Consider the following 56,356-nt stretch of genomic DNA (forward strand, 5'->3'; position numbering starts at 1 on the left):
CGGCTGGCGCCAATTTCAGGAGCCGGGGACCATGATATTCAAATCGCTTAAAGCACTGGCGGTAGCCGCAATCGCGCTGATGCCGGCGACGCAGGCGATGTCGGCCGACTACGATCCGCCGATATATGCCGACCAGGCGCCGGACTATCAGCCGGTCGAGGTGGGTTCCGGCTGGTATCTGCGCGGCGATGTCGGTTATGCGTTTAGCCATCCGTTCGAGCATCAGATATCGTCGAGTGGGGCCACCAGTTTCACCAACGATGCCAGCCTGTTCACGGGCAGCATCGGCATGGGTTACCACCTCAACGACTTCCTCAGGGTCGAACTTAATGGCGGCATCCTGCCGACCAACAAGTTCGGCGACCATGCGCTGGTGCCGAACGGGTGCGCGGGGCACACAGGCACTGTAACCATAGGGCCCGGCGGTACGGTCATTATCGGGAGTGCCCCGGCTACCGAAGACTGCGAGGCGACAAACCGTGCCACCAACAAGGGCTACAGCTTGATGGCCAATGGCTATGTGGACCTCGGCACCTACGTTGGATTGACTCCTTACATCGGTGGCGGCGTGGGTATCGCATACAACAAATATTTCAAGACTATGGGAGAGCGCAATTGCGTCGAGGTTGCTCCCGATTCGACCGGCGCCGGAGGCTTCACCTGCGACGACCCAGCTGGTTACAAGGGTTCGGAGGACTCGGAAGCTAAATTTAATCTTGCCTATTCGATCGGTGCGGGCCTTTCCTATCAGGTCAGCAAAAATGTCTCGGTCGATCTTGGCTACGAATATTTCTCGGTGCCGAGTGCCAAATTCGTGGCGTATGACAGCGGTGCTTTTAACATCCACAAGGGCATCGACTACCAGACAGTCAAGCTCGGCCTGCGCTACGACCTCTGGTAGGCGGAACAAGCCAGCCGATTCCGACGGCGGGTCTCGCGATCCGCCGTTTTCGTTTCAGCGGCGCTCGTCAATGGGTCACGGGGCAAGTATCCCGTCAGCGACAAAAACTTTGCTCTTGACGCCGAAAGCCTGAAAGCATATCGCCGTCCGTGGGCCACCCCTCCCCAACGAGGGGCCACTATCTGGAAGGATAGACCACGATGACGACGCTTACGAAGCCCGGACTCCGTCCGGCAAACCCCAATTTCTCCTCAGGTCCCTGCGCAAAACGCCCCGGCTGGTCGGTCGAGGCGCTGAAGGCTGCCGCGCTCGGACGCTCCCATCGCGCCAAGATCGGCAAGGCAAAGCTCGAGCAGGCGATCGAGCTGACGCGCGAGGTTCTGCAAGTACCGGCGGATTACCGCATCGGCATCGTGCCGGCCTCCGACACCGGCGCGGTCGAGATGGCGCTGTGGTCGCTGCTCGGCGAGCGCGGCGTCGACATGGTCGCCTGGGAAAGCTTCGGCGCCGGCTGGGTCACCGACGTCGTCAAGCAGCTGAAGCTCGCCGACGTGCGCAAGTTCGAAGCCGGCTACGGCGCCTTGCCCGATCTTGCCAAGATCGATTTCGACCGCGATGTCGTCTTCACTTGGAACGGCACCACATCGGGCGTGCGCGTGCCGAACGGCGATTTCATTCCGGCCGGCCGCAAGGGCCTCACCATCTGCGACGCCACCTCGGCCGCTTTCGCGCAAAAGCTCGATTTCGAAAAACTCGATGTCGTCACCTTCTCCTGGCAGAAGGCGCTGGGCGGCGAGGGCGCGCATGGCATGCTGATCCTGTCGCCCCGCGCCGTCGAGCGGCTGGAGACCTACAAGCCTTCATGGCCGCTGCCGAAGATCTTCCGCCTGACCTCGGGCGGCAAGCTGATCGAGGGCATCTTCAAGGGCGAGACCATCAACACGCCGTCGATGCTTTGCGTCGAGGACTATCTCGACGCGCTTCACTGGGCGAAGTCGATCGGCGGTCTCGAGGCTCTGATCGCCCGCGCCGATGCCAACGCCGCGGTGCTCGACCGCTTCGTCGAGACGTCGCCCTGGCTCGGCCACCTCGCCGTGCAAGCCGCGACGCGCTCGAACACTTCGGTTTGTCTCTCCTTCGCCGACAGCCAGGTTACCGCGCTTGATGCCGATGGCCAGGCGGCCTTCGCCAAGGGCCTCGTCTCGGCGCTCGACAAGGAAGGCGTCGCCTACGACATCGGTTCCTATCGCGACGCGCCGCCCGGACTGCGCATCTGGTGCGGCGCCACCGTCGAGACATCCGATCTCGAGGCGCTGCTGCCCTGGCTGGACTGGGCTTTTGCCACCCAGAAGGCATCGCTCAAGGCGGCTGCCTGAAATCTTCAGCGGCGGCCTGTGGGCCGCCGATCCCCACAACGGATCAATCTCATTTCAAGGAGGCCGCCATGGCGCCCCGCGTTCTCGTTTCAGACAAACTTTCCACCACCGCCGTGCAGATCTTCAAGGATCGCGGCGTCGAGGTCGACTATCTGCCCGACCTCGGCAAGGACAAGGAAAAGCTCGCCGAACTGATCGGCCAGTATGACGGGCTGGCCATCCGCTCGGCGACGAAGGTCACCGAAAAGCTGATCAATGCCGCGCCGCGGCTCAAAGTGGTCGGCCGCGCCGGCATCGGCGTCGACAATGTCGACATCCCTGCCGCCAGCCGCAGGGGCATCATCGTGATGAACACGCCCTTCGGCAATTCGATCACCACGGCCGAGCACGCGGTGGCGATGATCTTCGCGCTGGCGCGCCAGATTCCCGAGGCCAACACCTCCACCCATGCCGGCAAGTGGGAAAAGAACCGTTTCATGGGCGTCGAGATCACCAGCAAGACGCTCGGCGTCATCGGCTGCGGCAATATCGGGTCGATCGTCGCCACGCGCGGCGTCGGCCTGAAGATGCATGTCGTCGCCTTCGACCCGTTCCTGTCCGACAGCCGCGCCGAGGAGCTCGGCGTTCAGAAGGTCGAGCTGGATGAGCTTTTCGCCCGTGCCGACTTCATCACCCTCCACACGCCGCTGACCGACAAGACGCGCAACATCATCGATGCTGCGGCGATCGCCAAGATGAAGGACGGCGTGCGCATCATCAATTGCGCCCGCGGCGGCCTGGTCGTGGAGGCCGATCTGGTGGCGGCGCTGAAGAGCGGCAAGGTGGCCGGCGCCGGCGTCGACGTGTTCGAGGTCGAGCCGGCGGAGGCGAACCCGCTGTTCGGCATGGAGAATGTCGTGGCCACCCCGCATCTCGGCGCCTCGACGGCGGAAGCGCAGGAGAATGTCGCCCTGCAGGTCGCCGAGCAGATGAGCGACTACCTGATCAAGGGCGCGGTCTCCAACGCCATCAACATGCCCTCAATCACGGCCGAAGAGGCGCCGCGGCTGAAACCCTTCGTCAAGCTCGCGGAGGTGCTCGGCGCCTTTGTCGGCCAGGTCACCGAAGATCCGATCAAGGAGGTCGAGATCCTGTTCGACGGCTCGACCGCGACGATGAACACGCGCGCGCTGATCAGTGCAGCGCTTGCCGGGCTGATCCGGCCGCAGGTCGCCGACGTCAACATGGTGTCGGCGCCGATCATGGTGAAGGAACGCGGCATCATCGTCGCCGAGGTCAAGCGAGACAAGTCGGGCGTGTTCGACGGCTATATCAAGCTCACCGTCAAGACCGAGCACATGACGCGCTCGATCGCCGGCACTTGCTTCTCGGACGGCAAGCCGCGTTTCATCCAGATCAAGGGCATCAATCTCGACGCCGAGGTCGGCCAGCACATGCTCTACACGACCAATGCCGATGCGCCCGGCATCATCGGCCTGCTCGGCACCGTGTGCGGCGAGAACGGCGTCAACATCGCCAACTTCCAGCTCGGTCGCAACCGGCCGGGCGGCGACGCGATCGCGCTGCTTTATCTCGACGCGCCGTTTCCGGAAAAGGTGCTGGAGCAGGTGCGGGCCCACAAGTCGATCGATTCGGCCAAGCGGCTGCGCTTCGACGTCGGCGGCGAATAGCGGGTTCCTGCCGGCAGGTTCCATCGAAGGCGCGGACCTCGTCCGCGCCTTTCGCGTTTTGCGGCGGCCGCACCAGCGGCGATACGCCAAAATTGTTGTGCCCCGGCGCCGATTTCGCCGCAAAGAAAGGGTCGCGCCCGCCAGCGCTTGACGCTATAGAGGCCTGTCGTTTCAGGCCGCCCGGGCGGCGTTTCAAGGGAAAAGAACATGGCCAATGTGGTGGTCGTCGGCTCGCAATGGGGCGACGAAGGCAAGGGCAAGATCGTCGACTGGCTGTCGGAACGGGCCGACGTGGTCGTGCGCTTCCAGGGCGGCCACAATGCCGGTCACACGCTGGTCGTCGACGGCAAGGTCTACAAGCTCTCGCTGTTGCCCTCCGGCGTGGTGCGGGAAGGCAAGCTGTCGATCATCGGCAACGGCGTGGTGTTCGACCCGCATGCCTTCGTTTCCGAAGTGAAGAAACTCAAGGACCAGGGCATCGGGGTGACGCCCGAGCGCCTGAAAATCGCCGAAAACACCGCGCTTATCCTGTCCTTGCACCGGGAGCTGGACGGATTTCGCGAAGACGCGGCCTCGAATTCCGGAACCAAGATTGGCACGACCCGCCGCGGCATCGGCCCCGCCTATGAGGACAAGGTGGGCCGGCGCGCGGTGCGGGTGATGGATTTGGCGGATTTGGAAACGCTGCCCCTGAAGGTCGACAGGCTGCTGACGCACCACAATGCGCTGCGCCGCGGGCTCGGCCATCCGGAAGCGACGCATGAGGCGATCATGCAGGAACTGACCTCGGTCGCCGGCGATATCCTGCCCTATATGGACCGTGTCTGGAAAGTGCTCGACGACAAGCGGCGCGCCGGCGAGCGCATCCTGTTCGAGGGCGCACAGGGCACGCTGCTCGACATCGACCACGGAACCTATCCGTTCGTCACCTCGTCCAACACGGTCGCCGGCCAGGCGGCCGCCGGCTCGGGCACTGGTCCGAACGCGATCGGCTATGTGCTGGGCATCACCAAGGCCTACACGACGCGTGTCGGCGAAGGCCCGTTCCCGACCGAACAGAAGAACGAGGTCGGCGAATTCCTCGGCACGCGCGGCCACGAGTTCGGCGTCGTCACCGGTCGCAAGCGCCGCTGCGGCTGGTTCGATGCGGTGCTGGTGCGCCAGGCGGTCGCCGTCAACGGCATCAAGGGCATCGCGCTGACCAAGCTCGACGTGCTCGACGGGCTGGACGAAATCAAGGTCTGCACCGGCTACAGGCTCGATGGCGAAGTCATCGACTACCTGCCGGCGAGCCAGGGCGCGCAGGCCCGCGTCGAGCCGATCTACGAGACGCTCGAAGGTTGGAAGGGGACGACGGCCGGCGCCCGCAGCTGGAACGACCTGCCGGCGCAGGCGGTTAAATATGTCCGCTATATCGAGGAACTGATCGGCGCCCCGGTGGCGCTGCTTTCCACCAGCCCGGAGCGGGACGACACAATACTTGTGACCGATCCGTTTCAAGACTAGTTTCTCAAGCCTTCCCGGTGCTGATTTGCGGCCGAGCCGGGAAGCGAATGCAGGTCACCTGACGCATGGCAGATTTCGTTACCGTTCTGAAAAAGCAGCTCGAGAAGAAGGGCGATCCTTCCTTCGAGGTGCGCAAGCAGATTTACGACGGCGCCCGTTCGGTGCTGGCGAAGAAGCTCGCCGACTACGCGCCGCCGCTCGCCCCCGATATCGTCAGCAAGCAGAAGCGGTCGCTGGAAGACGCCATTTCGAGCGTCGAGCGCGAATATGTCAGGCGCGCGCCGGCCGAGGACCCACTTGCCGAGCTGGAGCACATCTTCTCCTCGATCGACCGCAACAAGAACCAGCCAAGCCATGTCAGGCACCCCGCGGCTCCCGAGCCTGCCAAGCCGGACCCGTTCAAGGCCGAGACGTTCAAATCGGGGCCTGCCCCCGCAAGGACCGAGCCGAGCTGGCAGGGCAGCGCGAGGGCTGAACCCGCGCGACCTGCCCCGGCAAGGACGGAGCCCGGCTGGCAGAGCGCCGCAAAGACCGAGCCAAGCTGGCAAAATACGGCAAAGGCGGAGCCCGCCTGGCAAAAGGCGCCTTCGGCGCCGCCACCCATGCCGTCGCCGCGCGACGACGATGTCAACTTTCCGGGCATGCAGGATGCCGACGCCGATGACGGCAGCGATGTCTTTGCCAATGACGAGCAGCCGGCGGCCGACACTTTTCAGCGGCTCAGGCCGCAGCCGCGCAAGCGCAGCTATGGCGGCCTGATCGCCGCGGTCGTCGCGCTTCTGGTGCTGGCCGGCGGCGGCTACGGCATCTGGCTGAACAAGAATGCCTTCGCCTCGCTGCTCGGCCTCAACGGCGGCGCCAGCAAGACGGTGTCGACTGAGCCGCTGGTCAAGCCGGCGCCTGCAAAGCCGACCGAGACGGCGGCAACGCCGGCAACGCCCGCGCCTGCCGCCGGCGAACCTGCCGAGGCGACCAAGTTCACGCAGCGTCTGACGCCGGAAGGCAAGGAGACCGATCCCGGTCCAGCCGGCGGCCAGGCGACGATCGGCGAGGGCGAATCCGTCGCGGCGCTGACGACGCGGCCGCCGACCGCGCCAGCAGCAACGCCGCCAGCGGCGACGCCGGCCCCGGATGCGGCGCAGCCGGCCGCAACGCCTCCAGCGGATGCCGCGGCCAATCCGGCCGCTCCTGCAGCCGGCACCCCGGACGCTGCAACGACACCACCGGCAGCGGCCACCACGCCGCCAGCGGCAACAACCCCGCCCGCGGCAGCGCCTGCGGCGGGAACCGCGCCTGCAACGCCTGCGCCCGCCACAGCCGAGGCGACCGTGCCGGTCGGCCAGAAGGCGATCTTCTATGAGGAAAAGACCAGCACCCAGCCGGGCACGGCAGAGCCCGGCAGCATCGTCTGGTCGCTGGTGCAGGAATCGCCCGGCGGCGACCTGCCGCCGGAGCCGGCGATCCGCGCCGAAGCGACGATCCCCGGCAAGAATGTCCAGTTGCGCATGACCATCCGGCGCAACACCGACCAGACCCTGCCGGCCAGCCACATCATCGAGATGATCTTCCTGACGCCGCAGGGCTTTGACGGCGGCGGCGTCGACAACATCCTGCGCATCGCCATGAAGAGCTCGGAACAGGATGCCGGCAGCCCGCTGATCGGCATTCCGGCCAAGATCGCCGACGGCTTCTTCCTGGTGGCGCTCAACGACACCAAGGCCGATCAGGACGCCAATCTGACGTTGCTCAGGGGCCAGGACTGGATCGATGTGCCGGTCGTCTACAAGACCGGCCGCCGCGCGCTGCTCACCATGGAAAAGGGCATCCCCGGCGAGAAGGTGTTCGATGAGGCGCTGAAGGCCTGGGCGGCCAAGACGTCTGGGTGAGAGACCGCGGCGCCGCAATGGCGCCGCAGCTCAAAATCCCTGAAACAGCATGTCGAGCGCGGCGACGATTTCATCGTGGTGCCGCGTCAGGTTCAGCCGGCTTTCACCCAGTTCCGTTGTCGAGACCGTGGCGATCAAATGGGTTGCCATCACCAGCTTGCGCCCGTTGATCTCGAAGATGGGATGGAGTTTGCGCATTGGTTGCGGAGTGGACGTCAGCGGCAGAAGTGGAACCACCGCCCTCGTCTTGAAATGGTCGAGCAGGTCGGATTGAACATCGAGCAGGTAGCCGCCTTCGATACTGCTCACGGTGAAGACGTCGTAGCGCGCCATCAGAACTGCCGGTGATCCTTGAGCGGAATGCCGTGCTTTTCGACATAGCCGTTCCAGGCGTCCATCGTATCGCGGTTCTCCAGCTTCCAGAGCCGCGTCTTCTCGGCGGCCACCGCTTCGGCTATGCCGGCTTCGGCAGCGCGCGAGACATTGACGTTGAGGCCTTTGGCTTCCTTCATGAGCTGTGAATCGATCGACAAATTCGCCGGCTGACGAACGGCGTTGGCGGTTATCTTGCGCATAATGGCCTCCGCAACATGCGTATAGAATATGCGCATTCCACCGCCGCCGCAACGGATAGGTGCTGGTAACAGTCGCGTTACCAGCCTGCTTTCCGGCGACATGATCGAGCGACCCTCAGCTTCTACAACCGCGCAACCGACAGTTTGAACCCTGGTGTGGCGATGACCAAGATCAATCTACGCGAACTGGGCGAAACCGTTCTGTTGACGGATGGCGGCCTCGAAACCTCCCTGGTGTTCCTGGATGGTCTCGATCTGCCCTGCTTCGCGGCTTTTCCCTTGCTTGGCAAGGAGGACGGACGCGAGAGGCTCGGCGGCTATTTTCGCCAGTATCTCGACATCGCCGAACAGCACGGCGTCGGCTTCGTGCTCGATACGCCGACATGGCGCGCCAATCCCGACTGGGCCGAAAAACTCGGCTTTTCGTCGCAGGCGCTGTCGATCGCAAACAGGCAAGCGGTCGTGTGGGCGCGGGAGCTTGCCGCCCCCTATGTGGCGCGCGGTGTGTCTGTGCTTGTCAACGGCGTGGTCGGACCGCGCGGCGACGGCTACCGCGCCGATACGTCGATGAAGCCCGCCGAAGCCGAGGACTATCACTCCGGGCAGATCAAGGCCTTCCGCGACGCCGGCGCGGACATGGTCAGCGCCGTCACCATGACCTATTCGCAAGAGGCGGCCGGCATAGCCTGCGCCGCCATGGCGGCCGGCCTGCAGCCGGTGATTTCCTTCACGGTGGAGACTGACGGACGCCTGCCTTCCGGCGAAAGCCTGAAGGACGCCATAGAATTGGTCGACGAGGAGACCGACGGTGCGCCGGCCTACTTCATGATCAACTGCGCGCACCCCAGCCATTTCGATGCCGTTCTTGCCGACGGCGGCAAGTGGCTAAGCCGCATTCGCGGCGTGCGCGCCAATGCATCCGCCAAAAGCCATGCAGAACTGGATGCGGCGACCGAACTAGATCCGGGCGATCCGATCGATCTCGGCCGGCGCTATCGCGCCATGCGGGATCGTTTCGGCCATATAGGCGTGCTGGGCGGTTGCTGCGGCACGGACAGGCGCCACATCGCCGCGATTTGCGAGGCCTGTTTGTGAGCGGAGGTTAGCCCTCCATCTCCTCGCGCAGCATCTCCAGTTCCAGCCATTCTTCCTCGAGCGCGGCGAGCGTCGTGCGCTCCTTGTCGAGCGCTGCGATGGTCTTCTGGAACGAGGCCGGATCGCGCTCATAGAAGGACGGGTCGGCGATGTTGTTTTCCAGCCGCGAGATCGAGGCGGTGACCGCCTCGATCTTCTTCGGCAGCGAGTCCAGCGCGAATTTCTGCTTGAACGAGAGTTTCTTCGCCGAACCTTTTTGCGCGGCCGGTTCGGCCTTCGGCGCTGCTTCGCTGGCTTCGGTCTTCGCTCTCGCTTTGCGGTCTTCCAGCTTCGAGCCGCCGCGCTGCGCCAGCATGTCGGAATAGCCGCCGGCATATTCGATCCAGCGGCCGCCGCCGTCCGGCGCGATCACGCTGGTGACGGTGCGGTCGAGGAAATCGCGGTCGTGGCTGACCAGGATCACCGTTCCGGCAAAGCCGGCGACCAGTTCCTGCAACAGCTCCAGCGTCTCCATGTCGAGATCGTTGGTCGGCTCGTCGAGCACCAGCAGGTTCGCCGGCCGCGCCAGCACGCGGGCAAGCAGCAGCCGTGCGCGTTCGCCGCCGGAAAGTTCGCGCACCGGCGTGCGCGCCTGCTCCGGCTTGAACAGGAAGTCCTTCATGTAGGAAACGACATGGCGCTGCTCGCCATTGATGACGAGGTTCTCGCCGCGCCCATCGGTGAGGTAATGCGCCAGCGTCTCCTGCGGATCGACGGCTTCGCGCTTCTGGTCGAGCGTGGCGATCTCCAGGTTGACGCCGAGCCGCACTGAGCCGGCATCGGGCGCCAGCTCGCCGGTCAGCATCTTCAACAGCGTCGTCTTGCCGGCGCCGTTCGGGCCGACCAGGCCGACGCGGTCGCCGCGCTGAATGCGCGTCGAGAAGCCTTTGACGACGGTCAGATCGCCAAAGCTCTTGTCGATGGTCTTGGCCTCGATCACCAGCTTGCCGGATTCGGCGGCGTCGCTCGCCACCATGGTGGCCGTGCCTTCGGCGCCGCGATGGCTGCGGAAGCGCTGGCGCATAGACTGCAGCTCGCCGAGGCGGCGCATGTTGCGCTTGCGCCTGGCGGTCACGCCATAGCGCAGCCAATGCTCCTCGCGCACGATCTGCCGGCCGAGCTTGTGCTGCTCGCGCTCTTCCTCTTCCAGCACCTGGTCGCGCCATTCCTCGAAATGGGCGAAACCCTTGTCGAGCCGCCGGGTCTGGCCGCGGTCGAGCCAGACGGTGGCGCGGGTGACGCGTTCGAGGAAGCGGCGGTCATGCGAGATCAGGATGACGGCGGACGAGGTGCGCGCGAGTTCCTCTTCCAGCCACTCGATGACGGAAAGGTCGAGATGGTTGGTCGGCTCGTCGAGCAAAAGGATGTCCGGCTCGGGCGCCATGACGCGGGCAAGCGCGGCGCGTCGCGCTTCGCCGCCGGACAGGTCGTTCGGCCGCTCTTCGCCGGTAAGGCCGAGATGTTCCATCAGATAGGTGGCGCGGTGCGGATCGTCGGCAGGCCCGAGCCCGGCTTCGACATAGGCGCGCACCGTTGCGAAACCATCCATGTCGGGCATCTGCGGCAAATAGCGAACGGTCGCCGAAGGCTGGCGGAACACCTCGCCGTCCTGCGGCTCGATCATGCCGGCGGCGATCTTGAGCAGGGTCGACTTGCCGGAGCCGTTGCGGCCGACCAGCGCGATCTTCTCGCCGGCCGATGCGCTGAGTGCTGCGCCATCGAGCAGCGGTGTGCCGCCGAAGGTCAGTTTAATGCCGTCGAGATTGAGGAGTGGCGGCGCCATATCAGCTTTCTGGGAGAGGGTAGGGATGGGCCAGAAGCAGCGCCCTGCCGCGCTCCAGCGCGATGCCGAGCCGGCCCCTGACCTCGTTTGATATAGTGAGCGAGGAGCCGAACGCCACCTCGACGCGGTCGAGCGGCCATTTGGCGCCGGTGACCGTGAGGCCGGAGAGCTCGGAGAAACCGAGCACCGAAAACAGCGTGCCGCCGGCATAGTCGAAGTCTGCTTCGCCAGGCAGGATCGGCACGCCTTCCTGGGCGCCGCTGGTCAGCATCACCGTGGTGCCGGCTTCGGCCAGCCGCACGGCCAGCGCCAGATGCAGGAAAGCATGGTCGGCCCGCTTGCCGCCGAAGGCGCCGGCGAGAATGAGACTGGTCGCGCCGCGGTCCAGCGCCTCGGCGATGGCCAGCTCGCCGTCCGTCTTGTCCTTCTCGGCCGGGAATACGGTCTTCGGCACCGCGGCCAAGTCATCCGGCAGGGCGTGCGGCACGGAGTCGAAATCGCCGACCCACAGTTCCGGGACGATGCCCAGCAGGCGGGCATGGCCGATGCCGGCATCGGCGGCGATGACGCGCGTGCCCTCGATCTGGCGTTCGAGCCGAGGCGTGCGGATGAGTTCGCCGCCAAGCAGAATGGTGAATGTGCCCATGGCCGTCGCCCTTACCAGCCCTCCAGTCGAAACGGAAGCCGGGCAGCGCCACCACGGCGCCTCCAAGGCCAGGCTGAACATTAGCTGTCCGGCAAACTTCCGCTTGCGCCCGGCTGCGGCCGGGCCTATCTGTCGAACCGCTCTAACGGGGTGCCGGACGTGATCCGGCTGAGAGGCATTCAAGCCAACCCGCTGAACCTGATCCGGTTTGTACCGGCGGAGGGATTAGACGTTTCGGACCATCCGACGCCTCAATTCCTTTAACGCAAACGAAGGAGGCGCCGATGCGCTCGATACTGTCCCAACTTATTCTCGCAACAGGGTTTGTTTCGCTGCTGGCAGGTCCCGCCGCGGCGAAGGACAAGCTCACCGTCTATACCTATGAAAGCTTCACCGCCGATTGGGGCCCTGGACCAGCGGTGAAGAAGGAGTTCGAGGCCGAATGCGGCTGCGATCTCGAATTCGTCTCGGTCGCCGACGGCGTGGCGCTGCTCAACCGCGTCAAGCTGGAAGGCGCCGGCACCAAGGCCGATATCGTGCTCGGCCTCGACACCAACCTCACCGCCGACGCCAAGGCGAGCGGCCTGTTTGCGCCGCATGGCGAGGTGTCCGTAAGCAACGTTCCCGGCGGCTGGAGCGACGACACGTTCGTGCCCTTCGACTACGGCTATTTCGCCGTCGTCTACGACACGCAGAAACTGAAGACGCCGCCGAAGAGCCTGAAGGACCTGGTGGAAGGCGCCGGCACCGACAAGATCGTCATCCAGGACCCGCGCACGTCGACGCCCGGTCTCGGGCTGCTGCTCTGGGTGAAGTCGGTCTATGGTGACAAGGCGCCGGAGGCCTGGGCCAAGCTCAAGACCAAAGTGCTGACGGTGACGCCGGGCTGGAGCGAAGCCTATGGCCTGTTCACCAAGGGCGAGGCGCCGATGGTGCTGTCCTACACCACATCGCCGGCCTACCACATGGTGGCCGAGAACACCGAGCGCTACCAGGCGGCCTCCTTCGAGGAAGGCGAATATCTGCAGATCGAGGTGGCGGGCATCACCACCACCGGCGCGAAGAACCCGCTGGCGCAGAAATTCATCGCCTTCATGACCGGGCCGAAATTCCAGGACGTCATTCCCGAGACCAACTGGATGTTCCCAGCCGGCAAGACCGACAAGTCGCTCAACCCGGCCTTCGACAAATTGGTCAAGCCGACCAAGACCTTGCTGTTCAGCCCAGAGGACGTCGCGGCCAACCGCAAGGCCTGGATGGACGAGTGGCTGGCGGTGATGAGCAAGTAGGCCAGGGTGCATTCCGCGCGTGACTCCCGCATCGCCGCCGGCGTCGTCGCGCTGGCGGCAATCGCGCTGCTCATCGGCGGCGCCTTTGCCGGCCTCATCGTCGAAGGCGCGCACGACCTTTCCGGCGCCTATGCGGCCTTCGACGGTTATCTCTTCCGCGTCGCCCGCTTCACGCTCTGGCAGGCGCTGCTGTCGACATTGCTTTCGGTCGCGCCGGCGCTGCTGGTGGCGCGCGCCCTGTCGCGGCATCCGCGCTTTCCGGGGCGCGGCCTGATCCTGCAGCTGTTCACCGTGCCGCTGGCGCTGCCGGCCATCGTCGTCGCGCTCGGCGTGCTGGCGCTCTACGGCCGTGCCGGATATTTTGCCGGCGTCTTCGCCACGCTGGGCGGCGGCGAATGGCCCGGCATCTACGGCCTCTCCGGCATCCTGGTCGCGCATGTCTTCTTCAACCTGCCCCTGGCGACGCGGCTGTTCCTGGAGGCGCTCGGCACGGTGCCCGCCGACCAGTGGCGGCTGGCGAGCCAGCTCGGCATGGGCGCCCGGCCCGCTTTTCGCCTGATCGAATGGCCGGCGCTTCGCGCGGCTTTGCCGGGCGTCGCCGGGCTGGTCTTCATGCTCTGCATCACCTCCTTCACCATCGTCTTGACGCTGGGCGGCGGGCCGGCGGCGACGACGCTGGAGGTCGCCATCTACCAGGCGCTGCGCTTCGATTTCGATCCGGCGCGCGCCGTGGTGCTGACGCTGCTGCAGATCGGCCTGACATTCATGGTGATGCTCGCACTCACCCGGCTTGGCGCCAATACGGTCGGCGAGGCCAATCTCTCCGTGGCGCCGCGCCGCTATCTTGGCGTCGGCCGACTGGAAGCCGCGCTCAATGCCGGCCTGATCGCGCTTGCGCTTTTGTTCGTCGCCGGACCGATGCTTGCTACCGTACAGGCGGGGCTGAAAGCCGATCTCGGCCGGCTGACGGGCGAAGAAGCGGTGCGCCGCGCGACGCTGACCAGCGCCGGCCTCGCCTTCCTCGCGGCGTTGCTCGCCGTCGCCTTGTCGCTGGCATTGATCGCGGCGCGACGGGCGCTGGCCTTGCGCCGCCGTCCCGGCAAGGCGATGTCGCTGCTCGAGCATGCCGCCGACACCGGCGCCGGCTTCGTGCTGGTGGTGCCGCCGATCGTGCTCGGCGCCGGCTGGTTCCTCGCCTTGCGCAACGTGGCCGATGTGTTCGCCATTGCCCCGGTCATGGTCGTCGCCGTCAATGCGGTGATGGCGATGCCTTTCGCCATCCGGGCCATCCGCCCCGCCTATGATGCGGCCAGCGAGCGGCACGAGCAGCTTTGCCTGGCGCTCGGCATTGCCGGCTGGAACCGGCTGCGCCTCATCGACTGGCCGTCGCTCAGGCGTCCACTGGCGACGGGCTTTGCCTTCGCCATGGCGCTGTCGCTCGGCGACCTCGGCGTAATCGCGCTGTTCGGCAGCGATTCCGTGCAGACCTTGCCCTATCTGCTCCTGGCGCGCATGGGCAGCTACCGGACCGCCGACGCCGCCGGACTTGCCTTGCTGCTCGGCCTCGTCTGCCTGATGCTGGTGGTTGCCGCCGACCGGCTCGGGCGGGAAGGACGGTCATGACGAAGGGCTTCAGCGCCATGCAAAAAGGTCTCGCGGTGAAGCTGGACGGCGTCTCGTTCAGCTATGGCGAGGCATCGTTCCGCTTCGATGTCGAATTCGCCGCGGGCCGGATCACCGCCATCATGGGGCCGAGCGGTTCGGGCAAGTCGACGCTGCTCAATCTGATAGCCGGCTTCGAATCGCCCAATAAGGGCAAGGTGCTGATCGGCGGCGAGGATGTCGGCAACGCGCCGCCCTCTGGGCGGCCGGTGTCGATGGTGTTCCAGGAGAACAATCTGTTCGCGCATCTTTCGGTCGAAGCCAATGTCGGGCTCGGCCGCTCGCCGTCGCTCAGGCTTAGCGATGCCGACCGCATTGCCGTCGCCGAGGCGCTGGCGCGCGTCGGTCTTGCCGGCAAGGAAAAGCGGCTGCCGCGCGAACTTTCCGGCGGCGAGCGGCAGCGCGTGGCGCTCGCGCGGGTGCTGCTGCGCGACCGGCCGGTGCTTTTGCTCGACGAACCATTTGCCTCGCTCGGCCCTGCCTTGCGCGACGACATGCTCGATCTCGTTGCCGGCATCCATGCCGAGCGCGCCATGACGGTGCTGTTCGTCACGCACCAGCCGGAAGACGCGCGCCGCATCGGCCAGGACATGGCCTTTCTCGACGCGGGCACGATCGCGTCGATCGGACCTGCCGAGGATTTCTTCGAACGATCTGGACCCGATGCCTTCCGGCGCTATATCGGCGATCGAGGCGACACCGTTGCCGGATCACAACATATTGCCCGGAAGCGGACATAATTTACGGCCAAACCGGCAACGGGCGATCCGGCGTTTGCTTGCCTTGTCCGGGGGAGTGTGGCTAGGTCCGGCCATGCTGGTCCGGCTGGGCCGTGATTTGCCGAAAGATTTCGAAAGGAAGCCGATCTGTCGACCGGCGCTGAGAAAGTTTGGATGAGGCCGTTGGCGCGTTTCCTCGCGTTGGCCGGCTTGGCCGTGGCGCTGGCGAGCTGCCAGATGTTCACGCCGCCGGACGTGCAGGAGAGCGGCTTCCAGCCTTCCGACAAGCCGATCACCATCGACAATGTCGTCGCCAACGCCAAGCTCGTCGAAATGGCCAAGGCGCAGCATCCGCGCATCCTGGCGACTTATGGCGGCGAATATTCCGATCCCAAGCTCGAACGCATGGTGGCCAAGGTCGTCGGCAATCTGACGGTGGTTTCGGCCAACCCGACCCAGACCTACCGCATCACCATCCTCAACTCGCCCAACGTCAACGCCTTCGCGCTGCCGGGCGGCTATCTCTATGTGACGCGCGGCCTGCTGGCGCTGGCCAACGACTCGTCGGAGCTCGCCGCCGTCATCGCGCATGAGATGGGCCACGTCACCGCCAATCATGGCCTGCAGCGGCAGCAGCTCGAGGCCGAGGAAGGCTTGGCGACCAAGGTGGTCTCCGACGTGCTCGGCGACAGCCCGACCGCCAAGGCGGCGCTCATCCGCGGCAAGCTCAGGCTGGCGCAGTTCTCGCGCAATCAGGAACTGCAGGCCGACGCCATTGGCATCAAATCGATCGGCGAAGCGGGCTACGATCCCTATGCCGCCGGCCGCTTCCTGCAGTCGATGTCGGCCTATACGGATTTCCGCTCGATCAGCGGCGCTACCGACGCCAATCTCGACTTCCTGGCCACGCATCCCAGCACGCCGCAGCGCATCGACCTGGCGCAGCGCCTTGCCCGCAATTTCGGCGCACCCGGCGTCGGCACGCGCGACCGCGACGCATTCCTCGCCGGCATAGACGGTCTGCTTTACGGCGACACGCCGGAAGAAGGCTATGTGCGCGGCCAGACCTTCCTGCATCCCAATCTCGGCGTCTCGTTCACCGTGCCGGACGGCTTCGTCATCGACAATTCCGCCGCCGCGGTCACCGCGACGGGGCCTGGCGACATCGCCATCCGCTTCGATGGCGTGGCGATCGACAAGTCGCTGTCGCTCACCGACTATATCCGCAGCGGCTGGGTGGCCGGTCTCGAAGACGCCAGCGTGCGCCAGGACACCATCAACGGTAACGAAGCGGCAATGGCGCATGCCACCGCGCAAGGCTGGCAGTTCGACATCGCGGTGATCCGTGCCGGCGGCCAGGTCTATCGGCTGCTCACCGCAGCACCCTCGGCCAGCACTTCGCTCGATTCGGTCGCGCGCTCGGTCAGCGCATCGTTCCGCACCTTGAGCCCGGCCGAAAAGGCGGCGCTGAAGCCGCTGCATATCAGGGTGGTCACCGTCCAGGCCGGCCAGACGATGGGCTCGCTGGCGGCGCAAATGGTCGGCGTCGACCGCAAGCTCGATCTCTTCCGGGTGCTCAACGCCATGTCGCCGGGCGCGACGGTGTCGGCCGGCGACAAGGTCAAGATCGTCACGGACAAGTAGCACCCTGCCGGCGTGACCGGCATCCGTTCACGGATCGTTTCGCAGTCCCGCGACCAGCAGCACCGCCGGTGCTGTCGCCGACACCGTCAGCCATCGCTGTTGTCGCTGCTCCTCTGGGGTGTCGAACGATCGTGATCGCCGCCATTGCCGCGCCAGGGTATGGAGCCGTTTTCGGGTGGTGCCGGCTTGGTGATTTTCGGTGGTGGAGGCGGCGGCGCAGGGGTGCGGATCACTTTTATCTTCGTGACCACTTTCGTCACCACCTTGGGCTTGCACACCGCGACCTTCATTTCGCTTTGCTTGGGCGAGAGGCCGAGAATGCCCATCGAATAGGCTTCTTGCCGGTCGATGCCGGCCTTGAGGAACGCAAGGGCGCGGTCCGCATCGGCAGGCACGCTGTTGCGGCCTTCCTTGAAGATCAGCGCCAGATCGTTCATGGCATTGATGTTGCCCATGGCGGCCGCTTTGAGCAGCAGGTCCAATCCCTTGCCGGTATCGCGTTGGATGCCGAGGCCGTCGAACAAGGCGCGCCCCCAGGCGGCCATGGCATAGGGGTCTCCCTTGTCGGACGCTTGCGAATAGAAGGCGTTCGCCTTGGTGCGATCCAAGGTTGTCGCTATTCCTGAAGAGGCGATGTAGCCGAGCTCGTAGACGGCGCGGACGTGCCCTTTGTCGGCGGCTTCCTGGATGGTTTGCCTGGCTTCGTCGACCTTGCCGGCCGCCAGCAGCGCCCGCCCGAGTTGGTAACGGAAGCGTGCGACATCCGGATAGGCCTTCACCGCTACCTGGCAAAGTTCGACTGCGTTGCCGCCGATTTCATTCGGCAACCGGCCGGGGACGACACCTTGCAAGTCGAGTGGCTCGCCTGCGGCCTGATCGCAAGGATCGACGTTAGGCGACAGCTTCATCGTCGCCTCTTTCGACGCATTGCCGACTCGGATATCGAAGCCGACCTCGACAGGTGAAGCCGAACCGATCTGCGGCTCGTATCGCAAATTGTCCAGCTCGCCGACCATCAGGCTCGATTGCGGCGACAGCACGCGATCCGGCAGCGAGAGCGTTCCGGTTGCCGGATAGCTCGCAAGCTTGAGGCTGACCGAGGCCTCATTGGCCGGAAGATCCAGCTTCAACGGAACCGGGCCGACGCCGACCAGCACGCCGATATCGCGATTTTCGATTGCTTCGGCGGCGGCGACCTGGATTCCGCGCTCCGACGCCTGCTGGTCTTGCGCAGTGGTGTCGGGTGACGGCGGCGCCGCTTGGCTTGCCCCGCGCATCAGCACGACGTCGTCTACCAGCGAGGAGCTCTCCCACGGAACCTGCTTGCCGTTGGTTGCCTTGACCACGTCGCGTCGCACGGCGGCCATGACGCTGAGGATCTCTTCGTTTGGCGTCAGAGCCCGGCGGGAAAAGGCGGACGAGAAGGGGCTGCCTTTGCCGGATCCATCATAAGCGACCGCGCCCGGCGCCGTGGCAAAGGCTATCAGCGCATTCTGCGAGCCTGTCACCTGTGCCAGCCCGCTGTCCCCGGATACGATCAATTGATCGCGCAGCCAATAGTCCTTGCGTGGGAAGGGATCGTTGCGGCAGGCGTCGAGGATGATCATCTGGATCTTAGACTTGGTCCGCAATTGCTGCAGCATGTCGTCAAGCTTGATAGCCTGGACCTCCATGTCGGCCGGATCCTTCAGCGACGCGTCGACCGGGATCAAAAAGTTCTGGCCGCCGATCTGGAAGCCGTGGCCGGAGTAATAGACGACTGCGAGATCGGCACCGTCGGCGGCGGCCAGGTAGTTGCGGAACTTCTCTTCGAACTGCAGCCTGGTCACGTCCTTGGCGACGAACACGTCGAAGCCGGCCAGCCGGAACGTCTTCGACACGTCATCGGCATCCTGGTCGGGGTTCTGGAGCGCCGGGATTTCCCGGTATTGCGAATTGCCGATCACGAGGGCAACCCTTCGATCGGCGTGGGCTTCGAGCGTCGTGAGGCTCAAAAGGATAAAGGCGGCGAAGAGCGCATAGCGTCGCAGCATGGCAAGGCCCCACATTCGTTACGGTCCGGTGACCCAAGAGGCATTTTGCCATGCGATGATCTGTTAAAGAATTCACAATATGAATATCTAAAACAGCAAAATCTTACATAATAGCGATATATTACTATTTAAGTAATATCTTATATGGCCGATTTTGAAGTCCTGTATATTGTCAGGCGGCTTCCGGCAGAAATTCCGGGTTCTGTTTCACCAGCGCCAGCTTCAGCTTCTCCATGGCGCGGGCCTCGATCTGGCGGACGCGTTCCTTGGAGATGCCGAGCTGCTCGCCGAGCGATTCAAGCGTGGCGCCCTCGTCGGTCAATCGACGCTCCTCAATGATGCGAAGCTCGCGGGCGTTGAGTGCACCGAGCGCGCTTTTCAGCCACACCGCGCGGCGCTGGACATCGATCCTGTCGCCGACGATCTCATCGGGAAGCGGGTCGTCCGAGACCAGGAAGTCCATCCGCTCCGCCGCGCCATTCTCGTCGGCCAATGGCGCGTTGAGCGAGCTGTCGGGAGAGGAGAGGCGCGAGTCCATCATCGCCACGTCGGCTTCCGGAACGCCAAGCGCCACCGAGACCTCGTGATAGAGCGAGGCGTTGGAGATCGGTTCGGCGCCGTTGGCAAGGCGGGCGCGCAGGCGCCGCAGATTGAAGAACAGCGCCTTCTGCGCCGAGCTGGTGCCGCCGCGCACGATCGACCAGTTGCGCAGGATGTAGTCCTGCATCGAAGCGCGGATCCACCAAGTAGCATAGGTCGAGAACCGCACCTCGCGCGCGGGCTCGAAACGCGCCGCCGCTTCCAGCAGACCGACATGGCCCTCCTGGATCAAGTCGCCGAGCGGCAAGCCGTAATGGCGGAATTTCGAGGCCATGGAGATCACCAGGCGCATATGCGCTACGGTGATCCGGTGCAGCGCGTGCTGGTCGTTGTCTTCCTTCCAACGCAGCGCCAGAAGATGCTCCTCGTCGCGCTCGAGGTAAGGAGCCTTCATTGCCGCCCGGACCAGTGTCCGTCCTGCCGCGTCCTCGATCATGCCGGTCCCCTTTGGCGTTCGTTGCACCGTTGACGGTTGAAATGACGCCGTCGCGCCCTAGAACAGCTTTGCAACGTGCCAAGCGCGGGAATGGTTCCGTGGCGGCGGTAGCCTGGCTGTTCCAGCCGGGAACGGTTTTGTTATCGATCACGGAAGCCGTCTTGCTGGATTTTCGCCAGGCTTTGAGAATCGGGTTCCTGGAACGACCGATTTTTGAAATGTGGTTCCTTATTTCGCGGCTTTCGATCTGTCAGGTTCCAGCCCTCACACTGCGCCGGAGCATCCGGTCAAAACGGGATCACATAAAAATGAAATGGCTTAAACCACTCCTCATCGCCGGAACGCTGCAGGTTCTGGCGGTCACCGCCGGCCATGCCGGCGCCAATCTCGACCAGATCAAGCAGGCGGGCGTCATCAAGGTCGGCACGGAAGGCACCTATGCGCCTTTCACCTATCACGACGAATCCAACGCGCTGGTCGGCTTCGATGTCGAGATCGCCAAGGCGATCGGCGAGAAGCTCGGGGTCAAGGTCGAGTTCCTCGAGGGCAAGTGGGACGGGCTGATCGCCGGCCTCGACGCCAACCGCTACGACGCCGTTATCAACGAGGTCGGCATCACCGATGCGCGCAAGGCCAAGTATGATTTCTCCGATCCCTATATCGCCTCCAAGGCGGTGCTGATCGTGCGCGGCGACAACGCCGACATCAAGACCTTCGCCGATCTCAAGGGCAAGAAGTCGGCGCAGTCGCTGACCTCGAACTTCGGCAAGCTCGCCGAGTCCAACGGCGCGGAACTTGTCGGCACCGACGGCTTCGACCAGTCGATCCAGCTCCTGCTCACCGGCCGCGCCGACGCCACCATCAACGACAGCCTGTCCTTTCTCGACTTCAAGAAGCACAAGCCGGACGCCAATGTGAAGATCGCCGCGCAGGAAGAGAATGCCGATTATTCCGGCGTCATCGTGCGCAAGGGCGACCCGGAACTGGTCGCCGCCATCAACAAGGCTCTGGCCGACATCAAGGCCGACGGCACCTACAAGAAGATCGCCGACAAGTATTTCGGCCAGGACGTTTCGAAATAAGCGATAGCGCTTGTTAGAAAAACCGGCGGATCCGTCTTTGACGGTCCGCCGGTTTTTGCATGATAGTCCTAAGCCGCGGTGCTGCCGCCGCCATGTCGTTGAAGGAGAGGGGTTCCGTGCCGCACTGGCTGCAATTGATGCTGGAGTCCTTGCCGACGCTGTTGTGGGCGGCGCTGATCTTCACCGTGCCGTTGACGCTGCTGTCGTTCGCGCTCGGCCTGATCGCCGGGCTGGTGACGGCGCTGATCCGGCTGTTCGGCCCGAAGCCGCTGGTCGCCCTGGTGCGCTTCTATGTCTGGATCTTTCGCGGCACGCCGCTGCTCGTGCAGCTCTTCCTGATCTTCTATGGCCTGCCTTCGGTCGGCATCCTGCTCGACGCCTTTCCGGCGGCACTTATCGGCTTCACCCTCAACATCGGCGCCTACACGTCGGAGATCATCCGCGCCGTCATCGGCTCGGTGCCGAAAGGACAGTGGGAGGCCTCCTATTCGATCGGCATGACCTGGAGCCAGGCGATGCGGCGCACCATCCTGCCGCAAGCGGGGCGCGTCGCCGTGCCGCCGCTCTCCAACACCTTCATCTCGCTGGTCAAGGATACGTCGCTGGCGGCCGCCATAACCGTGCCGGAGATGTTCCAGGCCGCGCAGCGTATCGTCGCCACCACCTATGAGCCGCTGATCCTCTATGTCGAGGCTGCAGCGCTTTACCTGGCGCTGAGCTCGGTGCTGTCTGCGCTGCAGGCGCGGCTCGAGGTGCGGCTCAACCGCTACGGCGGCTTCCTGGAGGCCAATTCATGATCGGCCTCACCAACATCGAAAAGCGCTTCGGCGACAATCTGGTGCTTAAGGGTGTCAGCGTCAGCCTCGACGAAGGCAGCGTGACGGCGCTGGTCGGCCCATCGGGCGGCGGCAAGAGCACACTTCTGCGCTGCATCAACCTGCTGGAGATCCCGACCTCGGGCAGCTTGCGCATCGGCGACGAGGCGCTTGAATTCCATCCGGGCGGCAAGGTGCCGGCAAAGGATATCCAGCGCATCCGCCTGCAGACCGGCATGGTGTTCCAGAATTTCCAGCTCTTCCCGCATCGCACCGCGATCGAGAATGTCATGGAAGGGCTGGTGACGGTGCTGAAATGGCCGGAGCCGAAGGCGCGTGAACGGGCGCTGGCACTGCTCGAAAAGGTCGGCATGGCGCACAAGGCCGATGCCTGGCCGGCGACGCTGTCCGGCGGCCAGCAGCAGCGCGTGGCGATCGCGCGCGCGCTGGCGCCGTCGCCGCGTGTGCTGCTGTGCGACGAACCAACCTCGGCGCTCGATCCCGAACTTGCGCAGGAAGTGGTCGACGTGCTGGGGCAACTCGCCCGCGAAGGCACGACCATGGTGATGGCCACGCATGATCTCAGGCTCGCTTCCAAGATCGCGCAGGAGGTGGTGTTCCTCGACGCCGGCGTCGTCGTCGAGAAAGGCCCGGCCTCGGTCGTCTTCGACAATCCCGAGCGCGAACGGACAAAACGCTTCATCGCCTCGCTGCGCCAGGAAGAGGCCCAGAAGGACGTCGGTAGCGCGGCGTAATCCTTGGGTCAAAAACAAAAACCCGGCGCGAGGCCGGGTTTTTGCAATTCAATGAGCGAAAAGCTCAGGCAGCTTCTTCCTGCTCGGCTTCCTCGTTGTCGGCCTTGGCACCGCGCTTCGGACCCTTGTTGAGGTTGACCTCGATGAGGCGAACCGCCTCGGTCTCCGACATGCGGTTGACGGCGGCAATCTCGCGCGCCATGCGGTCGAGCGCGGCTTCATAAAGCTGGCGCTCGGAATAGGACTGCTCCGGCTGGTTGTCGGCGCGGTAGAGGTCGCGCACCACTTCCGAGATCGAAATCAGATCGCCGGAGTTGATCTTGGCGTCATATTCCTGCGCGCGGCGCGACCACATGGTCCGCTTGATGCGGGCGCGGCCCTGCACGACCTTCAGCGCGCGGTCGACATAATCCTCTTCCGACAGCTTGCGCATGCCGATCGAGGTCGCCTTGGCGACCGGCACCTTCAGACGCATCTTGTCCTTCTGGAAGTCGATGACGAACAATTCCAGCTTGTGACCCGCAACTTCCTGCTCGTCGATCGCGACGATCTGGCCGACGCCGTGCGCCGGGTAGACGATGAACTCGCCGGTCTTGAACCCGTGGCGAGCTGCGTTGGACTTCTTCTGCGGGGTGATCGTTGCCATTACGCCCTGAACTCCTTGGTTGTAGCGCCGGCATGGCGGCGCCGGCTGAACTCTTGTGACCGGCGGTGGCCGATCTTTAGCCGCACAACAGGTGAACCGAACCGAAAAAGCCGAGACCAGCAAAGCGCACGAATGCGACCGCCTGTCCCAGATTGCTCTGGTTCGGGTTTGAGACGTTCACCTTTCAGTGATTTGAGGCGTCAGCGCCATAAATCGATGTTGTGTCACCGGCATGTTTGTCTGATGTAACACAAAAAGTCGGAAGAATCAAGGTTTTGCTGCGTTCGCTAACGCCGAGCGCCATCGCTGCCTGTCAAGACAGTAAATCCATCGGCCTCGTTACGCCGCGTCATGCCGGCATCGCCGGCGCCCGTATCAATCGCCTTCGCCGGGCTCGGCGGAGAAATACTTCTCGAACTTTCCGGCCTCGCCGTCGAAGCTTTTCGCGTCCGCGGGCGGTTCCTTCTTGGCCGTGATGTTGGGCCATTTCTCGGCGTATTCGGAATTGATCTGCAACCATTTGTCGAGACCGGACTCAGTGTCCGGCTTGATTGCGTCGGCCGGGCATTCGGGCTCGCAGACGCCGCAGTCGATGCACTCGTCGGGATGGATGACGAGCATGTTCTCGCCTTCGTAGAAACAGTCGACCGGACAGACCTCGATGCAGTCCATGTATTTGCATTTAATGCAATTGTCGGTCACGACATAGGTCATTGCAGGCTCCGGGACGTCCCGATTTGCTCGGCTTTTCCAGGTGAGGTAACGCCTTTGCCCGCCGCATGCAAGGGCGCGGCTTGGGGGCATCGCCGGGGTTGCGAAAAGGAATTCCAGCCGCTACCGCCTGCGGTTGCGTTCAATCCTCGCCAAGCAGCCGGTCGGTTTGCCGGCGCTCGCGTTTGGTCGGGCGGCCGCTGCCCGCCTCGCGCAGCGCCGGAATGGCGTCGCGAACGGCCTCGCCCTTCGGCGAAGGCGTCGGCGACATATCCTCGTAAAGCAGGCGCGCCTCGTCCGCGGGGCCGCGCCGGCTGCCGCAATTCAGCACCTTCCAGACCAGTATGCGGCCCTCCAGCGTGATGGTCAGCACGTCGCCCGGCTTGACCAGATCCGAGGCCTGCGCTGCTTTGTCGCGATTGATGCGGACGCGGCCGGCAGTGACGACCTTTGCCGCCAGCGAGCGCGATTTCACGGCGCGCGAGAAGAACAGCCATTTGTCGATGCGCTGGCGGCCCTCTCCAACCATCGCAGCTAGCTTTTTTGGAGCATGATCTCGCCCGAAAACCGATTCCCGCTTTTTGGGATCATGCTGTCTCTTTGTTGGAGCATGATCTTGTCCGAAAACCGGTTCCCACTTTTCGGGATCATGCTCATTTCTTCAGTTGGTCGCGCAAGGCGGCGAGCTTGGCGAAGGGCGAATCCGGATCGAAGCGCTGCGGGCGCTCCTCGCGCGGCTTGGCCTGGAAGGCCGGCTTGCCGGCCGGAGCGTTGCCCTTGCCGTCCTGCCTCTTGCCTTTCCAGTCCGGCCGGCCTTCGCGGCGGCCCCCGTCGTTGCGATCCGGGCGATCGCCCTGCGGCCTGCCTTCGCGGCGCTCGCCATTCTCGCGCCGGTCGCCGGCGTCCGGCCGCGGCTTGAATTTCGAGCGGTCGAAGCGCGGCTTGCCGGCGCCGTCGCGGCGGCCCTCCTGCGCCGGCCTGTCGCCGGGCTGGCCGCTTGCCGCGCTTGGCTCGCGCGCGGGTTGGCCGTTGCGCGGACGATTGTCGCGGCGGTTGTTGTCTTGGCGATGGCGCGGGCGCTGGTGGTCGAAGCGCGCCTGCCGCCACAGAAGGATAGGCTTCGGCTCTTCGGCCTCGGCCGGCGCGTCACCGGAAACTGCTTCCGATGCGACAGCGTCAGCCGCCGTCGTCTCGCCTTCCTCCGGGGGTTCCGGCTGGGCAGTCTCGCTTGCCGAAGCTGCCACCTCGACAGCTGCCGGTGCTTCGGATTGCTCCTCCGCCGGCTGGCTTGCAGCCGTGGCGTCCGCAGGCACCGTCTCTTCCGATACGGGTTCGGCCTCGGCAGCCGGCTCCACGGCAACTTCGCCGACGGGCTCCGCCGTCTCCACCGGATCGGCCGCCGGGTCCGCGTTTTCGGCCGACGGCTCCACGCCGGTATCAACCGGCGCGGCTTCGGTCGCCGCCGCGGCGCGGGCGGCTTCTTCCGCTGCCAGCTTCGCGGCTGCCGCTTCGCGGGCCGCGTTGTCCTGAGCGTCCAGCTTCGCCTTCACTTCGGCGGCCGGCTTCGGTTCGGCGCGGTAGCCCAGACCCTTGAGGATCTCTTCCATGTCGTCGGCGGTGGCGCCGAGGATCGACATCATCGGCGGCGTCACCATGAAGGCGTGGCCGTCATAGGCGCCGTCCGGGCGCTGCCCGAGGCCGGGCTTCCAGTTGGTCGCCGGCCGGATCAGGTCGGCAAGCCGCTCGAGGATGTCGACGCGCACGGCGCGGCGGCCGAGATTGCGGTAACCGGCGAGCTTGTAGAAGGACTTGTCGAAAGCCGGGTCGATGACCACCGAGGTGCGGCCCGAGGCCAGCGCATGCACGACGTCGCCGAAGCCCGGCTTATCCTTGCCGTCGTTCTTCAGCGCCCATAGCAGCGTAACCAGATCGGAAGGCGCCGGCTTGATCAGCGCCGGCACGAAGACATGGTAGGCGCCGAAGCGCACGCCCAGACGACGAAGCGCCGCGCGGCCTTCCTGGTCGAGCGTCTTCATCTCTTCGGCGATGTCGCGGCGGTTGATCAGGCCATAATGCTCGACGAGCTGGAACGCGATGCCGCGCGCGATGCCGGTGAGCTGGTCGGCATTCTTCAGATCGACCAGCGGCTTCAAGAGCGACTCGATCCGGAAATTGACGAAACGCTCGGCACGCGCCGCGACCTTGTCGCGGGCAGGGCCGGTCAGCTGCTCGTCGGCCAGAAGCACGAGACGCGGCTTCAGCGCCTCGTCGCCGGCGACCAGCGTGCCGATCGGCGCGCCGATCCAGCGCAGGACGCCTTCAGAGCCCAGCGCCAGGTCGCCATTGGCGCAAGCGGCAAAGCGCTCGGCGCGCGCATCGAACTCGGCCGCGAGCGCCTTCTGGGCGGCGGTGCGCACCGCCTTGGCATCCTCGCCGCCGGCGCTCTGGTCGGCGGTGAAGCGGAACCCCTGCAACTCGCCGACATGATGGCCTTCGACGAGGACGGTTCCGGTAGGGCTGATTTCGGCTTCAGGCATGGTATTTTCTCTAAGGCGCCGCATGAGGACGGAAGTCCTGCGGTCTACGAAGCGTTTCGTCAACCGCTCATGCAGCGCATCGGACAATCTGTCTTCGATTTCGCGCGTCTTTTCCTGCCAGTGTAGCTGATCGGCCAGCCAGCCGGGACGGTTGGAGACGAAAGTCCAGGTGCGGATCTGCGCGATGCGGTGCGACAGCGTGTCGATATCGCCTTCGGTCGTGTCGGCGCGCCGCACCTGCTCGGCCATGTAATTCTCATCGACATGGCCATGGCGGGCAAGGTCCATATAGATCGAGGCGATGAGATCGGCATGCTGGGCCGGCGCGATCTTGCGGTAGTCCGGCAGCGCGCAAGCTTCCCAGAGCAAGGCGACCCGATCACTGGTGGTGGCCAGAGCGCGGATTTCCTCGTCCCGCGACAGATGCTCCAGCGCCTGCGCATCAACCGCCGGCAGCGCGCGGGTCAGGCCCTCGACCGGCGCGTTGGTCTCGATCGAACGCTTCAGCGCGTCGAGGCTGGAAAAATCGAAATCGGCGGTGCGCCATTGCAGCACCTTCACCGGATCGAAGTCGTGGCCTTCGATCTTCTTGATGAGATCCTCGTCGAACGGATCGACCTGGCCGGTGACGCCGAAGGTACCGTCGCGCAAATGCCGCCCGGCGCGGCCGGCGATCTGGCCAAGCTCGGCGGCGGTCAGGTTGCGGTACTGGTAGCCGTCGAATTTGCGGTTCTGCGCGAAGGCGACATGGTCGAGATCGAGGTTCAGCCCCATGCCGATGGCGTCGGTGGCGATGAGATAGTCGACATCGCCGGACTGGAACAGCGCCACCTGGGCGTTGCGGGTGCGGGGCGAGAGTGCGCCGAGCACAACGGCCGCACCGCCCTGCTGGCGGCGGATCAATTCGGCGATGGCATAGACCTCGTCGGCCGAGAAGGCGACGATCGCGGTGCGCCGCGGCAGCCGGGTCAGCTTCTTCGAGCCGGCATAGGCGAGATGCGACAGGCGCGGCCGCGTCACCACCGATACGCCCTTCAAGAGCTTCTGCAGGATGCCATGCATGGTGGCCGCGCCGAGAAGCAGCGTCTCCTGGCGGCCGCGCAGATGCAGGATGCGGTCGGTGAAGATATGGCCGCGTTCGAGATCGCCGGCGAGTTGCACCTCGTCGATGGCGGCGAAGGCGGCGTCGGTGTCGCGCGGCATCGCCTCGACGGTGCAGACGGAATATTTCGCGCCGGCCGGAACGATCTTCTCCTCACCGGTGATCAGCGCCACCTTGTGGGCGCCGACCTTCTCGCACACGCGGGTGTAGACTTCGCGGGCGAGCAGCCTCAGCGGCAGGCCGATCACCCCGGTCTCATGCGCCACCATGCGCTCGATGGCCAGATGCGTCTTGCCGGTGTTGGTGGGGCCTAGCACGGCCGTCACGTCGCGGCCCGAAAGGATCAGCGGCTCTTTGTGTTTCGGCTGGATATTCATCGGCCCGGAAATAAGGGTTTCTGCCGCTCTTGGTCTGAAGCACCACAGCGCTGCCGCGTGTGACAGCCGACACATAGGGATTTAGCTCGACAAGCGAAAGCGGAATGTTCCTTTGGGACCAAGCGAGCTTGGTAGGGACCCTGAAAAATCGGTTCTCGTTAACGGCTGGAACGAGTCTGGAACGAATCGGCGACGAATCGCTGACTCGTTCCGATTCAGGTTTTGTTCACGGCTATATGTGGATTTTCCGACGACGAGTCTCACCACATGCTGAATCTGCGAACTGGCCCGATTTATGCTGGGGTGCTGCAATGCGCGGAAGTCCGTTAACCTTTGCCGGCAAGCGGTTGCGGTCGATCGACAGGCGGTTCGCAAGGTTATGAAATCGTTGATCTTTCTTAACGGTTCTTAACGAATTTCGTAGCTTTTGAGGGCCTCGCCGTTAACTTCCCGGCCAAAGCCAGAACGAATCGGCGACGAATCGGAGCTGAGCCGAGTTTCCCGGTTTGTTCACCCCTAGATATGGTGTTATCCACAGCTTGTGCACCGATAGCGCACAGCTTGTGAACGAGGTTGCGCACAGGATCTGGCAAGCGGCGTTAACCATTGCGTGCCGAATTGACGCATCGCGTCGCGCCGCTCTTGCCGGCGGCATGAAAACAGGCGGCTCGATATCAGGCCGCCTGCTTGCAGAAGACCTCAGGCGAAGTACTGGCCGCCATTGGCGGTGATGGTCGAGCCGGTGATGAAGCCGGCCTCGTCGGAAGCGAGGAAGACGACGCAGCGCGCGATCTCTTCCGGCTCACCGAGGCGGCCGACCGGGATCTGCGGGAGGATGCGCTCGTTGAGCACTTTTTCGTCGATCGCCTTGACCATTTCGGTGGCGATGTAGCCGGGGCAGATCACGTTGACGGTGATGCCCGCACGCGCGCCCTCCTGAGCCAGCGCCTTGGAGAAGCCGATGTCGCCGGCCTTTGCGGCGGAGTAGTTGACCTGGCCGGCCTGGCCCTTCTGGCCGTTGATCGAGGAGATGGTGATCACGCGGCCGAACTTGCGGTCGCGCATGCCGCTCCACAGCGGATGCGTCATGTTGAAGACGCCGGAGAGGTTGGTGTCGATGACCTCTTTCCACTGCGCGGGCGTCATCTTGTGGAACATGGCGTCGCGGGTGATGCCGGCATTGTTGACCAAGACGGAGACCGGGCCGAGATCGGCTTCGACCTGCTTGATGCCTGCGGCGCAGGCCTCGTAGTCGGCGACCGACCATTTGTAGACCGGGATGCCGGTCTCGGCCTTGAATTTCTGGGCCGCCTCGTCGTTGCCGGCATAATTAGCCGCGACCGAATAGCCGGCGCTTTTCAGGGCGACCGATATGGCGGCGCCGATGCCGCGCGATCCACCGGTGACGATTGCTACCTTGCTCATGCGCTTCCTCCCTTTGATCCTCGGGGCGAGTAGGGAGTGGCGAATAGCGAGTAGGGATCCGATATCCCGCCGCGCCGACGCCATTCTCCCCTATTCGCTATTGGCTTGTTCAGAGCGCTTCCACGCACATGGCGACGCCCATGCCGCCGCCGATGCAGAGCGTGGCGAGGCCCTTCTTGGCGCCGCGGCGGCGCATCTCGAAGACCAGCGTGTTGAAGACGCGGGCGCCGGAGGCGCCGATCGGATGGCCGATGGCGATCGCCCCGCCATTGACGTTGACGATCGAGGGATCCCAGCCCATGCCCTGGTTGACGGCGCAGGCCTGCGCCGCGAAGGCCTCGTTGGCTTCGACGAGGTCGAGGTCCTTGACCGACCAGCCTGCCTTCTCCAGCGCGCGCTTCGAAGCCGGGATAGGTCCAGTGCCCATGATCGACGGGTCGACGCCGGCGGTCGCCCAGGAGGCGATGCGAACCAGCGGGGTAATGCCCCGCCGGGCGGCCTCGGCTTCAGTCATCAGCAGCGCGCCGGCGGCGCCGTCATTGATGCCGGAAGCGTTGGCGGCAGTGACCGTGCCGTCCTTGTCGAAGGCCGGCTTCAGTTTGGTCATGGCGTCGAGCGTGGCGCCATGGCGGATATACTCGTCCTGGTCGACAATCGTGTCGCCCTTCTTGCCCTTGATGGTGAAGGCGACGATCTCGTCCTTGAACTTGCCGGCCTTCTGCGCGGCCTCGGCCTTGTTCTGCGAGGCCAGCGCGAACTCGTCCTGGGTGTCGCGGGTGATCTGGAACTGGCGGGCGACGTTCTCGGCGGTATTGCCCATGTGGTAGCCGTTGAAGGCATCCCACAACCCGTCCTTGATCATGGTGTCGATCATCTTGTAGTCGCCCATCTTGACGCCGGCGCGCAGGTGCTCGGCGTGCGGCGACAGCGACATCGATTCCTGGCCGCCGGCAACGATCACCTTGGCGTCGCCGGTGGCGATCTGCTGCATGCCGAGGGCGATGGCCCGCAGGCCCGAGCCGCAAACCTGGTTGAGGCCCCAAGCGGTGGTCTCCTTGGGCAGGCCGGCATTGATCGAAGCCTGGCGGGCCGGATTCTGGCCCTGTGCGGCGGTCAGCACCTGGCCGAGGATGACCTCGTCGACTTCGGCCGCCTCGACGCCTGAGCGCGCGAGCAGTTCCCTGATGACCACGGCGCCAAGTTCATGCGCGGGCGTGGCGGCGAAACTGCCGTTGAAGGAGCCGACTGCGGTGCGGGCAGCGCTGGCGACGACAATTGAGTTGGATGCGGACATTTTCTTCTCCAGACTTCGAGGTGTCGTGTTTTGGGGCGTTTTAGGACTTTCTTGCCCGTTCCAAACCCCAAGTCAAACCGGAAATGGGCATGGCCGCCATGCGCGGCAAGCAGAGCGCCCGGCGGTTGCGGTAACATGACGTTGACCGTGCAGCGGATTTTGCCGTGGCCCTGCAGCATTAATTGATGCCGCACTGCACAAACCACTTGGAATTGTGACGCTTTTGCGCATATCCTCGCCAATGGCGCAATCGTTACCGGCCGCTTACTCCAAGCGTGCCGGTATCCTGGGGAGGATACGGATGGCCGCGAAAGACGACCCGATCGTCATCAAGAAGTATGCCAATCGCCGACTCTACAACACCGGCACCAGTACGTATGTGACGCTCGAAGACTTGGCCGACATGGTCAAGAAGGGCGAAGAATTCACGGTGCAGGACGCCAAGACCGGCGACGACATCACCCATCCGGTGCTGACGCAGATCATCTTCGAGCTGGAGAACAAGGACGGGCAGAACATGCTGCCGATCCCGTTCCTGCGCCAGCTCATCGCCTTCTACGGCGACCAGATGCAGATGATCGTGCCGAGCTTCCTCGAACAGTCGATGATCGCCTTCTCGAAGGAGCAAGAGCGCTTTCGCGAGCAGCTCAAAGGCGCGTTCGGCAAGACGCCGATCGACGTCATGAAGATGGCCACGCCGATGAAGGCGCTGGAAGAGCAGACGCGCCGCAACATGGAGATGTTCCAGAACGCGATGCGCATGTTCACGCCGTTCCCCGCCGCAAGCACCGGCGCCGCGGCGCCAGCCGAGACGCCGAAGAAGGAAGCGGCGGAGAAGGGCGGCGACGATCTGCAGGAATTGAAGGCGCAGATCGCGGCGATGCAGCGCAAGCTGGACACAATGTCCTGACGGCTTCTTGTGGCGATCGCGGCGTTTGGGATTAGCCGTAAACACGCGTCCCTTCGTCATCCTCGGGCTTGACCCGAGGATCCATTCCGTGACGTCTGCCATAGAACGCGGCGGAGCAGAATTCTGAACCGTTGCAACGCCTTAGCGTCACGGCATGGATTCCAGGGTCTGCGCGCGTCGCTTCGCTCCTTGCTCCGCCCTGGAATGACGACTTGATAGACGTCTCCGCTAATCGCAGTCGTTTGCGCTAGAGGCGGCCGTCAGCCTCTCTCCACAGGCCCGTCATACCTGGCGCGCGGCCTGATCGGGCGGTTGCTGGTCACCTGCTCGATGGCATGCGCCGTCCAGCCGACGCTGCGGCCGAGCGCGAACAGGCGGAACGGCGCATCGGCCGGGAGGCGGAGGCCGAGCGTCAGCGCGGCGAGTGCGAAGTCGATGTTCGGATGCAGGCCGGTCGCGGCGAAGATCGCGTCGCGCAGCCGCAACAATCCCTCATCGATATCGAGACCGTCGAACAGGCCCTGCGCGCGCGGGTCGCCTTGGGGATAGAGCTGGTGGCCGAAGCCGGGCAGCGGCCGGTCATGCGCCAGCCAGCGCGCGATCGCCTCGTCGGCGCCTAACCGTCCGGCATCCTCGACCAGCGCGATCGTCGCCGCGCCGGCGCCGCCGTGGCGCGGGCCTGTCAGCGTGGCGAGGCCGGCGAGCAGGCAGGCCGCGATCGGCGCGCCGGTCGAGGCGGCGACACGGGCGGCGAAGGTCGAGGCGTTGAGCTCGTGATCGGCCAGCAGCACCAGCGCCCTTCGGATGAGATCGGCGCCCTTGGCGTCGACCGACCAGCCCTGTGCCAGCCTTTCATGCACGGACCGTGTACCCGGCACGGCGCCGAGGGCCGTCGCCAGCGCGCTGGTGGCGGAGGCGCCGTCCTGCTGCAGCATGGCCGGCCCGCGACCGAGCGAGGGCCAGCCTTCGGCCGCCAGCGCCGACAGGTGCGCAAACGCGGTCGGCGTGCCGGCTTGCCGAACAGAGGAAGGGGTGAGCGAGGCGAGGGAGACCGCGGCGTCGGAGGCCCACAGCAAAGCTGCGGCCTCCTCCAATGTCGCCGTCGCCGAAAGCGTCACCGCATCCTTGCCGCGATAGACGAGGCGGCCATGCGACACCGTCGAGATCGAGGTCGAGATCGCCGGCTCGCCCCAGGCGATGGCGCTTTCGGCGATGGCCTGCGGGCTCTTGCCGCGCGCCCGGCGCGTCGCAAGTGCCGCAATGTCGTCGGCGCGGTACTGGCTGCGGCGCGGATCGGCCCTGTCCGGCTGCATGCCGATGCGGCCGCGGCTGACATAGGCGTAAAGCGTCTGCGGCCGGACATTAAGCCGCTTCAGCGCTTCTTCCCGCGTCAGCCATTCCGTCATTTGGCGCCTTACATTGATTATCTTGATCAAGATTGATGCATTGATTGCGCAGCCTTAATTGCAATGCACAAAAGGTCAAGGAGACAATCATGGCAAACGGGCTCGACGATGTGGTTGCGGCCGACACGGTGCTTTCCGATGTCGACGGCGCGGGCGGGCATCTCACCATCCGAGGCCATTCGCTGATGGAACTGGCCGGCCGCTGGCGTTTTGCTCAAGTGGTTAGGCTGCTGTTCGACGGCTTCTTCGACGAACTTCCGGGCGACAGCGAGCTGGAGAAGGCGATCGGCGAGGCACGCGTCGAGGTGTTCGAGCGGCTGCGGCCGATGCTGGCGGAGCTTGCTCCGCTCGACATCTACAGCGGCATGCGCGCCGGCATGGCGATGCTGCACGACGGCGACGGGCTCGGCGATGCGCTGCGGCTCATCGCGGCGCCGGCGGTGCTGACGCCGGCCCTGCTGCGCCTCGGACGCGGCGAAGCGCCGATCGCGCCGGACGCCAATTCCGATCATGCCGCCGATATGCTGCGCATGCTGTCCGGCATTGCTTCGCCGGCACTGGCAAAAGCATTGGACAGCTATCTGGTCACGGTGTGCGACCATGGGCTCAACGCCTCGACCTTCGCGACGCGCGTGGTTGCCTCGACGCAGGCCGGTCTCACCTCGGCGATCCTGGCCGGGCTCGGCGCGCTGAAAGGCCCGCTTCATGGCGGCGCGCCGGGGCCGGTGATCGAGATGCTCGACGCCATCGAAGGGAGCGGCGACGCCAAGGCTTGGCTGCAGAACGAGATCGCGCATGGGCGGCGCATCATGGGCTTCGGCCACCGCATTTATCGCGTGCGCGATCCGCGCGCCGACGTGCTGAAAGCGGTGGTGCGCCGGCTCGGCAGCCACGGCGAGGCCGGCAGCCGGCTGGCCTTCGCTGAGACGGTGGAGCAGGCGGCGCTCGAAGTGCTGCGCATTGCCAAGCCGCAGCGCTCGCTCCAGACCAATGTCGAATTCTACACCGCGATGCTTCTGGAGGCGGTCGGCTTCCCCAAGGAAGCCTTCTCCAACGTCTTCGCCGCCGGCCGCGTTGCCGGTTGGCTCGCCCATGCCCGCGAGCAGCAGGCGACCGGGCGGCTGATCCGGCCGCAGTCGCGCTATGTCGGGCCGGTGCCGGATCTTGTGGCTTGATAAGCTCGGTTCCTCGCCCTCGCGAAGCGAGCCACGGCACGCACACATTCCGAAGCGGCTGGCTTTGGCGATAGCATGCGTGGCAGCTTGGCGCATGCATTGTCTAATGCAGCGCTGGTCGACCCCCACTCCGTCTCGACGCTGCGCGCCGAGCCACCTCTCCCCCGATCGACGGGGTAGAGGAAAGGCGCCAGGCTTTTTGCCGTCGACGCTCGTCCAGCAACGCTCCTCTTCCTTTCCCTCCGGAGGGGGGAAAGGTGGCGCTGCGAAGCAGCAACGGATTGGGGGGAACCACCTGGCAATCAAGCAGCAGCCTGATCAGTCATGCCAGTCACAGATGATGTGCGCATGCCGTAGCCCACTTCGCGGGGCGAGGAAAAGTCCCATTATCACGCTTGTGTGTACGTGTTCTTGCCTTAGTCCGTTCTTATATGCTGCACTGCAACATGGGCGGCTGCCCGCGCGATGACGCGGGGTGCAGGCCGACTTATCAGGAACAGGAACGCCATGGCGAAGAACGGCAAGGCGGAGGACAGGAAGAAAATCAACGTCGCGCTCCAGGGAGGCGGCTCGCATGGCGCCTTCTCCTGGGGCGTTCTCGACCGGCTGCTCGAGGATGGCCGGCTGGATATCGCCGCGGTGTCCGGCACCAGCGCCGGCGCCATGAATGCGGTGGCGCTGGCCGACGGTTTTGTCCGGGGCGGCGTCGAAGGCGCTCGCCAAAAACTCGACGATTTCTGGCGGGCGGTCGCGGCGAAGGGCCGCTTCAGTCCTGTGCAGCGCATGCCCTGGGATATCGCCTGGGGCAACTGGTCGGTCGAGAACACGCCGGGCTATGTGTTCTTCGACACCATGTCGCGGGTGTTCTCGCCCTATGTCGCCAACCCGCTCGGCCTCAACCCGCTGCGCGACGTGGTCGAGGACGAGATCGACTTCGCAAACGTGCATGCCTGCAAGTCGATGGAACTGTTCATCTCGGCGACCAATGTCGAGACCGGCCAGTTGCGCGTCTTCTCCGACGGCGAGATAGACCTCGATACGGTGATGGCCTCGGCCTGCCTGCCGCAACTCTTCCGCGCCGTCGAGATCAAGGGCGTGCCCTATTGGGATGGCGGCTATGGCGGCAATCCGGCGCTCTATCCGTTCTTCAAGTCGACGGCGACCGACGACGTGCTCCTGGTGCAGATCAACCCGGTGGTGCGCGAAGGCACGCCGAAAAGCGCCAACGAGATCCAGAACCGCATCGACGAGATCACCTTCAATGCCGGCCTCTTGCGCGAATTCCGGGCGATTGCCTTCGTCAAGGAACTAATCGCCGCCGGCCGCCTGCCGCATCAGGAATACCGCGACATCCGCATGCACCGCATCGACGCCGACGAGGCGTTCAAGGACCTGTCTGCGTCGTCCAAGGTCAATGCCGAATGGGCATTCCTGGCCTATCTGCGCGACCTCGGCCGCAATGCGGCCAGCGACTGGCTGGAGGAGAATTACGACGCCGTCGGCAGCCGGGCGACGCTCGACCTGTCGGGCGAGCTCGACGACGGGTTGAAGCCGCTGCGCGGCTCGGCGCCTGGACGACGGGTGAAGGAGTTCCTGGCGGCGCACCTGAAGCCGGAAGCGGCAAGGCGGCGGGCTTAAACCCTTAGCGAGGTCTTTCGGCATTCCGAACGGCCGCCTATAGACCATCGGCAAGGGTTGCCTTGCCCGGAGCGAGCCGCCGATGTTGTTGAATGCCGCATTGCCGGAGCTGGCGAGCGCCTTGATCGGGCGCTGGCATGTGCGCCGCGTGGTGCGTGACTTTGCCGGCTCGGCGGGTTGCGTGTTTTCTGGCGAAGCTCTGCTGACCGACAGCGGCTTTTCGGAAGAAGGCGAAATGCGCGTCGGCGACCGGGCGCTGCCGGCGAGCCGCGCCTACAGGCTGGAGCGGCAGGATGGTTGCGTGCTGGTCTTTCGCGGCGCCGAATTGTTCATCCGCCTTGGCGGCGCGCCGTCGCAGATCGTGCACCATCAATGCGGCGACGACCTCTATATTGGGCGTTTCATCTTTCGCTCAGACGAATGGGTGGAGGCCTGGCGGGTGAAAGGCCCGCGCAAGAACTATGCGAGCGTCAGCCGGTTCCGCCGCATCATCTTACGCACCTGATTTGACAGCATTCCGCTGCGGAACCGGGGCCGGCGCTGGATTCGGCCTTTCGCGCGATGTAACTTACCTGAACGTAAAGGGGAGGTCGCAATGCTGCAGACGAGGCAGAACACCCTCGGCGTCAGGTTCGAGGCGCAGTGCAGGGCCTTCGAGAAAGAGCCGTTTCCCGCCATCGACGTGCGCAAGGACCGGCTGAAGCGCTTGTTGGCGCTGACCGAAAGCCATGAGGCCGAGATCTGCGCTGCGATCGACAGCGATTTTTCCGCGCGCTCGCCGCAGGAAACGCGGCTTGCCGAATTGTTCGTCGTGCGCGCCGGCATCAGGCACGCGCTGTCGCATGTGCGCGGTTGGATGCGCGAGCGCCGCGTCGCCACCAGCCTGCCCTTCATGCCGGGCCGCAACCGGCTGTTGCCGCAGCCGCTCGGCGTGGTCGGCATCGTCTCGCCCTGGAACTATCCGTTCCAGCTCGCCATCGCCCCGGCGACCGCGGCTTTGGCGGCCGGCAACCGCGTGCTGATCAAGCCGTCGGAGCTGACACCGAAATTCTCGGATCTTCTGGCCCGTCTGGTCGAGGAACATTTTTCGCCCGACGAGGTGTGCGTGGTGGTCGGTGATGCCGATGTCGGCAAGGCGTTCGTGTCGCTGCCTTTCGACCATCTATTGTTCACCGGCTCGACTGCCGTCGGCCGGCAAGTGGCGCTGGCCGCCGCCGCCAATCTGACGCCGGTAACTTTAGAGCTCGGCGGCAAGTCGCCGGCGATCTTCGATCCGTCCTGCGATCTCGATGCTTCCGTCGCCAGCGTCGCCTACGGCAAGCTGCTCAATGCCGGGCAGACCTGCATCGCGCCGGACTATCTGATGGTTCCGCAGGGACAAAGCGCGGCGGTCGCGGCGAAATTCGCTTCGGCCATGGCAAAGCTCTATCCGCGCCTCGGCGACAATCCCGACTACACGGCCATCGTCAGCGAGCGGCATCACAAGCGCCTCGGCGACATGGTGGCGGAAGCACGCGACAGCGGCGCCGAGGTCATCGAGGTCAATCCAGCCAAGGAGAAGCTCGGCGTCACCGACCGCAAGATGGCGCCGGTGCTGGTGCGCAATGCCGGCGACAATCTGCGGCTGATGCGCGAGGAGATTTTCGGGCCGGTGCTGCCGATCCTCGAATACGGGACGGTCGACGAGGCCATCGAGCATGTGAACCGCGGCGAGCGTCCGCTGGCGCTCTACTGGTTCGGCAAAGATGGCGCCAATCGCCAAAGGGTGATGCAGGAGACGGTGGCCGGCGGCGTTACGGTCAACGACTGCATGCTGCATCTGGTGCAGGAGCGGCAGCCCTTCGGCGGTGTCGGCGAGAGCGGCATCGGCGCCTATCACGGCGAATGGGGTTTCCGCACCTTCAGCAAGGAAAAGCCGATCTTCATCCAGTCGAAGCTCAGCGCCGGCGGCCTGCTGCGCCCGCCCTATGGCAAGACCTTCGAGCGGATCTTCCGGCTGCTCAATCTCATCACCTGACGATCATGGCTGCTGGATGTGCGAGCGTAAGCCATTGTTGTGTGACAACACTGCAAGTGCTCGCGAGAAAAAGCCCTGCATCATCCTGACGCCTGCTGCCAGTAACCCGGCGTAAGCTGGGTAAATATCGGTCGACCCTACAGAAAAACTGCGGTAAAGCGGCGAAAGAGCCCAAAATTATCGAAACGCGACGTTTCGTGGCGCAATGGTTCCGCAACTTTTCCGGCTATATTGCGCCGCAACTTTCAGGTAGAAGCGGCGTTTCGCCGATCACGGCGAATTGAATAAGGCCCTGCGCGCACCCATATCGGCCGCGCGCCCGGGTGTCGGAACGCCGACCTCGCCAGGCCTGCAACGGAAAAATGACGATGCCGAAAATCAGGTTTCACAAGCTTGCAGCCCTTGTCGTGCTCGTTGGGTTTGGCGCCTGGATGGGAACGGGCCATTTCTCGTCGGTGGGCAGTGCCGCGGTGAAGTCGGCGGATGCCGCCAAGCCCGCGCAGCCCGAGGCCGAAAAGCCGAAGACGGCCGAAGCGGAACCCAAAGCGGCGCCGCGCACCGTCGCGGTGGTGACGCCGCCGCGCAAGACCTATGCGCGGGCGATCCGGATCTCGGGCCTTACCGAGGCCGACAAGCGCGCCGTGCTGGCGACGCGCGTCAACGGCGTCATCGAAAAGCTGCCGGTCAAGCAGGGCGATCGCGTCAAGACCGGCGACCTCGTGCTGATGCTCGCGGCTGAGGAAAAAATCTCGAACCTCGACAATGCCAAGCAACTCGTGGTGCAGCGCAAGGCTGAGCTTGACGCCTCGGAGCGGCTGGCCAAGACCGGCAATCTGCCCAAGCTGCAGCTCGACACCGCGCGCTCCAATCTGACGCTGGCGCAATCGCAGCTCGACACCGCGCAGGCCGAACTCGACCGCAACGAGGTCAAGGCGCCGTTCGACGGCGTCATCGACCGCATTCCCGTCGAGCTCGGCAGCTCGGTTATGCAGGGCGGCGAGGTGGCGACGATCCTCAAGCTCGATCCGGTGATCGCGCGCGGCGAGATCAGCGAGCGCGACCTGCGCTACATCAAGATCGGCGACGAGGCCGACGTGCGGCTGGTCAACGACCAGAAGGTCACCGGCACCGTCCGCTACATCAGCCGCGATGCCTCGGCGCAGACCCGCACCTTCCGCGTCGAAGTGGCGATCCCCAATGGCGACGGTTCGATCCCTGCCGGCATGACTGCCGAAATCACGCTCAGCGCCGAGCCGACCAATGCGGTCATGCTGCCGCGTTCGGTAGTGACGCTGGGCGACAAGGGCGACCTCGGCATCCGCACCGTCGGCAAGGACGACAAGGTGGCGTTCTTCCCGATCGACCTGGTCGACGACACGCCGCACGGTCTGGTGTTGGGCGGCATACCGCAAGATGCGCGCATCATCGTTGCCGGCCAGGAGCTGGTGAAGGAAGGCGATACGGTCAAGCCGGTCGAGGCCGATCAGGCCACCATCAACAAGCTGATCGGCGAAGCCACCGCCGGCACGCAGTAAGCACGACGCGGCGCGCCGGGCCTTTGCCCCGGTGGCCGGTTCGCAGTCCAGGGAATAGCAGGCCGAAGTCATGGATATCGTCAGACTCGCCATCAACAACGCCCGCCTCACAATATCGGCGCTGCTGTTCCTGCTCGTCGCGGGCTGGGTTGCCTATCAGTCGACGCCGAAGGAAGCGGAGCCCGACGTTCCGATTCCGATGATGTATGTCAGCCTGATCTACCAGGGCATCTCGCCGGAGGATTCCGAACGCCTGCTTCTCAGGCCGATGGAAAGCAAGCTGAAGAGCCTGAAGGGCCTCAAGGAGATGCGCTCTGCCGCCTTCCAGGGCGGTGGTTATGTTCTGGTCGAGTTCCAGCCGCAGACCAATCTGGCCACCGCGCTGCAGGACACGCGTTCGAAGGTGCAGGATGCCAAGGCCGATCTGCCGCAGGCGGCCGAGGAGCCGGTAGTCACCGAAGTCAACGTCTCGGAGTTCCCGGTCATGGTGGTGACGCTTTCCGGCGATGTGCCGGAGCGCGTGCTGACATCGGCCGCTCGTGAACTGCGCGACCGTATCGAGGAAGTGCCGGGCGTGCTCGAAGGTTCGCTCCAGGGTGCGCGCGACGACCTGGTCGAGGTCGTCATCGATCCGGTGAAGCTTTCCTCCTACGGGCTGCAGCTCGACCAAGTGATGCAGGGCGTCGCCTCCTCCAACAGCCTGGTGGCGGCCGGCAATCTCGAAGGCTCGGAAGGCAAATACGCGGTCAAGGTGCCGTCGCTGATCGAGACGCCGGAAGATGTCGCCAACTTGCCGGTGGTCGCGACGCCCAACGCCGTTGTCCAGGCCAAGGATGTCGCCACCATACGCTCGACTTTCAAGGATGCCGAGACGGTCACCCGCCTCGACGGCAAGCCGGCCATCGCCATCGAGGTGAAGAAGCGCATCGGCGCCAATCTGATCGACACGCTGACCAAGGTCAGGGAGGTGTCCGACGGCTTCATCAAGACGATGCCGGAAGGCATGCATGTCACCTACACGCAGGACAAGTCGGTCTTCGTCAACCAGTTGCTCGGCGACCTGCAGAACCATGTGATGATCGCCGTCATCCTGGTGTTCATCGTCATCCTCTACGCGCTATCGGGACGCGCCTCGCTGCTCATCGGCCTTGCCATCCCGTCATCCTTCCTGATGGGCATCCTTTTGCTTGCCATGATGGGCTACACGATCAACATGATCGTGCTGTTCAGCCTCATCCTGGCGGTCGGCATGCTGGTGGACGACGCCATCATCGTCACAGAGTTCGCCGAGCGGCGCATGAGCGAGGGCATGCCGAAGGCCGACGCCTTCGCCTTGGCCGCCAGGCGCATGGCCGGCCCGGTAATCGCGGCGACGATGACGCGCATCGCCGCCTTCTCGCCACTCCTGTTCTGGCCCGGCATCATCGGCGATTTCATGAAATACATGCCGATCACGCTGATCGTGACGCTGTCGGCCTCGATGCTCTACGCGCTGGTGTTCACGCCGACGCTGGGTGCGATCTTCGCCAAGGCGCCCGCGCATCACGAGGAGGACCATCGCGACGGCTGGTACATGGCGATCGTCAAGCAGGCGGTGCGTTTCCCAATCACCGTGCTGGTGCTGACCGTCGTGCTGTTGACCGGCAGCGTCGTCGGCTATGCGAAATACGGCGCTGGCGTCGAATTTTTCCCGAGCGTCGAGCCGGACTACGGCCTGCTCTACGTGCATGCGCGCGGCAACCTATCGCTGGCCGAGATGGACGCTGCGACCAAGACGGCGGAAAGCCGGCTGCTCGGCTGGCCGGGCGTGAAGTCGGTCTATACGCGCGCCGGCAAGACGCAGGGCGGCGGCCAGGACATTCCGGAGGACGTGGTCGGCGTCATCCAGTACGAATTCGTCGACTGGCGCCAGCGCAAATCCGCCAACCAGATCCTCGACGATCTGCGCGGCGTCATGGCCGGCATCCCCGGCGTCGATGTCGAGGTGCGGGTGCCGGAGGCCGGCCCGCCGACCGGCAAGGCGATCCAGATCAGGCTGTCGGCCGCCGATCCGGCCGGGCTCGACGACAAGGCGCGCCAGGTGGCGGCGCGCATCGCCAAGATCCCCAACGTCATCGACATTTCCGACGGCCTGCCGCCGCCCGGCGTCGACTGGGCGATCGAGGTCGACCGCGCCAAGGCGGCGCAATACGGCATCAGCCCGACCTCGGTCGGCACGGTGGTGCAACTGGTCACCAACGGGCTCAAGCTTTCGGAGTACCGGCCGGCCGGCGCCGATGACGCGGTCGACATAAGGCTGCGCCTGCCGGAAGACCGGCGCACGCTGTCGACGCTGGACGAGCTCAGGGTGCAGACCTCGCAAGGGTCGGTGCCGATCTCGAATTTCGTGGTCAGGAAGCCCGAGCCGACGGTCGGGATCCTCAACCGCATCGACGGGGCGCGCACCGTGGTGGTGCAGGCCAATGTCAGCGCCGGCGCGCAGGTGGCGGCAGTGCAGCAGGAGGTGACCAAGGCGGTCGCCGACATGGACCTCGGCAGCGGCATTCGCTGGAAGCTCGCCGGCTCCAACGAGGACAGTGCGGAAGCGGGCGCGTTCCTGTCCAAAGCCTTCGGCGCGGCGCTCTTCCTGATCTTCCTGGTGCTGTTGATGCAGTTCAATAAGTTCACCAGCGTGCTGATGGTGCTGTCTTGCGTGGTCATGGCGACGATCGGCGTGCTGCTTGGCCTGCTGGCGACCGGCGAGGCCTTCGGCATCGTCATGTCGGGCATCGGCGTGATCGCGCTGGCCGGCGTGGTGGTGAACAACAACATCGTGTTGATCGACACCTACGACCGGCTGCGAGAGGAAGGCTGGGACAAGATGGAGGCGGTGCTGCAGACCTGCCGCGAGCGCGCGCGGCCGGTGGTGCTGACGGCGGTGTCGGCCATCCTCGGCGTGCTGCCGATCGCCTTCGGCCTTGGGCTTGAAATCTTCCATCACGAGACGACGATCAACGCGCCGTCGACGCAGTGGTGGATTTCGCTGTCCTCGGCCATCGTCTTCGGCCTGTCCTTCGCGACGCTGCTGACACTGGTGGTGACGCCGTCGATGCTGATGGTGTTCACGCGCAGCAAGAACAGCCGCTTCTATGCCTTCTTCCGTCGGCTGTTCCGGCGCGGCAAGGGCAAGGTATCGACCGAGCAGCCTGCCGCGGATGCCGGTGTCGAGCCGGCGGTCGCGTTCCAGAAAGCCGCGGAATAGCGTGATCTGAAATGGCAAGGGCCGCCCGGTGTCCCCGGGCGGCCTTTGCGTGTCTGGTACAGACCCTTTGCAATCAAGCGGCCTGGCGGGCCGGCGCGGCCGTGATGCCTATATCCTCCAGCGCTTCCTCCACCGCCTCGTCGAGGGGTGTGTGCGGGATTTCGCCGATAACCTGTTCCAGACGCGACGAGACCAGCCGGTGTGGCTCGAAGCGCAGGTAGGACATCGAGACGATCTCGCGCCACATGGCGACGAACGGGCTGCCGGCGCGCAGCACCCACCAGGGCATGAAAGAGAGCTTCAGCTTGCGGCCGAGTGCCTTCTCGGCTGCGGCCTTGATCTCGAGGTCGGTGACGGCGTGGCCGGGGAAGTTGATCGCTTCATAGAAGCCCGTTTTGTCGAGATTGCGGGCAAGGCCGACAAAGGCGACGGCGAAGTCCGGCAGATAGGCCCATTCATGCGTGAGATCGGCCGGGCCGGGGGCGGTGTAGACGCCTTTGGCGATCTTGGCGGCGACGACGAGGTCGAACCAGGAGCCCGAGCCGGTGCCGCCGAAGAAGTCGCCAGCCCTAAGAACAATGGTGCGCACATGGCCGGCGTCGGCCTCGCGGCGGAACAGCTCTTCCATGGCGCAGCGGATGCGGCCCTTCTCGGTGGTCGGATGGAAGGGCGTCGCTTCGGTGATCACTTCGGGCATCGGCGAGCCGTAATTGTAGACGGTTCCTGGGAAAAGATGCAGCGCGCCGTTGGCGCGGCAGGCGGCCATGACGTTCTCGGCCATCGGCAGGCACTTGCCCCAGTCGGTGTAGATCGGGTTCAGACCGTTGAAGACGATGTCGATGCCTTCGGTTGCGCGGATCAGCGAGTCACGATCCAGCGCGTCGCCGGCAACCGCCGCCGCGCCCTTCAGCTCGGCGGGCACCTTGCCGGTGCGGGTGACGGCGCGGACGTCGAAGCCGGCGTCGATGAAGGCCTTGCCGACGACGCGGCCCAGCCGGCCATTGGCGCCCAGAATTGCGATCTTGGTCATTGGTTCTCTCCGTCGTTTGCGTTGGAGTGCAGGATGGTCTTTATGAGAACGAATAGAAATTCTCTATCGATGCATTTTCATTATTCGAAAATGGATAGGTCACAGAACGGTGCCAGGCCGGGCTTGATGGCGGTTCGCGGACAGAGCGGCGGGCAAGCCCGCCGCTTTGAGACCCCTCGGGACCGGATCGTTCAGCGATTTCCGAACAGATCGCGGTTGCTGCCTGGGATCATGGGTTTGCGGACCAGTTCGTCCGACTTCTTGATGGAAGCGGTGACGCTGTTGTCGATGTTGGCGGCCACAGGCGCGGCCGGCCGGTCGGCGTTGGCCGAGCCGTAGTTGTCGCTGCCGGCGAAGGCGGCGCCCGAGGCTACGAGGACGGTGGCGAGGGCGAGTGCGATCTTGGTCATCTCAGTTACTCCTGGTTGGGTTTGGTTCGGTTTGATGGATCTGAGGGAATGGAGCCGGATCAGCGACCCCAGATGCCCCGGCCGGATTCGACATGCGCGTCCTGCTTGACGGCGGCCGCGGGCTTCTCGATCGAAGCGGTGAAGCCCTTGTCTACGGAAACGGCAGGCTGGTTGGCGTTGGCCGAGCCGTAGTTGTCGCTGCCGGCAAAGGCAGTGCCCGAGGCAATGAGGACGGCGGTGAGGGTGAGTGCGATCTTGGTCATTTCAGTTACTCCTGGTTTCAATGTTGGTGGCTCGGAGAAGAGCCGGTTGACGTTGCATTCCGAATATCGCTGGTTTGAATTCGAATGGAAATTGACTGATTTTGGCGATCTGATATTCAAGAATGAATGCAAGAGTTTGACTGGAATCTCATCAAGAGCTTCGTCACAGTGGCGGAAACCGGGAGTCTCTCGGCCGCCGCGCGCAAGCTGGCGGCCAGCCAACCGACGCTCGGGCGCCATATCGGCGAACTGGAGCAGGCGCTCGGCGTCACCCTGTTCCGGCGCGGCCGGCGCGGCTATGAACTGACCGAGGCGGGCACCGCCCTCTACGAACGCGGCCGGGTCGTCAGCGAGCAGGCGAATGCGTTTTCGCTGCTAGCGCTGGGATCGGTCGAAGCGATCGAGGGCACCGTGCGCATCGCCGCCTCAGAAATGGTGGCAGCCTATGTGCTACCGCAGATGATGGCTCGTCTCGGCGCCGAGGAGCCCGGCATAGAGGTCGAGATCGCTGCTTCAAATCAGGTCGACAACCTGTTGCGGCGGGATGCCGACATTGCCGTACGCATGGTGAAGCCGGCGCAGAACGAACTGGTGGCGCGCAAGGTCACCGACATTCCGCTTTGCGTCTGCGCGGCGAGATCGTACCTGGACAGGAACGGCCGTCCGCGCCAGCCAAGCAATCTTGCCGACCATCCGTTGATCGGCTTCGACCGCAGCGACGAGATGATCCGCGGCTTTGCCGCGTTCGGCGTGCCGGTTGCCCGCAGCGCCTTCCGCTTCAGGAGCGACAACCACATCGTGCTGTGGGAGGCGGTGCGCGCGGGATACGGCATCGGCATCGGCCAGGAGCCGCTGGCTGCCCGCGATCCTCTGTTGGAAAAGCTGCTGCCCGAACTGCCCTTGCCGGTGCTGCCTGTCTGGCTGGTCATGCATCGCGACGTGCGCACCAGCATGCGCATCCGCCGCGTCGCGGATTTCCTGTATGAGGAGTTGAAGCGCTATTCGGCAGGAACAGTTTCGGGCGCGAATTCGGCACGGTGAGCGAGCCCTGCCATCAGCATCACGACGACCAGCAGGCCAGACAGCGCGACGAAGATCGGGCCGAAGCTCGAATGCTCGGCGACGAAACCGATCGCCGACGGGGCCACCAATATGCCGGAATAACCCATGGTGGTGACGACGCTCATGCCGGTGCCGGACGACATGCCTTCCTGATTGCCGCCGGCCGAGAATAGGATCGGCACCATGTTGGCGATGCCGAAGCCGCAGAAGGCGAAGGCGGCGATGGCAAGGTAGGGCGAGGGGGACAGGCCGGCGACCAGCATGCCGGCTGCGGCGACCAGCGCCGAGCCGCGCAAGGTCGCCACGGCGCCGAAGCGGTTGCGCACGCCATCGCCCAGGAAACGCATCAGCGCCATGACGCCGGAGAAGGCGGCATAGGCGAGGCCGGCGACGGCAAGGTCGGCGCCGAGTTCCTGGTGCAGGAACAGCGCCGCCCAATCAAGCACGGCGCCCTCGGAGATCATGGTGAGCAGCGCCATCAGCCCGACCAGATAGACGGCCGTGTGCCGCGGCAGCGCGAATTTCTGATGCTCGACGGCCTGCGGCTTGTCGTCCGCGACGAGATGGCCAATGGCAAAGGCGATGACGGCAAAGGCGATGGCCGTCACCACGATGGCATGGGCGAGATAGCCATAGGTCTGGATGGAATAGCCGCCAAGCGCGCCGCCGGCGAAACCGCCGAGGCTCCAGAAACCGTGCGAGGACGACATGATGGCGCGGGAGAGCTTTCTTTCCACCACGACGGCGTTGGAGTTCATGGCGACATCCATGCCGCCGATCGAACCACCGAAGATAAGCATGGCGATCGCCGCCAGCGGCACGTTAGGGGCCAGCGCCACGACCAGCAGGCCGAAGCTGCCGCAAATGCCGAACATGCGCACCACGTTGCGCGAGCCGTGCCTGGAAATGAGATGGCCGCACCAGGTCATCGCCAGCACCGCACCGACGCCGAACAGAAGGATCAGCAGGCCGAGCGTGAACTTGGTGATGTCGAGCCGGGTGAGGAAAACAGGAATCTGCGGCGCCCAACTGCCGGTCAGGAAACCGTTGGCGAGGAAAATGCCGGCGACTGCCCAGCGGCCGCGGACAGCGGCCTCGATCGTGGTTTGCGCGTTCATGGTCTCCGATAGGCCAAGTCGTTTCGCGTGGCAAATTAGATCGATTCAATTTGGGGTCAAGGGCCGGGTACGGGAAGTGCTTGGACCAAGGGGGCGAGGTAGGTTTTGTCCTGCCTAGTTGCTCGACTCGGGAACGCTGGAGATTAGCCGAAACGCCTGTCGCGTCGTCATCCACGGGCGAAGCAAGGAGCGAAGCGACGCGCGCAGACCCGAGGATCCATGCCGTGACGTCGAGGCGTCGCATCGGTGCAGACCTGGTGCTGCAGCGCCAGCGGTATGATCCCCCTTTTCTGGACCGCGGCATTCTTCGGCCGACGTCACGGCATGGATTCCAGGGTCTGCGCGCGTCGCTTCGCTCCTTGCTTCGCCCTAGAATGACGACGTCGCGAAGGCGATCGACGGCGCTAATGATCCTTCGGCCGCCGCGCCTCGAACTCGGCCTTCTTGGCTTCCGACGCCTCGGTCTGGTTGAGCGCCTGCCACTCTGCATAGGGCATGCCGTAGATGATCTCGCGCGAGGCGTCCTTCGACAGCGCAACGCCATCCGCCTCGGCGGCCTCGCGGTACCAGTTGGACAGGCAGTTGCGGCAGAAGCCGGCGAGGTTCATCAGGTCGATGTTCTGGACGTCACCGCGCTCGCGCAGATGTTCGACCAGGCGGCGGAAGGCGGCCGCCTCAAAATCGCGTTGCTGCTCTTGGCTGAGTTCGGTCATAGAAGGGCCTTTCACACTGGCCCGGTGCGCGAGCCGAACATCTTTACCTCGTGTATATCGGCACGGCGGTCGATGGCGTCAACGATCGGCGCCAGCCGTTCGGCCCAGGCAAGCGCGCCGATGCGGTCGGCGATCAGATCCTGGCGTATCTCGATCAGCGCATGCGCGTAGCCGTTGACGATGGCGTGGCGGAACATGGTGTCGCCGCGCAGCGCGCCGTCATAAGGTTCGTTGTCGCCGACGACGAGGGTCTTGTCCTGCGCCAACATATCGATCAGCGGCCGCGCCACGCGGCCGTCGAGATCCCACAAGACGCCGACATGCCAGGGGCGGACGAAGCCCTGCATCACCGGTGTGAAGGAATGAACCGAGAAGATGAACGGCGCTTTGCCGGAGGCCTGCGCGACCGAGGCGATCATGGCGCCGACGGCGTCGTGATAGGGGCGATAAAAACGGTCGAGGCGCCGCTCGCGCTCTTGCGCCGCCATGGGATAGTTTCCCGGCACGATCGTGCCGTCATAGAGCTGGCGGATCAGCGTCGGATCGTCCTCGCCCCGGTTGGGGTCGATCAAGAGCCGCGAGAAACCGGCGAGCACCGCGGGCGCATCGAGCGCCGCGGCCAGTTCGCGCGTCACCGTCTCGACGCCGATGTCATAGGCGATGTGGCGTTCGAATTCGGACGCCGGCAAACCGAGGCTGCCATACTCTTCGGGAAGATCGCGGCGGGCGTGGTCGGCCAGAAGCACGATGCCTTTCTTGCGATCGCCCTCGACAATATCGAACGGCGCGAAAACTGTGGATCGGGTCATCGGCTGAAAAGAGGCTGGTCGCGCGAATGTGGTATCGTCATTCCACGAAGAGGACGCTGGCGCAATGCCGTTGTTTGGCCAAGGTTGCTGCAAAAAATCCCGCATCGGACGAGATCTTGCGCCCTGGGCTCTTCTAAATCGATTGGAATTGAACAAAACGGCGCGTTGACATGCGCCCGCACTTTGCTGAAAAGGGGCGTCGAGAGATGCAAATGTGGTTCGTGAGGGGTTTCGAGATGGGTTTTGCCGGCAGGCTGCGGAAGCGGCTTACCCTGCCGCTGCTCATCGTCGGCGTGGGATTTTGTGCGCTCGCCGCGACCTCGCCCGCCCGAGCCGACTTCCGCGTCTGCAACGCGACGCAAAATCTGGTGGGTGTCGGCATCGGCTATCGCGCCAAGGCCGGCTGGATCACCGAAGGCTGGTGGCACATCGAAGGATCGACCTGCAAGACGCTGATCGAGGGGCCGCTGTCATCAAGGTTTTACTATCTTTATGCAGAAGACGCCGAGCGCGGCGGGCGCTGGGACGGCCCGATCAACATGTGCGTGGCCGAAAAAGAGTTCAAGATCGCCGGCGTGAACGATTGCGTCGCCCGGGGCTTTCAGCGCGCCGGATTTCAGGAATATGACACGGGCGAGCAGGCAAGCTGGATGGTCCAGCTGACCGACGAGCCCGCAACGGGAGGCGCGCCAGCGGCCGCCCCTGCTCCGGGAACAAACAGTCAATGAGACGTAACCGCAAGGTCAAGATCCTCGCCACCATCGGTCCGGCTTCCTCCTCCGAGGAAATGCTGAAGAAGCTGTTCGAAGCGGGCGCAGATGTGTTCCGCATCAATATGAGCCACACCGACCACGAGCTGATGCGCACGCTGGTCGCCCGCATCCGCGCCGTCGAGGCGGTCGTCGGCCGGCCGATCGGCATCCTTGCCGACCTGCAGGGCCCGAAGTTGCGCGTCGGCAAGTTCGCCAACGTCAAGGAAGCGCTGACCGCCGGCCAGACCTTTACGCTTGACGACAATCCACAGCCCGGCAATTCCAGCCGCGTCTACCTGCCGCATCCGGAAATCCTGAGCTCGGTCGAGGCCGGTCACAGACTTTTGATCGACGACGGCAAGCTGGAGCTCAAGGCGGTGAAGAGCGACGGCAAGTCGATCACCTGCACCGTCGTCGCCGGCACGACGATTTCCGACAAGAAGGGCGTCAGCCTGCCCGACACCGACCTGCCGGTCGGCGCGCTGACCGAGAAGGACCGCGCCGATCTCGACGCGGTGCTGGCGGCAAGCGTCGACTGGGTGGCGCTGTCCTTCGTGCAGCGGCCGGAGGATCTGGCGGAAGCCCGCAAGATAGCGCGCGGCCGGGCACTGATCATGGCCAAGATCGAGAAGCCGCAGGCTGTCGCCCGCCTGGCAGAGATCATCGAATTGTCGGACGCGCTGATGGTCGCGCGCGGTGATCTCGGCGTGGAGATGCCGCTCGAGGCCGTGCCCGGCATCCAGAAGCAGATCACGCGCGCCGCGCGTCGCGCCGGCAAGCCGGTGGTGGTCGCCACGCAGATGCTGGAATCGATGATCACCGCGCCGGTGCCGACGCGCGCCGAGGTGTCCGACGTGTCGATCGCCGTATTCGAAGGCGCCGACGCGATCATGTTGTCTGCCGAATCCGCGGCCGGCGCCTATCCGGTCGAGGCCGTCGCGATGATGAACCGCATCGCCACCAAGGTCGAAACCGACCCGACCTATGCCGGCATCATCAACGCGCAGCGCTCCGAGCCGGAAGCGACCGGGGCCGATGCGATTTCGCTCGCCGCGCGCGAGATCGCCGAGACGCTGAAACTGTCGGCGATCATCACCTACACCGCGTCGGGCACCACCGGGCTCCGCGCCGCGCGCGAGCGCCCGCAGGTGCCGATCGTGGCGCTGTCGCCGATCCTCAACACGGCGCGCCGGCTGTCGCTTTTATGGGGCACGCATTGCGTCGTTTCGCCGGATGCCACCGACCTCGACGACATGGTCGACCGCGCCTGCCGCATCGCGCTCGACGAAGGTTTCGGAAAGCCGGGCGACCGGGTGATCATCACGGCCGGCGTGCCGTTGAGGACGCCGGGTTCGACCAATATGCTGCGGATTGCCTATGTCGGGTCGGATAGCCGCTAGGTATGCCGACATTCAGGTGAGGCCGGCCTGCAAGTAGCGGCCTGGCCCCAAATCAGGTCGGTGCCAACTCGGCGTCGGGCACCTTGATATCCGGGCATTTGCCGTCGTTATAGGCATCGTCGGCGATGCGGCCTTCCACGGTTTTCGCCAAGGCCTGGAGATCGACCGGCGCGCCGGCGACCTTCTCGATGGCGCCAACGACGAGGTCGGGCGCGATCCAGTCCGGCTTGTGGCCGAGATTGTGGACCCAGACCAGCTCGGCGCCTGAGATGTCGCGCTGCAGGCCGACCGAGTGGATGGTGGCGTAGACGATCTTGTCGCGATCGCCCGATATGACGACGGTCGGCGCCTTGATCTCACGATAATGCGGCGAAGCGGAGCGCGCATAGTCGTAGAGCTGGGCGACATCGACGGCGTTGGCGCGGAACGCCGATGGTTTCAGCACCAGCGGGATCGAGGCGTTGCCGATGTAACCCTCAGGCACCTTGTTCGGCGAGAAGACACAGGCCGTGGCATCGCCGATCTGCGCCATGCCGGCCGGATAGGCCAGCGTCTGCGAAAACAGCCAGCCCACCACCGGAACGGCGGTCAGCTTGTAGTACCAGGCGGTCGCGCCGCCGGGCCAGGGATGGCTGGCGGGCGAGAGGAAGACGAGGCCGGCCGTCCTGTCCGGATGCTGGCGGGCGAAAGCGGTGGTGATCGCGCCGCCGAAGGAATGGGCGACGATGATCGCTTTGCCGATATGAAGACGATCCATCAGCAGGGCGATCGTATCGGCCTGCGCCGCCAGCGTGTCGTTGCCGCCTCGTTCCGACCAGCCGAAGCCCGGACGGTCGAGGAACAGCATTTCGGCACGGCCTTCGAGCAACGGTCTCAGCGGCAGCATCTGGTCTTTCAGATTGGCGCTGGCGCCATGGATGAAGACAACAGGCGGCAGGCTGGCGCCCGCTGACGCCGGAACATGGACATAGTGGATGCGCACGCCATCGATTTCGGCGAATTCGCCGACGGCCGGGTTACGGCGCTCGATCGACCAGACGCCGATGCGGGTGACGCCGGCGAGGGCAAGGAGGAGCGCGACGAGGAAAAGGAAGGCGGCGCAGATGAGGTTCATGCGGGGATATACGGAGGTGGAGAGGGTTTTGGTTCAGGGGAGTAGGGGAGTAGGGGAGTAGGGGAGTAGGGTAAACCATTCTTGGCGCCGTTTACGGCATCCAAACATACTCCCTTATTCCCCTATTCCCTTACTCCCCTTGCCTATCAAATTCCTTCGCCCGCCAGCTCTTCCGACAGCGTCGACACCTGGTTCTGGGCGCTGCGCATCATCGGGTAGATCGCCAGCACCTTCTGCCAGGCCTCCAGCGCCGACTGCTTGTGGCCGGTCTCGGCCATGATCTGGGCGAGGCCCGAAAGCGCGCCGAAATGGCGCGGCTCGAGCTGCAGGGTGCGGTCGATGTCGGCCATCGACTTCCCGTAATTCTTCATCATGAAATGCACGGTGGCGCGGCGATTCCAGCCTTCGGCATAGTCGGGCTGCAAGGTCACCACCTGGTCGAGGAAATCGAGCGCGACGTCGAACTTCTGGTCTTCCGTCGCCTTTTGCGCCCACTGCATCATCAGGTCGATGGAGGCGCTGCCGGACTGGTTCCATTCGCTCCAGATGCGGCCGGCGATGCGCTCGGCAGCCTTCTCGTTGCGCTCGCGCTTCAATTCGGTGAAGAGCTGGTCGAGACGGCCCTGTTTGGTCGGGGCCTCCGGTGGCGGTGTCGCGGCCGGCGGTGCAGCGGCGGGCGGCACGGTGTCTGGAGGCAGTGCGCCCTGCACCGTTTCCGCGCCCGCAGGCAAAGCCATGCCGGAGAGCAAAAGGGCGGTGAGAAATGCAAAACGAATCCGCATCGCCGGAATCTAATCCCGGGCGGCGGATCGTCAAAGTGATTTTGCGTGAGAGGGCCGGCGAACCGGCAATCGACATCAGCGCGGCGCTTCTTCATGCATGCCGTTCGGCATGCACGGCGCCGCGCGCAAGCGTCAGCCCTGGCGCGCCTTGTAGCGCGGAGCGGTCTTGTTGATGATGTAGATGCGTCCCTTGCGGCGAACCAGCCGGTTGTCGCGGTGACGCGCCTTGAGCGCCTTGAGCGAATTCTTGATCTTCATGGTCTTGCCTGTTCGGTCAGGGCCCGTCCCGGGCCGAATTTTAAAGGCGCGCCCGGAAAAAGCGCGCCTTTGAACTTGCGGTGGCTCATAAACGAGGAGTGTCGTCCGTGTCAACCACGTGAGACGGTGGAATGCCACAAGCGGCGGCCCCTTATCAAATATTTGCCTGTTCCTCCGGGGCGCCTTGCGCGACTCAAAGGCGGCTGGAATGGTGGTCCGACGCCCAAGCGACCGGAGAATCCCTATGCGCCGTCTCGTTTTGCCCGCCTGCATTGTCCTTCTGGCTGCCAACACGGCCGCCTGGGCGCAAGAATGCGACCGTGGCGACGACAGCCAGACAATGATGAACATCTGCGCCGACACCGACTATCAGGCGGCCGACGCCAAGCTCAACGAGGCTTATCAGGAGCTGGTGCGCCGCAACGACCAGGCCTCGAACAAGCTGTTGCAGACCGCGCAGCGCGCCTGGATCACCTTCCGTGACGCCGAATGCGCCTATACGACCGCCGACAGTGTCGGCGGCTCCATCCATCCGATGGAGGTTTCGCAGTGCCTGACGGGACTTACGATAGCCCGCACCAAGCAGATCACCTCCGGCGCCAATTGCAAGGAGGGCGATGTGAACTGCGGCGGCTCGGATGGGGACGACGACCAGGACATGCAGTAGGCGATAGCTATTTCGCTCGCGTCAGCCGCGTGAAATGGCCCATCTTGCGGCCGGGGCGCGATTCCGCCTTGCCGTAGAGATGCAGCAGCAGATCGGGCTCTGTCAGCAGCGCCGGCACTTTCAGCATGTCGTCGCCGATCAGGTTTTCCATCACGCAGGCGGAATGGCGGGCGGGCGAGCCGAGCGGCAGGCCAGCGACGGCGCGGATATGCTGCTCGAACTGCGAGACGACACAGGCAGCCTCCGTCCAGTGACCGGAATTGTGGACGCGGGGCGCCAACTCGTTGGCCAGCAGTGAACCGTCGGCAAGGACGAAGAACTCGACGCCGATGACGCCGACATAGTCGAGCGCGGCAAGGATCTTCGCTGCCGCATCCTTGGCCGCCGCGGCCGTTTCAGGCCCGATCGCGGCCGGCAGCGTGGAGGTGCGCAATATGCCCTCGCGATGCACGTTCTCGGCCGGATCGTAGACGGCAATGCCGCCGTCTCGGCCGCGCGCGGCGATCACGGAAATCTCGCGCTCGAAGGCGACGAGCGATTCCAGGATCAGCGGCACATTGCCCATAGCCTCGCAGGTGCCGGCAAAGCCGCCGGTCTCCATGTTGCGGAAGACGCGCTGGCCCTTGCCGTCATAGCCCATGCGGCGGGTCTTCAGGACGCCGCTGCCGTTGAAACTCTTCAGCGCCGCCGTCAGTTGGTCGTCATTGTCGACGGGGCGGAATTCGGCGGTCGGAATTCCGATGCCGTTGAGAAAGCTTTTTTCGGTGACGCGATCCTGCGCCACTTCGAGCGCCCGGGCCGGCGGATAGACGGGAACGCTTGCCACGAGCGCCCCGGCCGCCGCGACCGGGACATTCTCGAATTCGTAGGTGACGACGTCGCTGGCTGCGGCAAGCTCGGCCAGCGCGGCCGGATCGTCATAGGCGGCGGTGATCTGCCGGTTGGCGACCTGCGCGGCCGGGCAGTCCGGCTGCGGTTCCAGGATGATCGTGCGGTAGCCGAGGCGGGCGGCGGCCATCGCCAGCATGCGGCCGAGCTGGCCGCCGCCGATGATGCCGATGGTCGATCCGGGCGCCAGGCTCACGGCGTGTCCGTCGGCTCGAAGGCGACCTTGGCGGTCTGTGCCGAGCGCCAGGCCTCGAGCCGGGCGGCTAATTTGTCGTCGTTGAGCGCCAGCACGGCCGCGGCGAGCAGCGCTGCATTGGCCGCGCCTGCCTTGCCGATGGCCAGCGTGCCGACCGGAATGCCGGCCGGCATCTGCACGATGGAGAGCAGCGAATCCTGGCCCGACAGTGCCTTGGATTCGACCGGAACACCGAACACCGGCAGCGGCGTCATCGCCGCCGTCATGCCGGGCAAATGTGCCGCGCCGCCGGCGCCGGCGATGATCACCTTGAAGCCGGCCGCCTTGGCGCCCCTCGCGAAGTCATAGAGGCGGTCGGGGGTGCGGTGCGCCGAGATGATCAGCCTTTTGTGCGGGATGCCCAGCGCCTCCAGCGTTTCGGCCGCCTGGCGCATCGTCGCCCAGTCGGACTGGCTGCCCATGATGATGGCGACGTCGGCATGCTGATCGGTCAAGGTATCGCTCCCCGGCAAAGGCGCGCCTTAGCGGAATTCGCCTCTAGCCGCAAGGATTGTCGGGGCTGCGCGGGTTAGTCCGGCCAGCGCAGCGATCCGGCTGACTCCTTGCGCGCCACCTTCATCGCGTCCGCCGGCCGGTCCTTCGCCGTCAGCACGGCCCGCAACTGTTGAGCCACGATCTCCGCCTCGCCGGGATGCAGATTGCAGGGGTCGAGGAAGAAATGGCCGCGCTCGACCTCGTGGTTGCGCACGATGACCGGCGGCGAGCCGGCCGCAAGGGCGGAAGCCAGACCGGCGGCGGTGAAGCGGCTTTCGGGGCGCACGAAGACCTGCAGGCGGTCGAGCGGATTGTTGGTCGGGTCGGGAATGATCTCGGCGTTGATGCCTGGAATGCCCTGCAGCGCGTCCTTCCATAGGTTGAGGGCGGCTTCCTCGCGCCGGCGGATGCCGGCATGGTCTCGCTTTTCCCAAGCATCGAGCGCCGCCATGGTGCCGGCGATGCTTTCCTTGCCGACTTTCATGGCGCGCGCGACGCCGCGGTTCTGCAGATAGGCGGCGCGGACAAGGTCCTTGCGGCCGGTGACGATGCCGCTGGTAGGGCCCGACAGGAATTTGTGGCCGCTATAGACGACGATGTCGGCGCCGCGCGCCAGGAAGCTGCGCAGATCGTATTCCGAGGCCGCGTCGACGACCACCGGAACATTCTTGGCGTGGCAGATCTCGCAGAACTCCTCCAGCGAAAGCATGCCGTATTGCACGGTGTGGTGCGCGACGACGTAAAGCGCTGCCGCCGTGCGCTCATTGATCGCCTCGCGCACATGATAATCCTGCGTGACGCTGACGGTGCCGGCTGAAATGACCTTGGCGCCTGCGACACGGATCGACTGGTCGACCGGCGCGCCGTAATTGACGATGTGGCCGAGCTGGATGACGACTTCCGACTTGAGGCCTTCAGTGTCGTCGGGCAGGCGTTCGATCGCCAGCAGGTTGGTGCCGGTCATCGCGCCGGCGATCGCCATGGTGATACCGCTAGCGCAGCAGGCGGTGATGAAGCCGGCCTCGCCGCCGGTCAGGCGAGCGACGACCGCGCTGGCGGCGCGCTGCAGGTCGTCCATCTCCACCCATTGCGAGGCGATCTCGGCCATCGCGCTGATCGCCTCGGGCACGATGATCGAGGCGCCCAGCGTCGTCATCGTGCCGGAGACGTTGATGATCGGCCGCAAGCCCAGCCGTTCGCGGATGGTGGTGTTGGAGCCGGCGTCGGAATAGGTTTTCATGTGAGTGGACTCCCTGAAAGTCAGGCCGCGATCTCGACGACCGCTTCGATTTCGACGGTGATGTTGCGCGGCAGCGAGCCGACGCCGATGGCCGAGCGCGCATGGCCGCCAAGCTTGTCGAAGACATCGGCGAAGAGGTCGGAACAGCCATTGACCACTTTAGGGTGGTCGCTGAAGGTCGGCGTGGCGTTGACGAAGCCGAGCAGTTTCACCACGCGCACGATGCGGCCGAGATCGCCCGCCGCCGCATGCATGACGGCCAGCAGATTGAGACCGGTGAGGCGGGCATGCTCATAGGCCTGCTCGACGGTGACGTCGTCGCCGACCTTGCCGGTGCACAGCGTGCCGTCGGCGCGCAGCGGCCCCTGTCCAGACAGGAAGATCAGCCGGCCGCTCTCGGCATGGGTGACGAAATTGGCGATGGGCGTCGGCGGCTCGGGGAGCGTCAGGCCGAGTTCGGCGAGCCGTTGGTAAGGCGACATGGGAAGGCTACTCCTTGGATGGCCGAGGCCACCCGTTTTTCAGAAATGCGAGGCGCGGAAGCGCGCCAGGAAGGTGCGCAGCCGCTCATTGGTGGTCTCGGCGGCCAGCACC

At 64.8% G+C, this 56,356-nt stretch carries 51 protein-coding genes and 1 riboswitch (1 of these 52 cut by a window edge); of the genes, 24 read left to right on the forward strand and 27 right to left on the reverse strand.

The window, feature by feature from the left end:
- Window positions 1-31: 31 nt before the first annotated feature.
- The 5 genes from FJ988_RS24050 to FJ988_RS24070 all read left to right on the forward strand — a co-directional run bounded on the left by FJ988_RS24050 (window position 32) and on the right by FJ988_RS24070 (window position 7,339).
- Entirely contained in the window at window positions 32-901 is an 870-nt protein-coding gene (locus FJ988_RS24050; protein ID WP_140820846.1) for an outer membrane protein, read from the forward strand.
- A gap of 200 nt (window positions 902-1,101) precedes the next feature.
- On the forward strand, window positions 1,102-2,277 hold the full coding sequence (locus FJ988_RS24055; RefSeq protein ID WP_140820847.1) for a phosphoserine transaminase: 1,176 nt from the start codon (window positions 1,102-1,104) through the stop codon (window positions 2,275-2,277).
- 68 nt (window positions 2,278-2,345) lie between these two features.
- Window positions 2,346-3,947: a phosphoglycerate dehydrogenase gene (serA, locus tag FJ988_RS24060; protein ID WP_140820848.1), complete on the forward strand. Its 1,602-nt coding sequence runs from the start codon at window positions 2,346-2,348 to the stop codon at window positions 3,945-3,947.
- A 207-nt stretch (window positions 3,948-4,154) separates the two neighbouring features.
- Window positions 4,155-5,453 carry an adenylosuccinate synthase gene (locus FJ988_RS24065; RefSeq protein ID WP_140820849.1) on the forward strand — a complete coding sequence of 433 codons (1,299 nt, stop codon included), beginning with the start codon at window positions 4,155-4,157 and terminating at the stop codon, window positions 5,451-5,453.
- Window positions 5,454-5,518: 65 nt separating this feature from the next.
- Complete coding sequence (locus FJ988_RS24070; RefSeq protein ID WP_140820850.1) at window positions 5,519-7,339, forward strand: hypothetical protein; 1,821 nt, start codon at window positions 5,519-5,521, stop codon at window positions 7,337-7,339.
- Window positions 7,340-7,369: 30 nt separating this feature from the next.
- Here the strand turns inward: FJ988_RS24070 and FJ988_RS24075 are convergent, their stop codons facing one another.
- Window positions 7,370-7,672, reverse strand: coding sequence for a CcdB family protein (locus FJ988_RS24075; RefSeq protein ID WP_140820851.1), 303 nt, complete (start codon window positions 7,670-7,672; stop codon window positions 7,370-7,372).
- On the reverse strand, window positions 7,672-7,914 hold the full coding sequence (locus tag FJ988_RS24080) for a type II toxin-antitoxin system CcdA family antitoxin (RefSeq protein ID WP_140820852.1): 243 nt from the start codon (window positions 7,912-7,914) through the stop codon (window positions 7,672-7,674). The genes FJ988_RS24075 and FJ988_RS24080 overlap by 1 nt, the downstream gene beginning before the upstream one ends.
- A gap of 156 nt (window positions 7,915-8,070) precedes the next feature.
- On the opposite strand from FJ988_RS24080, the gene FJ988_RS24085 reads away from it, so the two are divergent.
- Entirely contained in the window at window positions 8,071-9,009 is a 939-nt protein-coding gene (locus FJ988_RS24085) for a homocysteine S-methyltransferase family protein (protein ID WP_407067713.1), read from the forward strand.
- A 7-nt stretch (window positions 9,010-9,016) separates the two neighbouring features.
- On the opposite strand, the gene FJ988_RS24090 is transcribed toward FJ988_RS24085, so the two are convergent.
- Together FJ988_RS24090 and FJ988_RS24095 are read right to left on the reverse strand one after the other, a co-directional pair.
- Window positions 9,017-10,831, reverse strand: a complete 1,815-nt coding sequence (locus FJ988_RS24090) for an ABC-F family ATP-binding cassette domain-containing protein (RefSeq protein WP_140820854.1) — start codon at window positions 10,829-10,831, stop codon at window positions 9,017-9,019.
- A gap of 1 nt (window position 10,832) precedes the next feature.
- The gene (locus FJ988_RS24095; protein ID WP_140820855.1) at window positions 10,833-11,477 is read right to left on the reverse strand and encodes a thiamine diphosphokinase; all 645 of its coding nucleotides are present in this window, start codon (window positions 11,475-11,477) and stop codon (window positions 10,833-10,835) included.
- A gap of 136 nt (window positions 11,478-11,613) precedes the next feature.
- Window positions 11,614-11,719, forward strand: a riboswitch (TPP riboswitch).
- Between the two features lie 42 nt (window positions 11,720-11,761).
- Between FJ988_RS24095 and thiB the strand changes: the two genes are divergently transcribed.
- The 4 genes from thiB (at window position 11,762) to FJ988_RS24115 (ending at window position 16,791) form a co-directional block, all read left to right on the forward strand.
- On the forward strand, window positions 11,762-12,766 hold the full coding sequence (thiB, locus tag FJ988_RS24100) for a thiamine ABC transporter substrate binding subunit (RefSeq protein WP_140820856.1): 1,005 nt from the start codon (window positions 11,762-11,764) through the stop codon (window positions 12,764-12,766).
- Between the two features lie 6 nt (window positions 12,767-12,772).
- Window positions 12,773-14,389: a thiamine/thiamine pyrophosphate ABC transporter permease gene (gene thiP, locus FJ988_RS24105; RefSeq protein ID WP_140820857.1), complete on the forward strand. Its 1,617-nt coding sequence runs from the start codon at window positions 12,773-12,775 to the stop codon at window positions 14,387-14,389.
- Window positions 14,386-15,168, forward strand: a complete 783-nt coding sequence (gene thiQ / locus FJ988_RS24110; protein ID WP_140820858.1) for a thiamine ABC transporter ATP-binding protein — start codon at window positions 14,386-14,388, stop codon at window positions 15,166-15,168. The genes thiP and thiQ overlap by 4 nt, the downstream gene beginning before the upstream one ends.
- Window positions 15,169-15,321: 153 nt before the next feature.
- Complete coding sequence (locus FJ988_RS24115; RefSeq protein WP_140820859.1) at window positions 15,322-16,791, forward strand: M48 family metalloprotease; 1,470 nt, start codon at window positions 15,322-15,324, stop codon at window positions 16,789-16,791.
- Between the two features lie 86 nt (window positions 16,792-16,877).
- On the opposite strand, the gene FJ988_RS24120 is transcribed toward FJ988_RS24115, so the two are convergent.
- Window positions 16,878-18,824 carry a caspase family protein gene (locus FJ988_RS24120; protein WP_140820860.1) on the reverse strand — a complete coding sequence of 649 codons (1,947 nt, stop codon included), beginning with the start codon at window positions 18,822-18,824 and terminating at the stop codon, window positions 16,878-16,880.
- 172 nt (window positions 18,825-18,996) lie between these two features.
- Window positions 18,997-19,860, reverse strand: a complete 864-nt coding sequence (locus FJ988_RS24125) for an RNA polymerase factor sigma-32 (RefSeq protein ID WP_140820861.1) — start codon at window positions 19,858-19,860, stop codon at window positions 18,997-18,999.
- A 308-nt stretch (window positions 19,861-20,168) separates the two neighbouring features.
- Between FJ988_RS24125 and FJ988_RS24130 the strand changes: the two genes are divergently transcribed.
- The 3 genes from FJ988_RS24130 to FJ988_RS24140 all read left to right on the forward strand — a co-directional run bounded on the left by FJ988_RS24130 (window position 20,169) and on the right by FJ988_RS24140 (window position 22,512).
- Window positions 20,169-20,942 carry an amino acid ABC transporter substrate-binding protein gene (locus FJ988_RS24130; RefSeq protein WP_140820862.1) on the forward strand — a complete coding sequence of 258 codons (774 nt, stop codon included), beginning with the start codon at window positions 20,169-20,171 and terminating at the stop codon, window positions 20,940-20,942.
- A gap of 116 nt (window positions 20,943-21,058) precedes the next feature.
- Window positions 21,059-21,739 carry an ABC transporter permease subunit gene (locus FJ988_RS24135; protein ID WP_126064024.1) on the forward strand — a complete coding sequence of 227 codons (681 nt, stop codon included), beginning with the start codon at window positions 21,059-21,061 and terminating at the stop codon, window positions 21,737-21,739.
- Window positions 21,736-22,512, forward strand: a complete 777-nt coding sequence (locus FJ988_RS24140) for an amino acid ABC transporter ATP-binding protein (protein ID WP_140820863.1) — start codon at window positions 21,736-21,738, stop codon at window positions 22,510-22,512. The genes FJ988_RS24135 and FJ988_RS24140 overlap by 4 nt, the downstream gene beginning before the upstream one ends.
- Before the next feature lie 64 nt (window positions 22,513-22,576).
- On the opposite strand, the gene FJ988_RS24145 is transcribed toward FJ988_RS24140, so the two are convergent.
- From FJ988_RS24145 to FJ988_RS24170, 6 genes are all read right to left on the reverse strand, one after another.
- On the reverse strand, window positions 22,577-23,158 hold the full coding sequence (locus FJ988_RS24145) for a CarD family transcriptional regulator (RefSeq protein WP_040991750.1): 582 nt from the start codon (window positions 23,156-23,158) through the stop codon (window positions 22,577-22,579).
- A 375-nt stretch (window positions 23,159-23,533) separates the two neighbouring features.
- Complete coding sequence (fdxA, locus tag FJ988_RS24150; protein ID WP_140820864.1) at window positions 23,534-23,872, reverse strand: ferredoxin FdxA; 339 nt, start codon at window positions 23,870-23,872, stop codon at window positions 23,534-23,536.
- A 139-nt stretch (window positions 23,873-24,011) separates the two neighbouring features.
- Entirely contained in the window at window positions 24,012-24,398 is a 387-nt protein-coding gene (locus FJ988_RS24155; RefSeq protein ID WP_140820865.1) for an RNA-binding S4 domain-containing protein, read from the reverse strand.
- Between the two features lie 124 nt (window positions 24,399-24,522).
- Window positions 24,523-27,885 (reverse strand): helicase-related protein, encoded by a 3,363-nt coding sequence (locus FJ988_RS24160; RefSeq protein WP_140820866.1) that lies wholly within the window; start codon window positions 27,883-27,885, stop codon window positions 24,523-24,525.
- Window positions 27,886-28,584: 699 nt separating this feature from the next.
- On the reverse strand, window positions 28,585-29,310 hold the full coding sequence (gene phbB / locus FJ988_RS24165) for an acetoacetyl-CoA reductase (RefSeq protein ID WP_140820867.1): 726 nt from the start codon (window positions 29,308-29,310) through the stop codon (window positions 28,585-28,587).
- Between the two features lie 109 nt (window positions 29,311-29,419).
- Window positions 29,420-30,604 carry an acetyl-CoA C-acetyltransferase gene (locus FJ988_RS24170; protein WP_140820868.1) on the reverse strand — a complete coding sequence of 395 codons (1,185 nt, stop codon included), beginning with the start codon at window positions 30,602-30,604 and terminating at the stop codon, window positions 29,420-29,422.
- 301 nt (window positions 30,605-30,905) lie between these two features.
- Here FJ988_RS24170 and phaR point away from each other — a divergent pair, with 301 nt between their 5' ends.
- Window positions 30,906-31,514 carry a polyhydroxyalkanoate synthesis repressor PhaR gene (gene phaR, locus FJ988_RS24175; protein ID WP_140820869.1) on the forward strand — a complete coding sequence of 203 codons (609 nt, stop codon included), beginning with the start codon at window positions 30,906-30,908 and terminating at the stop codon, window positions 31,512-31,514.
- 260 nt (window positions 31,515-31,774) lie between these two features.
- Here the strand turns inward: phaR and FJ988_RS24180 are convergent, their stop codons facing one another.
- The gene (locus FJ988_RS24180) at window positions 31,775-32,920 is read right to left on the reverse strand and encodes a citrate synthase (RefSeq protein ID WP_140820870.1); all 1,146 of its coding nucleotides are present in this window, start codon (window positions 32,918-32,920) and stop codon (window positions 31,775-31,777) included.
- Between the two features lie 89 nt (window positions 32,921-33,009).
- On the opposite strand from FJ988_RS24180, the gene FJ988_RS24185 reads away from it, so the two are divergent.
- The 6 genes from FJ988_RS24185 to FJ988_RS24210 all read left to right on the forward strand — a co-directional run bounded on the left by FJ988_RS24185 (window position 33,010) and on the right by FJ988_RS24210 (window position 42,526).
- Complete coding sequence (locus FJ988_RS24185; RefSeq protein WP_140820871.1) at window positions 33,010-34,095, forward strand: citrate synthase/methylcitrate synthase; 1,086 nt, start codon at window positions 33,010-33,012, stop codon at window positions 34,093-34,095.
- Between the two features lie 507 nt (window positions 34,096-34,602).
- A complete protein-coding gene (locus tag FJ988_RS24190; RefSeq protein WP_140820872.1) occupies window positions 34,603-35,733 on the forward strand; it encodes a patatin-like phospholipase family protein in 1,131 nt (376 codons plus the stop codon).
- 82 nt (window positions 35,734-35,815) lie between these two features.
- Window positions 35,816-36,238, forward strand: a complete 423-nt coding sequence (locus tag FJ988_RS24195) for a DUF6314 family protein (RefSeq protein WP_140820873.1) — start codon at window positions 35,816-35,818, stop codon at window positions 36,236-36,238.
- A gap of 90 nt (window positions 36,239-36,328) precedes the next feature.
- On the forward strand, window positions 36,329-37,750 hold the full coding sequence (locus FJ988_RS24200) for a coniferyl aldehyde dehydrogenase (protein ID WP_140820874.1): 1,422 nt from the start codon (window positions 36,329-36,331) through the stop codon (window positions 37,748-37,750).
- A gap of 368 nt (window positions 37,751-38,118) precedes the next feature.
- Window positions 38,119-39,285: an efflux RND transporter periplasmic adaptor subunit gene (locus tag FJ988_RS24205; RefSeq protein WP_140820875.1), complete on the forward strand. Its 1,167-nt coding sequence runs from the start codon at window positions 38,119-38,121 to the stop codon at window positions 39,283-39,285.
- Between the two features lie 70 nt (window positions 39,286-39,355).
- Window positions 39,356-42,526, forward strand: coding sequence for an efflux RND transporter permease subunit (locus FJ988_RS24210; RefSeq protein ID WP_140820876.1), 3,171 nt, complete (start codon window positions 39,356-39,358; stop codon window positions 42,524-42,526).
- 73 nt (window positions 42,527-42,599) lie between these two features.
- Here the strand turns inward: FJ988_RS24210 and FJ988_RS24215 are convergent, their stop codons facing one another.
- The 3 genes from FJ988_RS24215 to FJ988_RS24225 form a co-directional block, all read right to left on the reverse strand.
- Window positions 42,600-43,556: an SDR family oxidoreductase gene (locus tag FJ988_RS24215; protein WP_140820877.1), complete on the reverse strand. Its 957-nt coding sequence runs from the start codon at window positions 43,554-43,556 to the stop codon at window positions 42,600-42,602.
- Between the two features lie 191 nt (window positions 43,557-43,747).
- Window positions 43,748-43,966 (reverse strand): DUF680 domain-containing protein, encoded by a 219-nt coding sequence (locus FJ988_RS24220; RefSeq protein ID WP_140820878.1) that lies wholly within the window; start codon window positions 43,964-43,966, stop codon window positions 43,748-43,750.
- A gap of 59 nt (window positions 43,967-44,025) precedes the next feature.
- Entirely contained in the window at window positions 44,026-44,229 is a 204-nt protein-coding gene (locus tag FJ988_RS24225; RefSeq protein WP_140820879.1) for a DUF680 domain-containing protein, read from the reverse strand.
- A 126-nt stretch (window positions 44,230-44,355) separates the two neighbouring features.
- Here FJ988_RS24225 and FJ988_RS24230 point away from each other — a divergent pair, with 126 nt between their 5' ends.
- On the forward strand, window positions 44,356-45,270 hold the full coding sequence (locus FJ988_RS24230) for a LysR family transcriptional regulator (protein ID WP_140820880.1): 915 nt from the start codon (window positions 44,356-44,358) through the stop codon (window positions 45,268-45,270).
- On the opposite strand, the gene FJ988_RS24235 is transcribed toward FJ988_RS24230, so the two are convergent.
- The 3 genes from FJ988_RS24235 to FJ988_RS24245 form a co-directional block, all read right to left on the reverse strand.
- The gene (locus tag FJ988_RS24235; RefSeq protein WP_140820881.1) at window positions 45,228-46,409 is read right to left on the reverse strand and encodes an MFS transporter; all 1,182 of its coding nucleotides are present in this window, start codon (window positions 46,407-46,409) and stop codon (window positions 45,228-45,230) included. The genes FJ988_RS24230 and FJ988_RS24235 overlap by 43 nt on opposite strands.
- Before the next feature lie 404 nt (window positions 46,410-46,813).
- Window positions 46,814-47,122 carry a DUF1244 domain-containing protein gene (locus FJ988_RS24240; protein WP_140820882.1) on the reverse strand — a complete coding sequence of 103 codons (309 nt, stop codon included), beginning with the start codon at window positions 47,120-47,122 and terminating at the stop codon, window positions 46,814-46,816.
- An 11-nt stretch (window positions 47,123-47,133) separates the two neighbouring features.
- Window positions 47,134-47,931, reverse strand: a complete 798-nt coding sequence (locus FJ988_RS24245) for an N-formylglutamate amidohydrolase (protein WP_140820883.1) — start codon at window positions 47,929-47,931, stop codon at window positions 47,134-47,136.
- 236 nt (window positions 47,932-48,167) lie between these two features.
- Between FJ988_RS24245 and FJ988_RS24250 the strand changes: the two genes are divergently transcribed.
- Window positions 48,168-48,659: a DUF1036 domain-containing protein gene (locus FJ988_RS24250; protein WP_140820884.1), complete on the forward strand. Its 492-nt coding sequence runs from the start codon at window positions 48,168-48,170 to the stop codon at window positions 48,657-48,659.
- A complete protein-coding gene (gene pyk, locus FJ988_RS24255) occupies window positions 48,656-50,083 on the forward strand; it encodes a pyruvate kinase (RefSeq protein ID WP_140820885.1) in 1,428 nt (475 codons plus the stop codon). Before FJ988_RS24250 ends, pyk begins: the two co-directional genes overlap by 4 nt.
- Window positions 50,084-50,135: 52 nt before the next feature.
- Here pyk and FJ988_RS24260 read toward each other — a convergent pair whose 3' ends face one another.
- The 3 genes from FJ988_RS24260 to ykgO all read right to left on the reverse strand — a co-directional run bounded on the left by FJ988_RS24260 (window position 50,136) and on the right by ykgO (window position 52,237).
- Complete coding sequence (locus tag FJ988_RS24260) at window positions 50,136-51,197, reverse strand: alpha/beta fold hydrolase (RefSeq protein ID WP_140820886.1); 1,062 nt, start codon at window positions 51,195-51,197, stop codon at window positions 50,136-50,138.
- 146 nt (window positions 51,198-51,343) lie between these two features.
- The gene (locus FJ988_RS24265) at window positions 51,344-51,979 is read right to left on the reverse strand and encodes a hypothetical protein (protein WP_140820887.1); all 636 of its coding nucleotides are present in this window, start codon (window positions 51,977-51,979) and stop codon (window positions 51,344-51,346) included.
- Between the two features lie 132 nt (window positions 51,980-52,111).
- On the reverse strand, window positions 52,112-52,237 hold the full coding sequence (gene ykgO / locus FJ988_RS24270) for a type B 50S ribosomal protein L36 (protein WP_040974291.1): 126 nt from the start codon (window positions 52,235-52,237) through the stop codon (window positions 52,112-52,114).
- A gap of 244 nt (window positions 52,238-52,481) precedes the next feature.
- Between ykgO and FJ988_RS24275 the strand changes: the two genes are divergently transcribed.
- Complete coding sequence (locus tag FJ988_RS24275) at window positions 52,482-52,904, forward strand: lysozyme inhibitor LprI family protein (protein ID WP_140820888.1); 423 nt, start codon at window positions 52,482-52,484, stop codon at window positions 52,902-52,904.
- A 7-nt stretch (window positions 52,905-52,911) separates the two neighbouring features.
- Here FJ988_RS24275 and FJ988_RS24280 read toward each other — a convergent pair whose 3' ends face one another.
- The 5 genes from FJ988_RS24280 to FJ988_RS24300 all read right to left on the reverse strand — a co-directional run.
- On the reverse strand, window positions 52,912-53,988 hold the full coding sequence (locus FJ988_RS24280; RefSeq protein WP_140820889.1) for a 5-(carboxyamino)imidazole ribonucleotide synthase: 1,077 nt from the start codon (window positions 53,986-53,988) through the stop codon (window positions 52,912-52,914).
- A complete protein-coding gene (gene purE, locus FJ988_RS24285) occupies window positions 53,985-54,482 on the reverse strand; it encodes a 5-(carboxyamino)imidazole ribonucleotide mutase (protein WP_140820890.1) in 498 nt (165 codons plus the stop codon). The genes FJ988_RS24280 and purE overlap by 4 nt, the downstream gene beginning before the upstream one ends.
- A gap of 74 nt (window positions 54,483-54,556) precedes the next feature.
- A complete protein-coding gene (locus FJ988_RS24290) occupies window positions 54,557-55,762 on the reverse strand; it encodes an aminotransferase class V-fold PLP-dependent enzyme (RefSeq protein WP_140820891.1) in 1,206 nt (401 codons plus the stop codon).
- 20 nt (window positions 55,763-55,782) lie between these two features.
- Window positions 55,783-56,244, reverse strand: coding sequence for a RidA family protein (locus tag FJ988_RS24295; RefSeq protein ID WP_140820892.1), 462 nt, complete (start codon window positions 56,242-56,244; stop codon window positions 55,783-55,785).
- Window positions 56,245-56,283: 39 nt separating this feature from the next.
- On the reverse strand, window positions 56,284-56,356 hold the end of the coding sequence (locus FJ988_RS24300; protein ID WP_140820893.1) for an amino acid ABC transporter ATP-binding protein. Its footprint extends 716 nt past the window's final position; the window shows 73 of its 789 coding nt (coding positions 717-789); its start codon lies off the right edge, out of view; the stop codon is at window positions 56,284-56,286.

It is taken from the genome of Mesorhizobium sp. CU3, assembly GCF_006442965.1.
Lineage (GTDB): Bacteria > Pseudomonadota > Alphaproteobacteria > Rhizobiales > Rhizobiaceae > Mesorhizobium.

Coding starts and splice junctions, on each gene's coding strand:
- FJ988_RS24050 (WP_140820846.1), top strand. CDS start 32: ATGATATTCAAATCGCTTAAAGCACTGGCGGTAGCCGCAATCGCGCTG.
- FJ988_RS24055 (WP_140820847.1), top strand. CDS start 1,102: ATGACGACGCTTACGAAGCCCGGACTCCGTCCGGCAAACCCCAATTTC.
- serA (WP_140820848.1), top strand. CDS start 2,346: ATGGCGCCCCGCGTTCTCGTTTCAGACAAACTTTCCACCACCGCCGTG.
- FJ988_RS24065 (WP_140820849.1), top strand. CDS start 4,155: ATGGCCAATGTGGTGGTCGTCGGCTCGCAATGGGGCGACGAAGGCAAG.
- FJ988_RS24070 (WP_140820850.1), top strand. CDS start 5,519: ATGGCAGATTTCGTTACCGTTCTGAAAAAGCAGCTCGAGAAGAAGGGC.
- FJ988_RS24075 (WP_140820851.1), bottom strand. CDS start 7,672: ATGGCGCGCTACGACGTCTTCACCGTGAGCAGTATCGAAGGCGGCTAC.
- FJ988_RS24080 (WP_140820852.1), bottom strand. CDS start 7,914: ATGCGCAAGATAACCGCCAACGCCGTTCGTCAGCCGGCGAATTTGTCG.
- FJ988_RS24090 (WP_140820854.1), bottom strand. CDS start 10,831: ATGGCGCCGCCACTCCTCAATCTCGACGGCATTAAACTGACCTTCGGC.
- FJ988_RS24095 (WP_140820855.1), bottom strand. CDS start 11,477: ATGGGCACATTCACCATTCTGCTTGGCGGCGAACTCATCCGCACGCCT.
- thiB (WP_140820856.1), top strand. CDS start 11,762: ATGCGCTCGATACTGTCCCAACTTATTCTCGCAACAGGGTTTGTTTCG.
- thiQ (WP_140820858.1), top strand. CDS start 14,386: ATGACGAAGGGCTTCAGCGCCATGCAAAAAGGTCTCGCGGTGAAGCTG.
- FJ988_RS24115 (WP_140820859.1), top strand. CDS start 15,322: ATGAGGCCGTTGGCGCGTTTCCTCGCGTTGGCCGGCTTGGCCGTGGCG.
- FJ988_RS24120 (WP_140820860.1), bottom strand. CDS start 18,824: ATGCTGCGACGCTATGCGCTCTTCGCCGCCTTTATCCTTTTGAGCCTC.
- FJ988_RS24125 (WP_140820861.1), bottom strand. CDS start 19,860: ATGATCGAGGACGCGGCAGGACGGACACTGGTCCGGGCGGCAATGAAG.
- FJ988_RS24130 (WP_140820862.1), top strand. CDS start 20,169: ATGAAATGGCTTAAACCACTCCTCATCGCCGGAACGCTGCAGGTTCTG.
- FJ988_RS24140 (WP_140820863.1), top strand. CDS start 21,736: ATGATCGGCCTCACCAACATCGAAAAGCGCTTCGGCGACAATCTGGTG.
- FJ988_RS24145 (WP_040991750.1), bottom strand. CDS start 23,158: ATGGCAACGATCACCCCGCAGAAGAAGTCCAACGCAGCTCGCCACGGG.
- fdxA (WP_140820864.1), bottom strand. CDS start 23,872: ATGACCTATGTCGTGACCGACAATTGCATTAAATGCAAATACATGGAC.
- FJ988_RS24155 (WP_140820865.1), bottom strand. CDS start 24,398: ATGGTTGGAGAGGGCCGCCAGCGCATCGACAAATGGCTGTTCTTCTCG.
- FJ988_RS24160 (WP_140820866.1), bottom strand. CDS start 27,885: ATGAATATCCAGCCGAAACACAAAGAGCCGCTGATCCTTTCGGGCCGC.
- phbB (WP_140820867.1), bottom strand. CDS start 29,310: ATGAGCAAGGTAGCAATCGTCACCGGTGGATCGCGCGGCATCGGCGCC.
- FJ988_RS24170 (WP_140820868.1), bottom strand. CDS start 30,604: ATGTCCGCATCCAACTCAATTGTCGTCGCCAGCGCTGCCCGCACCGCA.
- phaR (WP_140820869.1), top strand. CDS start 30,906: ATGGCCGCGAAAGACGACCCGATCGTCATCAAGAAGTATGCCAATCGC.
- FJ988_RS24180 (WP_140820870.1), bottom strand. CDS start 32,920: ATGACGGAATGGCTGACGCGGGAAGAAGCGCTGAAGCGGCTTAATGTC.
- FJ988_RS24185 (WP_140820871.1), top strand. CDS start 33,010: ATGGCAAACGGGCTCGACGATGTGGTTGCGGCCGACACGGTGCTTTCC.
- FJ988_RS24190 (WP_140820872.1), top strand. CDS start 34,603: ATGGCGAAGAACGGCAAGGCGGAGGACAGGAAGAAAATCAACGTCGCG.
- FJ988_RS24195 (WP_140820873.1), top strand. CDS start 35,816: ATGTTGTTGAATGCCGCATTGCCGGAGCTGGCGAGCGCCTTGATCGGG.
- FJ988_RS24200 (WP_140820874.1), top strand. CDS start 36,329: ATGCTGCAGACGAGGCAGAACACCCTCGGCGTCAGGTTCGAGGCGCAG.
- FJ988_RS24205 (WP_140820875.1), top strand. CDS start 38,119: ATGCCGAAAATCAGGTTTCACAAGCTTGCAGCCCTTGTCGTGCTCGTT.
- FJ988_RS24210 (WP_140820876.1), top strand. CDS start 39,356: ATGGATATCGTCAGACTCGCCATCAACAACGCCCGCCTCACAATATCG.
- FJ988_RS24215 (WP_140820877.1), bottom strand. CDS start 43,556: ATGACCAAGATCGCAATTCTGGGCGCCAATGGCCGGCTGGGCCGCGTC.
- FJ988_RS24220 (WP_140820878.1), bottom strand. CDS start 43,966: ATGACCAAGATCGCACTCGCCCTCGCCACCGTCCTCGTAGCCTCGGGC.
- FJ988_RS24225 (WP_140820879.1), bottom strand. CDS start 44,229: ATGACCAAGATCGCACTCACCCTCACCGCCGTCCTCATTGCCTCGGGC.
- FJ988_RS24230 (WP_140820880.1), top strand. CDS start 44,356: ATGCAAGAGTTTGACTGGAATCTCATCAAGAGCTTCGTCACAGTGGCG.
- FJ988_RS24235 (WP_140820881.1), bottom strand. CDS start 46,409: ATGAACGCGCAAACCACGATCGAGGCCGCTGTCCGCGGCCGCTGGGCA.
- FJ988_RS24240 (WP_140820882.1), bottom strand. CDS start 47,122: ATGACCGAACTCAGCCAAGAGCAGCAACGCGATTTTGAGGCGGCCGCC.
- FJ988_RS24245 (WP_140820883.1), bottom strand. CDS start 47,931: ATGACCCGATCCACAGTTTTCGCGCCGTTCGATATTGTCGAGGGCGAT.
- FJ988_RS24250 (WP_140820884.1), top strand. CDS start 48,168: ATGGGTTTTGCCGGCAGGCTGCGGAAGCGGCTTACCCTGCCGCTGCTC.
- pyk (WP_140820885.1), top strand. CDS start 48,656: ATGAGACGTAACCGCAAGGTCAAGATCCTCGCCACCATCGGTCCGGCT.
- FJ988_RS24260 (WP_140820886.1), bottom strand. CDS start 51,197: ATGAACCTCATCTGCGCCGCCTTCCTTTTCCTCGTCGCGCTCCTCCTT.
- FJ988_RS24265 (WP_140820887.1), bottom strand. CDS start 51,979: ATGCGGATTCGTTTTGCATTTCTCACCGCCCTTTTGCTCTCCGGCATG.
- ykgO (WP_040974291.1), bottom strand. CDS start 52,237: ATGAAGATCAAGAATTCGCTCAAGGCGCTCAAGGCGCGTCACCGCGAC.
- FJ988_RS24275 (WP_140820888.1), top strand. CDS start 52,482: ATGCGCCGTCTCGTTTTGCCCGCCTGCATTGTCCTTCTGGCTGCCAAC.
- FJ988_RS24290 (WP_140820891.1), bottom strand. CDS start 55,762: ATGAAAACCTATTCCGACGCCGGCTCCAACACCACCATCCGCGAACGG.
- FJ988_RS24295 (WP_140820892.1), bottom strand. CDS start 56,244: ATGTCGCCTTACCAACGGCTCGCCGAACTCGGCCTGACGCTCCCCGAG.